The organism is Paraburkholderia sp. RL17-380-BIE-A (genome assembly GCF_046028085.1).
Taxonomy (GTDB): domain Bacteria; phylum Pseudomonadota; class Gammaproteobacteria; order Burkholderiales; family Burkholderiaceae; genus Paraburkholderia.
In genome coordinates this window covers 397,891-444,844 of record NZ_JARESQ010000006.1, presented here as the reverse complement: position 1 = coordinate 444,844, position 46,954 = coordinate 397,891, and the positions used below count along the sequence as shown (strand labels likewise).

Sequence of the window (46,954 nt, the reverse complement as noted above, 5' to 3'; positions counted from 1 at the left end):
GCACGAGGCATGAACGACACTGATCGCTTGCGTCAACGGATGCTGATTATCACGGCCGACGACTTCGGCTTGCATCCTCGCGTCAACGAAGCGGTTGAACTCGCCCACCGGCACGGCGTCTTGACCGCAGCGAGCCTGATGGTGGGCGCGCCCGCGGCCGAGGACGCAGTTGCGCGCGCCCGCTCGCTTCCCCAGCTGTGCGTCGGCTTGCATCTTGTCCTCGCCGATGGCACGGCTCTACTGCCACGCGAGGTGATTCCCGCACTGGTGAACGCAGAAGGCCGGTTCGGCAGCAACATGGTGCGCGACGGCTTCCGCTTCTATTTTCTGCCACACGTTCGCGCACAGCTTGCTCTCGAAATTCGCGCGCAGTTCGCGGCGTTCGCGAAGACGGGCTTGCCACTCGATCATGTCAACACGCACAAGCATTTTCACCTGCATCCAACTGTGCTCTCGCTGATCATCGAGATCGGGCGCGACTTTGGAATGCGCGCGATGCGACTGCCGATCGAGCGCAATGCACCCCTCTGGTTGCGGCCATGGATGAGCCTGGTGCGATGCCGGCTCGACCGCGCCGGCATCGCACACAACGACTATGTGGTCGGACTCGCGGACACCGGGCGCATGAGCGAATCGGCCTGGCTTGCCGCGCTCGAAGGGCTGCCGGGCGGTGTCGGCGAAATTTATTGTCACCCTGCCACACCGGGCGACGCTCCATTAACGCCCGGCATGCAGTCGTACCGTCACGCGGATGAACTCGACGCGCTGCTATCCCCGTGCGTGGCACAGGCGATCGGTGCCGCGGGTGCGACGCGGGGCGGTTTTGTCGATTTGCTCGCAACGCGCGTGCAATCGACATGAAATGGCTGCGTTGGATAGGATTGCCGCTCGGCATTGCGATACTCATCGCGCTCGTATTGCATGAAGGTGCGGGCGATGTCATGCACGTCATCACTAAAGCCGGACTCGGGCTGCTGTGGTTGCTGCCGCTACACGCGTTGCCATTGTTGCTCGACGCCTACGCGTGGTATCTGTTGCTGGGCAAGCGGGCCTCGTTGCCGTTTCTCTGGTGGGTCGCGACCGTGCGCGAGGCGGTCAGCCGATTGCTGCCCGTCGCGAGCATTGGTGGAGAATTCGTCGGAATCGGCCTCGCACGCTGGCGCATCCGGGACGCGAGCGCGGTCAGTGCGTCGGTCGTCGTCGAGGTGCTGGTCACGATGGCCGTGCAATACGCGTTTGCCGCGCTTGGGCTCGTACTGATCGCCGCATCCACGCATCAAGTCAGCGCGATAAAGACGATCGGGCTCGCTTTGGGGCTCTCACTGCCGCTGCCGGTCCTGACGGCCGTACTCCTACGTCGTGGCCGGCTATTTCACAGGATCGAACGCTTCGCAGCGAGACTGTTGGGCCACGCGCACCCCTTGCTGCGCGATATCGACGGAAAGCGGCTCGATGCGGATATCGACGCACTGATGTCGCGCACGGGCCTGCTTCTGGGCGCTTTCTTCTGGCAATTCGCCGGCTACGTTGTGGGCGCGCTCGAAACATATTGGGCGCTGTCCATGCTGGGGCATCCGGTGTCGGTGAGCGGCGCGTTGGCAATCGAAGCTTTGACCCAAGCCGTGCGTCACGCGGCGTTCATGGTGCCGGCCGGTCTTGGTGTGCAGGAGGCAGCGGTCATGCTTCTCGCGCTGGTGGTCGGCGTGGATCGGGAGACAGCGCTATCGCTGGCACTCGTCAAGCGGGCACGCGAGGTAACATTCGGCTGCATTGCGCTTGTTTCATGGCAGGCGGCAGAAATCGTGCGCGGGCGCGTGAGGTGAATCGGAGCCGATGCCATATCGGCTTCGATGTTTGTTACGGCAAATCAAGCCGCGCCGGCAGCACAGTACACACACAATCAAGGTAGAAAAGCATAGATGACGCAAACGCCAGTTCAGCCCGCTCCTTCACGTGATATGGGCGCACGCTCCGTTCAAGGAGGCGTCCCTGCGGAATGTGTCCTATGCGACTCACCCGATCTGACGTATGCGTACGAGGGTGACATGTGCGAGTCGCTGTGCTTTTCCAGCAATGAGCAAGCGCGAACAGCGCAGATCGAGGCTGCGCTGGCGGCTATTGTCGTGTGCAAAGACTGTGGTTTTGTTTGGGCAGTGCGCTAGGTTCGGCCACCGCCTGGTCGTTGCCATGCCGCCGATACGACTTTGCATGGCACATGCAGCCACTATTGCGAACTTTGTCTGAAACAGCGCGTTTTCGGAAACAATACTTTCCAGACACAACGGTTACCGATTCGAGAGGACATGGATAGACTGCGGCAGCCAATAGCAACACTGGCCGTCGCTCAAACCATTACGTCCCACGAGGCCGTTCAACATGAAGTCTACGTTCCAACACGGCGTGCTCAGCGCGTTCGTCGCACTTGCCGCCGCTATTCCCGCACTCGCGTTCGCACAATCGACCACGCCTCTTACGCGTGCTCAGGTAAGAGCAGAACTGGTTGAACTGGAACTGGCAGGGTGGCACCCCGGCGCGGGCAGCGACCCGCATTACCCGGACGACATCCTTGCCGCGGAAGCGGTAGTGGCCGCGCGTCATGCTGCCGGCCGGACGAGCGCACAGGCCGGATATGGTGAAGATGACCAGGGTACGTCGGAGTCCGGAGGACCCCGAAAATAGCTGCTTGTTGCGTGCCAACGCGCAAGAACCGTGTTGTGCGTTCGGCAGCAACGACGCATGCCGGCGGCCTGCTTGCCGATGATTCACCCCTCCAAACCAGGTTGTTGCGCAGGTTGGAAAGGACTCTTCCGCTTTCGCTGATACGCGAAGAAATTTGGATCACTTAACGTTTGGCATCGATCAATCGAATGGCTTCATGCGGTGGCGCGTGAAGGCGTTGCTGGTCGACAAAAAACGAAGGTATTCAAACCATTCAACGGAAGGGGATTAGCGGTGGTGATGAAACGAATCTGCGTGGCGATGTCCGCAATCACGCTTGCGACAGCCGCACATGCGCAAAGCAGCGTGACGCTTTACGGGAAGATTGAAGATGGTTTCAATTACACGACCAACGCGCGAGGGCATGACGCGTTCCAGATGCAAAGCGGGTATGACTACGGAAGCCGCTGGGGTCTGAAGGGAACCGAAGATCTCGGCGCTGGATATCACGCTGTGTTCCAGCTCGAAAGCGGCTTCGACGTGAACACCGGCAAGATGGGTCAAGGCGGCAGGGAGTTTGGCCGCCAGGCGTTCGTGGGCATTGCGTCGGACCAGTACGGCACGTTCACCGTGGGGCGGCAATACGACCCTAGCGTCGACATGTTTTCGCCGATGACAGCGAACGGTAACTGGACGGGATATCTCTTCGCGCACCCTTACGACAACGACAACACCGACTATTCGTTCCGCGTCAACAACTCGATCAAATACGTCACGCCGACCATTCATGGTTTCACAGCCGAAGGCATGTACGCATTCAGCAATCAGGCGGGCGGGTTTTCGAATAACCGGCTGTATGGTTTCGGTGCGCAGTACCAGAACGGCGGCCTGCAGATCGGAGCCTCGTATCTCAAGCTGAATAATGCGAGTTCCGCCGTGGTTGCGCCCGCCAATTCGTCCGGCGCGGTTACGAGCGACAATACATTCAACGCCCGGTCACAGCAGAACATCGGCATCGGCGTCAACTACACGATCGGAAAGGCGCTCGTCGGTCTCGCGTATTCGCACGTCGATGTCTATGATCCGACCGCGAATGCGTACTTCACGGGCACCACGCAGCCTGCTGGCGGCACATGGAACGCGTGGAAGTTCGATAACTTCGAAGTGAGCGGTCTGTATCACTTCACCCCCGCGCTTTATCTCGGCGCATGCTACACGTACACACAGGCGCGGCTTTCGTCGACGGTCGGGCAATTCGATCCCAAGTGGCATCAACTTAGCCTGAAGCTCAATTACGATCTGTCGTCGCGGACGTCTGTGTTTGCCGAGGGGGCGTATCAGCATGCGGTCAGTGCGAATACCGGTACTGACTTCGACTTCGCCAATATTCCAGGCTCGGCCGACGTATCGTCTGGACGTAACCAGATGGTTTATCGCGTTGCCTTGTTGCACATGTTCTAAGCCGCCAGTGTGAATTGGCCGGACCTCAAGTCCCCACCTTCGCCGCCGCCCTGACCGGCGCCGGCGAAGGGTCTTCGTACATTGCGGTGAACCCCGGTGCAGAACCATTGTTGTCCAATCTGGAACTGAGGTTCTTTCGATGTCCGATTGATCTACCCGTACAAGACTTCTAGAATTTTTGCCTGAAGCACAAAGGCGCGAGCGCTCATCTGGCGCCGCGCCAGTGCGTCGGCGCCACCCAACGCATGCGGCTACGCGCGTCGACCTTGCTTGTGGAGGCATGCAGCCAGGATGGAGAAAGCGGTGCAAGTGTCGATGGAACAGGATTCAAGGGAAATACAGCTACGCGCGCTGATGAAACTGGGCAAGGAGCGCGGTTTCCTGACCCACACGGAGATAGTCGACCACCTTCCGGATTGCGTCGCGGAGTCAGACGCCATTGAAGGCATCGTCAAGGCGTTCGGCGACATGGGTATTGCTGTGCGCGATACCGCTCCGGCCAGCGACACGCTTTTGCTGAACGACGCCGCCCAGCAATCGGCGCCCGACGATGTCGCCGAAGACGAAACGGCCACGGCGCTGACCATCGCCATATCCGAACCCGGACCGGCGGCCGACCCGATGCGCGCCTATTTGCGTGAAATGGGCGCAACCCCTCTGCTGACGCGCGAAGGCGAAATTGCCGTCGCGCGCCGTATCGAAGCTTGCTTGCGGGAGATGCTCGAGGTAATCGCCTCGCGTCCCGCCACGATCGAGGCGATCCTCGCGCGCGCGGATCGTGTTGCATCCGGCGAACTCGATATAGACGATCTGGTCGACGGAATCTTCGAGCCATGCGCCAATGAGGCGCTCCAGACATTGCAAGCTGGCGAGTCAGGGCAGGCCGACGACGGCATTGCATCCGATGAACCAGGCGCCACGGCCGAGGCCGACGAAGCCCGCATCAATCAATTGACGGTGAGTTGCAAGACGATCTTTTCGCAGGCACGCGAACGGCTTGCCTTGTGGCGGGCAGCGGTGGCCGGAGGAATCAGCCAGCGCGATAGGGCACAGGCCATGCTCGCGCTGATCGCATCCACAGTCGGACAGATCCGCTTCAGTGCGCGCACAATCGGCGAACTCAGCGCCGAAGTCCGGCAGGCGGTCGAGGAGATTCGCGGCATCGAGAGAAACGTTTTGCGGCTCGCCGTGGATCAAAGCGGCATGCCGCGCGACGTGTTCGTTAGTACGTTCGTCGGAAGCGAAACGGATCCCGGCTGGCTTGCACGCGCGGCCGCCGCGGCACCGCTTTGCAGTGCGGCGTTGATGCGCTGCGCGCCGTCGATTCAAGGCCAGCAGGAAAAGCTGACCCGGATCGAGGCGCGCGAAGGCTTGTCGCTGCAGGAACTCAAGCGGATCAGCAAACGGATGAACGTGGCGGATCGCGCGCTTCAGGAAGCGCGCCGCGCGATGATCGAAGCCAATCTGCGGCTGGTCGTTTCGGTCGCAAAGAAATACGTGCAGAGCGGCATGCCGTTGCTCGATCTGGTTCAGGAAGGCAACATCGGCTTGATGAAGGCAGTGGACCGCTTTGAGTACCGGCGTGGCTTCAAGTTCTCGACGTATGCCACCTGGTGGATTCGTCAGTCAGTTTCGCGAGCGATTGCGGACTATGGCCGCACGATACGAGTGCCGGTCCATATGGCGGACGCCATGCACCGCGTCAAGCGGGTGGCGGGCGAAATGCGTCAGGAAACGGGGCGGCAAGCCCGTTCCAGCGAACTCGCGGCGCGCCTGGGCATGAGCGAGGACAAGGTGCGCAACGTGCAGAAAGTCACGAGACAGCCAGTTTCGCTCGATATACCGATCGGCGAGGAGGCGGACACCACGCTTGGCGAAATGGTCGAAGATTCCTCCGCGCTCGCCCCGCTAGACGCCCTGCTGCAAGCCGATCTGCGTGTGGCTATCGACGCGGCGCTGGGTGTGCTGACGCCGCGCGAGGCGAAGGTGATCAAGCTACGCTTCGGCGTCGATGCGGTTTCCGAACACACACTGGAAGAACTCGGCGATCAGTTCGACGTGACCCGTGAAAGGGTTCGCCAGATACAGAACAAGGCATTGCAGAAACTGCGTCACTCCGACGGGATCAACACCTTGAAAGGCTATCTGGAGCATTGAGCCGTTTGGCGGAAGATTGAGCCGCATGGTATGCGGCTCAATCGCGCTCGCTTTGGAGTATTTGTTTGGTTTTGGTGGTACGCAAATGAGCCGTTCGCCGCGACTCGCAGTCATACGCGACCCGCAACGCTGGCGGCGCAGTGACCCTCGCGGCCCTGCGCCCTCCATTCCGCACGGTCTGTCTTTAATGCTTGGTGTAAAGCGACTGCCTATCCAGGCTGGCCGCCGGAACCGCGGCGCGGCTCGTGCCTGTTGCCGAGGTGCCGACCGTCGAGCCGCCGTACGAGGCTGCCGAGGCCTTTTGTGCGGCGACCTTGGCTTCCGCGGCCTGGATGTCGGCGGGATACGTTGGATCTTCGCCGCGTGCCGGGTTGTAGCCGGCCTTTTCAAGTTCGACGAGTTCGGCGCGCACCTGGGCGCGCGTTACCGGCTGATCGGATTGTTGTGCAAACGAAATTGCCGGTGCCGCAAGAATGGCGCTGATAGCAACAACCGGGAAAAGCGACCTGAGCATGATTGACCTCATCTGTGTTTGATTGATATGACTCATTTTATAAAGGATGACGTAATAAATTAGCCGCCTCGGGTGGAATGGTCCCTTGGTGGATGAGGATAGATCGATCGAGCCTGCTGATCTCTCCCGGGCCGTACGCGCGTGAATGACGTGGGCCGCACGGGCGCATTGTTACCCTGGCGACAACGGAGGTTCCCTAAGAGCCCGCTTAATACGCGTATTTGGCGGTCCTAGAATGGACATTCTTCCCTTGGCGACGGACGAAGCCATGACGCGGTTCAAATCCGTAAAGGGCAACCACCGCCGCGTTTTCCTATGGACCTCCGATATTCACGTAGTCCCTCATTGAGCCAAAGAAACGAGGTTTCGCGCTGGCTGAGGCTGGCGAGAAAGGCGTCGTCCCATTGGGCGCTCAATGACGGTCTGATCTGGTTGCACCTGTTCAAGACGGTGGCGGCGGCGCTGCTGGCGCTCGGCATCGGGATGCTGCTCGACCTCCAGCAGCCGCGCACCGCGATGACGACGGTCTTCGTTCTGATGCAGCCCGTCAGCGGAATGGTGCTCGCGAAGAGTTTTTACCGGGTAATTGGCACGGCTGTCGGCACCGTGTTTGCGATTCTGCTCGCGGGCGTCTGCGTGCAGGACCCGGAGTTGTATCTGTTCGGGCTGACCTGCTGGATTGGGCTGTGCACAGCGGCGGCGGTTCGAAACCGGCACTTTCGGTGGTATGGCTTCGTGCTCGCCGGTTATACGGCGGCGCTGATCGGCGTTCCTGCGTTGATGCAGCCGAACACGATTTTTCTGGCCGCGCTGACTCGCGCTGCCGAGGTCTCGATCGGTATTCTGTGTTCGACCGCGGTGAGCGCGCTCGTCTTCCCGATCAAGGCGACGACCACTTTATTCCGCACGTTGAAGCGGCGAACCATCGAGTTCACGGATTTTGCAGCCGGCGTACTGTCGACGGCATCATCGGCGGATATGTTCGAGAAGCGCTTTGCCGCACTCGTCGACGAGATCGTCGGATTCGAAGCGACCCGCACCTTCGCCTCGTACGAAGACCCCGACATGCGTGCCCGGGCGGCACGGCTCGCACGACTGAATAGCGACTTCATGAATGCGTGCGCCCGCCTGCATGCGCTGCACCAACTTCTCAAACGATTGCACAGCAGCGGCGCGGCAGAAGCGATCGCCGCCATTTCCCCGTTTCTCGACGAACTCTCCGTGTTGCTCGTGGATGTCGGCAAAAAGCTGCAAAGGGGGGAGGCCGACATGTCGGAGCTACTGGAGCGAATCAAGGGTTTCCAGAGCGGTCTCGCGCGGCGTGCGCGCGAAACGCAGCGGGAGATCGAACGGGTCGCGCCACGCTCCATGCTGGATTACGTCACCGCAATGGAGTTGGTTCACCGGTTCGCCGGCGAATTTCTGTCGTATTTCGACATTTACCTCTCGTTGGCCAATTCGCGCAAACATGCGCTTGACCGGTCGCGCGTACGGTACGAACCACAAACCAGTCCGTATGTTGTTGGACTCGCATTCGTTCGCACGGTATTGGCGGTCGGCGCCGCGAGCTGGTTCTGGATCGCTTCCGGCTGGCCCGGCGGCAGCTTTCTGGTGACGGGCGCGGCTATCACCTGCGCACTGAGTTCGACCTCGCCCGTGCCGCCAAAATTCACCTTGCAGATTGCAGCTGGAGCCGCGCTCTCGATTCTGTTCGGCTGCGTGTTCCTGTCTCACGTCTATCCGAACATCGATGGGTTTCCGCTCTTGTGCGCGGCGCTTCTGTTGCCGCTCGGCCTCGGTGCGTTCCTCACGGCGCGGCGGTCCACGGCGGCATACGGTGTCGGCTTCGCAGTGTTTTTCTGCTTGCTCGCCGGGCCCGACAATGTAATCGACTACGCTCCCGACGTTCTGATGAACAACGGTCTGGCAATTCTCACGTCGATGCTGCTATGCGCGATCGCGTTCGCGGTCATCTTTCCGCCTCAAATGCCCTGGCTCGTCGAGAAGATCAAGCGTCACTTGAGGGGGCAAGTCACAATGGCGTGCACCGCGCCACTGCCCGGACTCGACGGGCGCTTTCAGTCGAGCACTCACGACCTGATGTCGCAACTGCGCACGCTGCTCATCACGCAATCGCATCGACATCGCGACGCGTTGCAATGGATGCTCGCCACTCTCGAAGTGGGGCACGCGGCCATCGACCTGCGTGGCGAATTGCAACAGGCGAACGAAATGAGTGGCCGGACGACGAAGCCTCGCTGGCTTGCTTCGATCGATCTGGCAGTGCGCGCGTTGCCGGTGCTGTTCGATCAACCCAATGCGAAGCATCTGAGAAGTGCGCTCGCGACCGTTAACGTGGCGATCAGCACGGCTCAGATCCGGCTGGAGGAGTTGACACCTCATACGGCGGAGCGCTATCGGATGCTGAGGATAATCGGTTGCCTGCATTTCGTTCGGACCGCACTACTGGATCGCGACGCGCCGTTTCCGCGCGACTGAGGGTGGGGACGCGTTGCGTATCGCCATTAGCGCTGTGTGGTGGAAGAGTGCTTTACACATTGGCACCTGTATGGGCGCGATAGTGCGGTGGTAAAAAGTCGAGCGCCATATTCGCTCAACAATCGAATGCCATTGAAATCAGGTCATGGAGACCACTGACCGGCATCGATACCAACCCTACGCGTCATTCAATGAACAATTACAGGCAATCGGCCAGAAGCCGAGCCATTGCGCTTTCGGCGCACTTCGGGGACACACGCGGACACCGCCGCGGTGCGAGTCGTCACGCGCGGTTGCGAGTTGCTGTGGTTCTGGCTATCACGTCGCCATTCGTGCATGCGCAAGCTTCGTTGCGGCTGACAGGATCGATGGACGCCGGGATTGCATACGTTAGCGATGCAGGTAACGCGTCGGGACATCGGTCGGCCTGGCAAGCGAAGAACGGCGACGTCAACATCAGCCGCTGGGCGCTGACGGGCGAAGAACCCATTACCAGCGACCTGAATGCGCTCTTTACGCTGACCAACGGCTTTTCCGTCATGACGGGTACAGCCGCGCAGCAGGGCCGGCTGTTCGGGTTCCAGTCGTTCGTCGGGCTGGCCTCGAAGCGTTCAGGGACGGTTACGTTAGGCCGTCAGTTCGACGCGGTGGTTCAATACGTCGAGCCTTTCGCACTCGGTGGGACCGCCTACGGCGGAACAGCCTTCGCGCATCCGTACGACAACGATAATCTGGATAACTATACGCGTACGAACAACTCGGTCAAATACTCGAGCCCGGAGTTTCACGGTTTGACTTTCGGCGGAACGTACGGCTTTTCAAACAAGGCCGGGGCTTTTGACGACAGCCGTGAGTACAGCCTGGGCGCCAGCTACCACTATGGCGGAATGCGCGTGGGCGCAGGTTACTTCCAGTTCAACCACGCTTCGAATCTCGCCACCGCCAACACGAATGGTGCTGAGCCGGCGGGTGCGCCTTTTAACGCCGACCGTCAACGAACGTATGCGGTGGGAGGAAACTACCGGTACGACAACGCACTCGTCGGACTCGTGCTGAGCGAGACGCGGCTCGACAACGCGACGTCGATCAACAACGTCGCCGACACGGCCATTTCGTTGCCGCACGACGACATCCGTTTCGAGAACGCCGAAATCAACTTGCGCTACTTCATTACGCCTAAGTGGCATGTCTCGGCAAATTACGTGTTTACATACGGCCGCTTCGACACACCTACTGGCGTGCGCTATCCGAAATGGCACCAGCTTGGGCTGTTGAACACGTACTTCCTGTCACCGCGAACGGATGTGTACGCCGAAGCGTTACACCAGCGAGCGAACCAGTTGGAGGGAACGGGTATTCAGGGTGCCCAGATTTCTAATTTTTCTCGTGCCTCAGGGGCGAATCAATTCGTCGCTGCTGTCGGTTTGCGTCATCGCTTCTAAGGCGACGCCGCTTGCTCATCGCCGGCGACATGTGGGCTGCCTTTGGCGGCTAGACGCGTAGAGCACCGCGCAGTTCCCGGAAATCGATGTGCGGCAGGCTCCCCGATGGCCGACGGTCTGCCACGCTGAATACAGGTTTGTCGTGTTCGGCGCACAATTTTGCCGCGATGTTATGCGGGAACGTGTGCAATGCCGCATTGTAGATCTGGGCCGCTTCGTCGTAACGCGTGCGAGCGGCACCGATGCGTGTCGCCCAAAGGGCGAGGTTGCCTTGAAGCGCACGGAAGGTGGCGTCCGAATTGAGGCGCGGCTCGGATTCGGCTTCGACCATCAGCGCGGACACCGCTTCGGTAAGCTGCCTTTGCGCAACGTCGAAACGTTCGAATGCTATGGGACTATTTGCCAGCGCAGGCGTGGCCTCCATGGCAACGATCTGGGCGCGGACACTCGCCACCTCCGCGAGTACGGACGTCCCGTGTTTCAGCTTGGCCTGTGCGATTACTGTCACCTGGTCGACGAGCCGGAGCCGCTGCGAATAGAGATCCAGCACCTCGCTTAATGATGCCTTGAGTTCGGCGTCGTTCGGCGGCGCAATATAGGTGCCGCAGCCACCTGTTGCCAGAAGCGCAAAGGCAGCAGCCATGAAGCAAACCGTTTTCGTAAACGATCGGGTTGCCACATTGAACGCTGCGATCAGCGCCACTGTCATCGCGATTCCTTTCTGGTGACCAGAGGTTAAAGGAGTAGTCGCCGTGCGGCTTTGTCCCCATAACCCGCGACTTCGACCAGGTTAGACGAAGCGGCGCGGCTGAGTTTGACTACGATCAAGCGCGAGGCGCTGCATCGTTGAATATGGCTGAATATGGCGTTTGTCATGAGGGAATACGCCGATGCCCTATGATAGGGTTCACGTACATCCATTCATGCGATGCTGGGAATGCGGCCGTCTCATCGAAACCGCCTTGTTGGCGCCGGTGCTCGTCGCCGGATATGCGTCGCACTACCGACAGAAGAGACTGCAAGCTTATGGCGAATCCTGCGCAAAGCAGCGGCGCAATCAATCATTTGATGGATGACGAAGCGGATCTTTACGATCCAGCGCGCCGGCTCATTTTCACCGATCTGTTGAGCGCGATGACCGATCACGCCGCGCACATAGTGGACGCCTTTTATCTGAAACTGGCCGCACTGCCGAGGTCGAAAGCCATTCTCGAAGCGCTGTCGCCAGACGAACTGGAACACCTGAAAGCGAAGCAGCAGGACACGCTGTTGAAGATGGCGTCCCCCGATCTGACTGCACGGGAACATCGTGAAATGGCGTTGAGGGTGGGTCGCGTGCACGCGATTGTCGGCCTCGATCGCGAAGAACTGGTGCGCAGCAGGATCATCCTCTCGACTGAGATTCGTCGTTTGGTCGATACGGCGCAGCATAACGAGGCACTATCGCTGCTGGCGCGCCGGTTGACGCGCGATCTAGCCTTTCAGACCGAGGCCTATCAACAAGTCCAGGCGTCGCGGCAGCAGGTTCTCATGTCGCTCACACGTGTGGCGTGGGAGGCCGAAACTTATACCGAACTGATCGGCATCACGGTGAATCTCCTTAGCCGGCACGAAGAAGTCGCGGGATGTTCTGTTGGCCGCCCTGACTCACAGGGCGTGTTTCGGTTCGAGTCCGCGTCGGGCGGGGCGATCCGCACGTATGTTTCGCATGTCGAGGCCGGCAGCGAGCAGCAGATCACGACAGATCCGATGCAGCCGCAAGGGCAGGGGCCGGCAGGGCGCGCATGGCGCAGCGGCGAGGTGCAGCGAGTCGTCGATATCGCAACGGATCCGAGCATGGAGCCCTGGCGGGAGCGCGCCGAAACAGCGGGTTTTCGCTCCAGCATTGCCATTCCGTTGCGGCAGCCGGGCAAGACGGCGAATGCCATTCTTTCGCTCTACAGCCCCTATCCGGGAGGCTATTCGTCTGAAGATCAGAGTGCGTTCCTTGCCATGCTCCAGAGTCTGCTGGGGCTGGCGATCGACAGGATCGAGAACTTCGAAGGTCGCACGCGCACCGTTCCCTATACGCAGCGGCAGCGCTGGACCGAGCTTCTCCACTCTGACGCGTTACTGATGTATTACCAGCCTTTGCTCGACATCAGGACGGGGGAGGTCACCAAGATCGAGGCACTCGCCCGCCTGCGTGACGGCGCACATGTTCTAAGTCCGGCCGCATTTTTTCCAGTCATGTCGTCGAACGACTTTTTCGACCTCTATGTCAGCGGCCTGAACCAGGCGCTCGCGCAAAGAAATGTGTGGTTGGAGGACGGCATCGACCTTGCCGTCTCGATCAATCTGCCGCCCGCCGCACTCAGCGATGTCCGCTATTTCGCGGCGACGCAGCACGCGCTCACGCAGCACGGCTGCACACCGCATGTTCTCACGCTGGAGGTGCTGGAAACCGACGATCTGCCCGCGAGCAACGACGTTCTGCAGGCACTGAACCGCTTCAAGGCGCTGGGCGTGATTCTCGCGGAGGACGACCTAGGTTCCGGTCACAGCAGCCTGAATCGTCTGCGGCAGTTGCCGTTCGACTGGATCAAGATTGATCGCAACATCACGAACCTCGCAGACCAGGATGCCAATAGCGTATTGCGCTTTATCTATCAGTTGACGAGACTCGGCCACTCGCTCGGGAAGTCGGTGGTGGTCGAAGGTATCGAACACGTCGATCTGCTTGACGCGATCGGCATTCTAGGCGCGGATGCCGTGCAAGGCTTCGCGATCGCTGAGCCGATGCCCGCCGACCAGCTGGCAAACTGGCTGGTGACGCGCCCACGTACACTACGCACGCCACATGGCCTCGATCGCAACAGCGCATTCGTGAAGCTGGCGAAGTTGCTGATCTGGGAGGAGCGGCTGCATCTTGTGTCCGAGGACCGGCACGCATTGAGTCGGCTGGCAGACATCAGCAATACGGCGTCTGCGTCGAACGTCGGCGGCACGCTTGCGGAAGCGCCGCTCGCGTCCGCCTGTCAGATCTGCCCGTTCTCGACTTTCTTCTCCGATATGGATTCGATCTTCCCGGCCGGATTCGCCGATCAATCCGCCAAGCGCGCATTTATCGATACCGCAATCAACCATGGACCGCGCAGTGAAGCTTACCTGCTCGCTAGGGACGCGGTCGTCGAAGCGATTCTTGCGACAGCGGCGTGAGCGGCCGGTTTCCCCGACCGCGCTCAGACAGTCAGCCGCTACCGTGCTGTCGACTGCTCCCACGCAAGCAGCGCATCAGCACACTGCTTCGGCGCCAGCAGAGAAAACTCCGTGCGTTCCCGATTCATCAAGGCCGATAGACGGCTAGCGCGATGGCATGCCTTGTGCTCTTTGTCTTGACGAGAAGAGCCGGATCGCTCTGCCTCTTTCCACACATCGACCTTGGAGCAGGCGCATGACAGCACGAAACCAACACGAAACAGTGCCGCTTTCACGCGGCGCCGATTATGAGCAGCTGGCTGCCAGATTCCGCCCCATCTTCAGCCGGATCGCGGAAGGCGCGCTCGAACGCGAACGCACCCTTGCGTTGCCGCATGAGCAGATTGTCTGGCTGAAGGAAGCCGGCTTTGGCGCCGTCAGAGTGCCAGTGGAGTATGGCGGCGCGGGCGCGACGCTTGCGCAACTCGTGCAACTGCTAATCGAATTGGCCGAGGCCGACTCGAGTCTGCCTCAGGCACTGCGCGGCCATTTCGCTTTCGTCGAAGACAGGATCAACGCCGCGCCCGGCGCGTTGCGGGACAAATGGCTGGAACGCTTCGTGGCAGGTCAAATCGTCGGCAATGCGTGGACCGAAGTTGGCGCAGTCAAAATAGGCGACGTGATCACGCGTGTATCGCGCCGCGGTGACCAATGGGTCGTGAACGGAACCAAGTACTACAGCACGGGGAGCATCTTTGCCGACTGGATAGATGTCTACGCGCAGCGCGACGACACCGGCGCCGACGTGATCGCCGCGGTGAATACGCACCAGCCAGGCGTTAAACAAAGTGACGATTGGGACGGCTTTGGCCAGCGCACTACCGGAAGCGGGACTTCCGTATTCGAGAACGCCGTGGTCGATGAAGAGAATATCATCGACTTCTCCACCCGCTTCAAATACCAGACGGCGTTCTATCAGCTCGTATTGATCGCCGTGATCGCGGGCACCGGGCGTGCGGCATTGCGTGATATCTCGCACGAGGTGCGAAAGCGCACCCGTATCTATAGCCACGGCAACGCGCCGCGCGTGAGTGAAGATGTCCAGGTTCAGCAGGTGGTGGGGCAGATCGCGGCGCGCGTGTACGCCGCGGAAGCGGTGGCCGTGCGGGCGGCAGAGCCCTCGCAAAGAGCGTACGAAACGCGCTTCGGCGCGGATCGTGAGGCAGAACAGGCTGCAAACGTAGCGGCCGAAATAGAATCCGCCAAGGCGCAGGTGGCCGTGGCGGGTTTGATCCTCCAGGCGACCACCGATCTGTTCAACGCGCTCGGTGCGTCGGGCGTCAGCGAAGGCAAACTATTGGATCGACACTGGCGGAACGCACGCACGGCGGCATCGCACAATCCGCTGATCTACAAGGAGCGGATCATCGGCGACTGGGAAATCAACGGCACGGAGCCGCCCTTCGTCTGGCAGATCGGCAACAGCAGAACAGTGGCCTGATCCGCTTTAGCCCGCGGCGCGCGGTGTCATGTGGGCCGGTCGCACGGCCGGTCCGCTTCGAGATACAAAAACGGTGCTCGAAATGAAGTATCGGCCCCGCCACAAGCAATTGCACTCATTTCTGCGCCGAGATCTGCTTCGCTCGAATCAGACGGGCTCGCAGCACGTTGCGGCTGATGCCGAGGAGCCTCGCCGCCTGAATCTGATTGCGATAGCAGAAGTCGAACGCCACGCGCATCACGGTGTCTTCGATCTGTTCGAACAGGTTGCCTTCGGCGTTGCCAAAGAGATGACGCAGCGCCTCCTCCAACCCTTCAAGCGGGGTAGTGGAAGGCGGCTCGTTGGCAGGGCGTCGCGATGCGTCCGTCCCGAAGGACGATATCTGCAAATCGCCCTCGCCGAGTGAATCGCTGCGGCACACCAATAACGCGTAGTGAATGACGTTTTCGAGTTCGCGAATGTTGCCGGGCCAGCTATGTGCCAGCAGCTTGCGCTCGGCGCGCGGCTCGATGCCCACAGGACCATAGCCCAGGCGGTTGCGATACTCTTCGATGAAATATCGGGCTAGCGGCAGGATATCGCCCGGCCGGTCTCGCAGTGTCGGCACAGCCAGATGCACGACATTGAGGCGATAAAACAGGTCCTCGCGGAAATGCCCCGCCGCTACGGCGTCCTGAAGATGTACATTGGTGGCGGCCAGAACGCGCACGTCGATCGGAATGCTTCGGCGTGAGCCGAGCCGCACGATCTCCCGCTCCTGCAGCACGCGCAGCAGTTTGACCTGCATCGAGAGCGGCAGATCGCCTATCTCGTCCAGAAACAGCGTGCCGCCGTTGGCCGCTTCGAACCAGCCGGGTTTCGCGCAGAACGCGCCGGTGAAGGCGCCTTTCTCGTGGCCGAACAATTCGCTTTCCACCAGCGACTCGGAAAACGCGCCGCAGTTAACCGCCACGAATGGCCCGTCCTTGCGAGCGCTGAGGTTGTGCACATGGCGCGCAACCAGTTCTTTGCCGGTTCCTGTCTCACCGATCACGAGCACGTTGGCGTCGCTCGGCGCGACCATGCGAATGCGTTCGAGCAAAGCCACCGATTGCGGGTCGGAGAAGACCTGGGCCGTGGCGCGAATGGAGGTCGTCAGCGCCCGCTTGTCGGGCATGGTCAGCAAAGGTGGTGCGTCCGTTCGCGCCATGGCGGACCTGTCCGGTATCGCGTGATTGAGTGAGTAGTTCATGAATAAAAACTCGGCGTCGGATAGCGTTGCGTCAGGGCCCATTCGCCGATTTCTCTAAGCTTATAGGCGAGGGGATCGTGGAGCGTATGGGTGCGCAAATTTCGCCAATGGCGGTCCAGCCTCAGTGCGCCGTGCGTTGCGCGCGCGCCGGCTACGTCGAACATGCGGGTACAGATACTGAGCCCGATTTCGGTGGCGGCGACTTTGGCGGTTGCCACCGCCAAAGCCACTTCGCCACGCTCGGCGTCGGTCAAGGCATCTTCCTGGGTCCAGGCAGCATCGAAGCGATCGGCGGCGCGGTCGGTCAATAACCGCGCCGCTTCGAGGCCCGCCCAGAACTCACCGTATTGGCCAAGAATATAAGGATCCGCCGAAGTGGTTTGCACGCCGGACGCGTGCCACGGACGCGCCTCGTGCAAGGTGTAGTGGCGCGCGTCGTTGAAGGCGCTTTCCCCGATGCTGAGATAGATATTCGTGAGGATCAGTTGCGCGAGCAACGGGCGCAGGCAGGCGAACGGCGTCGACAATGGACCAGGGTCGGTCAGAATCTCGTGGTTTTCCACGCGCACCTTTTCCAGCGTCACCGTGCCGCTATCCGTTTGCCGTTGACCGATGTTGTTCCAGTCCTCCGCGACTGAGATGCCTGTTCTTCCGGTCGGCACAGCCGCGACCAGCAGCGTTCCAGTCGCGGCGTCGCGCGCGGACGCAATCAGCATTTCGGAATCGAGCGCGCCGGAACAGAAACTCTTCTGTCCGCTGAACTCCCGCCAATCCGCGTGCGAGTGGCTCACGGCCCGCTCATCGAGTGGATTGAGCGCATTCCCCCAGAACCATTGATGGCGGGCAGTCTGCTCGAACCAGGCGCGCCACTGCTGCGGCGCGCCGAACAGACGCACGGTCGCCAGCATCAGGTGATGAAAGCCGAATATATGGCCGAGTGAACTGTCGGCGCGGCCAAGGGTGCGAATCACGTCCAGGGTCTGCCGCCAGTTGGCGCCGAGACCGCCGTGCGCCAGAGGAATGCTCATGGCGAGCAGACCGCTGGCGCGCAATGCGTCGCGTTCGGCTTTCGGTGTGCCGCCCTGCGCGTCGCGCTCAGCGGCAGTCGTGGCAAACGCTACCGCGAGCCGCTGCGCAATCCGCAATGGCGTGTCAGTTACCGGCACGGTCTCCGGTTCCGGCAGCAGGGAAGCCGGCGCATCCGGCAATACGTAGGTCGAATTCATAGGGACAAAGACACTCGCTGCGCTCCGTGCGGGCGTGGATCATCATGTGTCGGCTGACGGATGTGGAACGGCGTCGATCAGCGTTGCTTCCTGAGAGACGTATTCTGACGATCTACCGCAACTTCCGATGCATTTTGTTGTGGTAACCAAAGTCGAATTGCTGATTACGCAGCAGCGTCGTTATGGACGCAGCCTCTGCATCAGCATTCCAACCACGTGGCTCCTCTCAGGCAACGATTCTGTCGCGATACTGAAAGCCTGCGTGCGTCTCGCCTATACCCGGTGCTGCTGCTCCAGCAGCAGCACTGAGGCCATATTGCTTCACCAGCTTCATACGTCAGCCTGAAATGGTTTCATGCCACGGCGATATGCGGCCGGTCGATCGCCTCAGACCGTTATGCCCGCTGGCTCAGCGCTCCTTCGGGACAAATCGGCACGCTCGTGCCGAACAGGATGTATGGGCCAAACACCGGATGGCATGGTCTTCGCTAAATAAGCTGCAGTCCCGACTAATTCGTTGTCGATTGAAAGGATTGTTCGCATGAGCAACAGATTGAAAGTGGTCGCTGTCTCCGGTGGCTTGCAGCGGCCGTCACGCACACTCGTCGTGGTCGAGCGTGTGCTCGCCGCACTTGGCGACGCGGTGCCCGTCGATACGCACCTCATCGAACTCGGTCAGATCGCACCGAGCCTCGCCGGTGCGGTTCATCGCGCCCATGTCCCGGCTGACATCGAGGCGCACATCAAGGCGATCGAGTCGGCCGACTTGCTGGTCGTGGCGAGCCCGGTCTATCGGGCGTCGTATACGGGACTCTTCAAGCACCTGTTCGATCTCGTGCATCACGAGGCGCTGTTCGATGTACCGGTTCTGCTCGCGGCAACTGGCGGCAGCGAACGTCACGCGCTCGTCATCGATCATCAGCTACGTCCGCTGTTCAGCTTCTTTCAGGCACGCACGCTGCCGCTCGGCGTGTATGCGTCGGAGGCCGATTTCAACAGCTATGCGATTTCGAATCCGGCACTGGAAGAACGCATCCAGCTGGCGGTGTCGCGCGCATTGCCATGGCTCCATGCAGGGCGACCCCCCGCTTCGTTTCCGCAAGCCGCAACAGCGGCTGCATAGACTCTCTACTCAATCATCAGGATCACTATGAGCCAGAACCACTCTCAAGACGACGCCGTCAAGTTCGCCTACTGGGTGCCCAACGTCAGCGGCGGGCTGGTCGTCAGCACGATCGAGCAGCGTACCGACTGGAGTCTCGAGTACAACCAGAAGCTCGCGCAGACCGCGGAACAGGCCGGCTTCGAATACGCGCTGAGCCAGATCCGTTTCACGGCCGGCTACGGCGCCGACTCGCAACACGAATCGGTTTCGTTCAGTCAGGCCCTGTTGCACGCTACGACCAAACTGAAAGTTCTGGCGGCGATTTTGCCGGGCCCGTGGCACCCCGTTGTGGTTGCCAAACAGCTTGCCACGATCGACCATATTTCGAATGGCCGCGTTGCGATCAACGTGGTGAGCGGCTGGTTCAAAGGGGAGTTCACCGCGATCGGCGAACCGTGGCTTGAACACGACGAACGCTATCGCCGTTCGAACGAATTCATTCAGGCGCTCAAGGGCATCTGGACTCAGGACAACTTCACCTTCAAGGGCGACTTCTATCGTTTCAACGATTACACGCTGAGTCCAAAACCCGTCCAGAAGCCGCATCCGGAGATCTTCCAGGGCGGCAGTTCGCGCGCCGCGCGCGACAACGCCGCCAGTGTTTCAGATTGGTATTTCACCAACGGCAATACGCCGGAGAACCTGAAAGCCCAGATCGACGACATCCAGGCCAAGGCAGCGAAAAACAATCACAAGGTGCGCATCGGCGTGAACGCGTTTGTGATAGCCCGCGATACCGAGGAAGAGGCCCAGGCGGTACTCGCCGACATCATCAAGCACGCGCACGTCGAAGCCGTGCATGCATTCGGCGACGCCGTCAAGCAAGCCGGCAAAGCTTCGCCGGAGGGCGAGGGCAATTGGGCCAAGTCGAGCTTCGAAGATCTCGTGCAATACAACGATGGCTTCCGCACCAATCTCATCGGCACGCCGCAACAGATCGCCGAGCGCATCGTCGAACTGAAATCGGTGGGCGTGGATCTGGTGCTGACCGGCTTCCTCCATTTCATCGAAGAAGTGGAGTATTTCGGCAAACGGGTCTTGCCGTTGGTGCGCGAGCTCGAACGCAAGCAGCAGGCCAAGGCGGCCTGATCATGGCGAACGCTCAACCGTCGACGCTGCCAGACTGGCTGCGCCATCAGGCGCAGCACCGGCCGCATGCCATCGCGTTACGCCACAAGCGGTTAGGCGCGTGGCACGGGCTGTCCTGGCACGGGGTGGCCACGGCGGTTGAATACCTCGCCGCCGGTCTCGCACTGCGTGGTTTTTCGGCGGGCGACGCGCTGCTATTGGTTAGTCATCCGCGTGAGGAGGCGCTGCTGCTGTCGCTCGCGGCGCAGTGGAACGGCGGCGTGGCGATACCGCTCGACCCGCAACTCACCGACGACGCTTTGCGCGCCGTTCTCACGCATCTTGCCCCACGTTTCGTGTTCGCTGAAGACGACAGTCAGGTGGATCGTCTTCTGGCGCACGAAGGATTGCGCGTGATCGACGCCAATCCGCGCAATCTGACGCCGCACCCGCATGCGGCCGTGACCGACTATCGCACGTTGGCGGTTCAGCACGAAGGCGGTTTCGCGTCCACCGCTCATTCGCGCGACGACGCCTTCGTCTTCGTGCGGCTCGATGCAACCGGGCAACTCGTCGCGCAGCGTTTTTCCCATGCGACGCTGATACAGGAAGCCCAGCGACTCGTCGGCACGGAGAAACTGACCGCGGACGACGAAGCGTTTGCCGCGCGCGCATTCGCGGCGGCCGCGCAGGCGCGCTACCTGATCGCGCCCTGGCTGCTGAGCGGCTTTCGCCTGAATTTCCCGGAGTCGCTCGCGACCCGCGACAACGATCGGCGTGAACTCGCGCCAACGCTGGTCGCCGGCACGCGCGAAACCTATGCCCGCGTGGCCCAACTGGTCGACGACCGCTTGCCGGGCGCACGCTCCTGGCGGCGCCGCCTGATCAGCCGGGCGCAGCGCAGGCAGGGTGGCCCGCTGTTGCGCACTTTGACCTGGTGGCTCATTACCCGTCCGTTGCGCGAAGTGATCGGCTTTTCGCGCGCGCATGCCGCGCTCGTCATCGGCCCACCGCTCGACGAACGAACCGCCGCGCTATTCGCCGCGTTACGTGTCGATGTGCGGGCGTGGCCCGATACCGGCGAGTGGCGGCGCGTCGAACAGCAGCGCGAGGCACCGGCACGCGAGCGCTACACGGCGGACGGCGCCGCGGAACAACCGGCTTATTGACGCATGACCCAACCTTCCATGACTACGCCTTCCAACGCGCTGTTGTCGCTCGATCACATCTCGCTGTCTTTCAAGGGCGTGAAGGCGATAACCGATATCAGCTTCGCGGTGCGCACGGGTGACATCTGCGCATTGATCGGCCCGAACGGTGCGGGCAAGAGCTCGCTGCTCAATGTGATCAACGGGGTCTATCAGCCGCAGCACGGCAGCGTGCATTTCGACGGCCACGCCTACCGGCGGATGAATCCTTATCACGCCGCGCACAGCGGCATTGCGCGCACGTTTCAAAACATCGCGCTGTTTCGCCGCATGAGCGTGCTGGACAACGTGCTCACTGGCCGCAATCTGCACCGGCGCAGCACGTGGCTTGAACAGACCTTGAACATCGGCCGCGCGCGCAGCGATGTAACGGCACAACGCCGCTATGCCGAGGTCGTGATCGACGCGCTCGACCTGCAGCGCTATCGGCATACCACCGTCGGCACGCTGCCTTATGGCGTGCAAAAGCGCGTTGAACTGGCCCGCGCGCTCGCCGCCGAGCCGCGCCTCCTGCTGCTCGATGAGCCGATGGCCGGCATGAATGCCGACGAAAAGCGCGCCATGGCCGGCTATGTGCTCGACGCCAATACGCAATTCGGCGTGACGGTCGTGCTGATCGAGCACGATATCGGCGTGGTCATGGATCTGTCGGATCACGTGGTCGTGCTCGATTACGGCAAGAAGATCGCCGACGGCGCCCCCGCCGACGTTCGCGGCAACCCGGACGTGCTGGCCGCCTATCTCGGCACCCGTCATTGAGAGACTGGACATCATGGGATTTTTTCTCGAAGTACTCGTGGGCGGCTTGTTGGCCGGCGTGATGTATTCGATGGTCGCGATCGGTTTCGTGCTGATCTATAAAGCGTCCGGCGTATTCAATTTCGCGCAGGGGTCGATGGTGCTGTTCGGCGCGCTGACCTACGTGAGCCTCGTCGAGCGGCATGTGAACCCCGTGCTCGCGTTCGGCGTGACGCTGGGGGCGTTGGTGTTGATTGCGCTGCTGATCGGCCGTCTCGTGCTGCGCCCGCTCGTGAATCGGCCGCCCATTGTGCTGTTCATGGCGACCTTGGGCCTGAGCTTCATTCTCGAAGGGGCCGCGCAACTGTTCTGGGGCGCCCAGGTACACGGACTGGATCTGGGCATCGACGACAAGCCGCTGAATGTCGGCGGCATCATGATCAGCCTGTTCGACATCTTTGCCGCGGCTACCGCCGGCGTGCTGGTGATCGGCCTGTCGCTGCTGACCAACCGCACGCGGCTTGGGTTGTCGCTGCGCGCCGTCGCTGACGACCCGCTCGCCGCGCTGGCCATCGGCGTGCGACTGCCGCGTGTCTGGGCGATCGTCTGGGCGCTGGCCGGCTTCGTCAGCCTCGTCGCGGGCCTGTTGTGGGGCGCACGGCTCGGCGTGCAGTTCTCCCTGTCGCTGGTCGTGCTGAAGGCGCTGCCTGTGTTGATCATCGGCGGATTTTCTTCGATCGGCGGGGCCATTGTGGGCGGTCTCCTGATCGGCGCGTCCGAGAAACTTGCCGAGGTGTACGTCGGCAGTCTGCTCGGCGGCGGTATTGAAAACTGGTTTCCCTATCTGCTCGCCATGCTATTTCTGCTCGCGCGGCCGGTCGGTCTATTCGGCGAACCCGCCGTCGAACGCGTGTGAGGCCGCCCATGTCATCTCTTCACGCCGTTCTGAACGCCCCGCGCAAGTTCCAGTCCTACCCGCAGCGAAAGCGGCTGCTGAAGGTCTCGCTCGCGGTGCTTCTCGTGCTGATCGCGTTCATCGCCATTCCGGTATTTGGCAACGACTATTGGCTCAACGCGATTCTGATTCCGTTCCTCGTGCTGTCACTGGCGGGACTGGGTTTGAATCTCGTCACCGGTTATGCGGGACAGCTCTCGCTGGGTTCCGCGGCCTTCATGTCGGTCGGCGCTTATGCGACCTACAACCTCATGGTGCGAGTGCCGGCCTTGCCGCTGCCGGTCGATCTGTTGCTCGGTGGCCTGATTACCGCCGTGGTAGGCGCGCTGTTCGGTTTGCCGAGTTTGCGTATCAAGGGCTTCTACCTGATCGTCTCGACGCTGGCCGCGCAGTTCTTTGTCGAGTGGATCTTTACCCGAGTGAGCTGGTTTTCCAACGACGATACCTCGGGCGTACTCAGCACGCCGCGCCTAAGTGCCTTTGGCTGGAAGATCGATACACCCGCTGCACGTTACCTGTTCGTGCTTGGCGTGACCTCCGCGCTATTCGTTCTGGCGGCCCGTCTCGTACGGAGCGAACTTGGCCGGCGCTGGATGGCGGTGCGCGACATGGACACCGCGGCACGCGTGATCGGCATTCCCGTCGGCCGTACCAAGCTGCTCTCATTCGCACTGAGTTCTTTCGTGATCGGCATTGCCGGCGCGCTCTGGGCGTTTGCGTATCTGGGTACGGTCGAGCCGCACGGTTTCGATCTAAATCTGTCGTTCCAGGTGTTGTTCATCATCATCATCGGCGGCATGGGCAGTATCGGCGGGAATTGCCTGGGCGCGGCCTTCATCGTCCTGCTGCCCATTCTTCTCTCCAATGCGGCGGGCGCGTTCGCTACCGTCGGTATCGAAGCCGGCCAGTTGCAGAACCTGCAGAAGATACTTTTCGGCACGCTGATTATCGTGTTTCTGATCAAGGAGCCGGATGGCCTCGCAAGACTGGTTCATACCGTGCGTAATCGTCTGCGCGACTGGCCGTTGCGTGCATAGCCCTCTTTCTCTCGTCGTTTTTCAAATCGCCGTTTATCCATTCAAGGTCCATTTAGTATGAATTTCATCGACTCCTTCAAGAGGCGCGGGATCGTATCGCGCGTGGCCGCTGCCGCCACCCTGACGCTTGCCCTCACTGCCGCGTTCGTCCCCACTGCGCAGGCCGCGGGCGAAGAATACTTCCCGCTGCAAAGCTATCGGGTCGGTCCGTATGCGGCGGGCGGCAGTGGTTTCTTCGGCGGCTTCATCGACTATATGAACCTCATCAATAAACGCGATGGCGGCGTCAATGGCGTGAAGCTGACATGGAGCGAATGCGAAACCGAATACGTCGTGGAAAAGGGCGTGGAATGCTATGAGCGGCTCAAGAGCGGGCTAAAGGGCGCGCCCGCAGCGGCGACTAATCCGCTTTCGGTCGGCATCGCCTACGCGACGCTCGACCGGTCCACTGCCGACAAGATTCCGCTGATCACGATCAATCACGGTCGCACGGATTCCACCGACGGCGCGGTCTTTCCGTATGTCTTCCCGCTGCAACTCAACCCGTACAGCGAAGTGTCCGCGATCGTCAATTACATCGGTCAGCAATCGGGCGGTTTGAACCAGCTCAAGGGCAAAAAGATCGTGGTGCTCTACCACGGTTCTCCGTATGGCCGCGAGACGATTCCCGTGCTGGACGCATTGGCCAAAAAATACGGCTTTGAGCTCACGCAGATCGAAGTACCGCATCCTGGCAACGAACAAGGCTCGCAGTGGCTCACCATTCACCGGATCAATCCCGACTGGGTGATTCTGCGCGGCTGGGGAGTCATGAATCCGGTCGCGTTGAAGTCGGCCCAGAAAGTGGGCTTTCCGGCCAATCACATCATCGGCAACATCTGGAGTAATTCGGAAGAAGATGCACGCCCGGCAGGCGACGCCGCGAAGGGCTTTATTTCGATCACGACGCATCCTTCGGGGACCGACTTTCCCGTCATTCAGGCGATCAATCAATATGTGATCAAAGCCGGCGACGGTAACCTGAAAGATCCCGCTCGCTTCGGCACGGTCTACTACAACCTCGGCGTGGTCAACGGTATTCTGAATGTCGAAGCGTTGCGTGTGGCGCAAGCGAAATTCGGCAACAAACCGCTCACCGGTGAACAGGTGCGCTGGGGCTTCGAGCATCTGAATCTTGACGACGCACGTCTCAAACAATTGGGTGCGTACGGGCTGGTTCAGCCGTTGAAACTGTCGTGCTCCGATCACGAAGGCGGCGGCGCAGTGCGGTTCCAGCAATGGGACGGCCAGCAATGGAAGGTCATTAGCGGCTGGGTGCAGGCAGATCGTGCACTGCTACGTCCCATCATCGAGAAGTCGGCGAACGCGTACGCCAAGGAGAAGGGCATTACGCCGCGCGATTGCAGCAAGGATATCTGAGCATGAGCGCCGCCCCGATTCTGCAGGTCGAAGATATTGCCGTGACGTATGGCCAGCTCATCCCGGCATTGCGCGGTGTTTCGCTGACGGTGCCGACCGGCGCGATCGTTGCGCTGCTGGGCGGCAATGGCGCGGGCAAGACCACCACGCTGAAGGCTGTCTCGAGCCTGATCCGCGCCGAGCGGGGCGAACTGACCTCAGGCCGCATCGCGTATCGCGGCGATGCGATTACCGACGCGGATCCGTGGACGCTCGCCGAGCGTGGGCTCGTCCAGGTACTGGAGGGGCGGCGTTGCTTTGCGCATCTGTCGGTCGAAGAAAACCTGCGGCTGGGGGCGTTCGTGCGGCGGCCAGGACGGGCGGAACTGGAGGCTGACCTCGAGCGCACCTATGGCATTTTTCCGCGGCTCAAGGAGCGTCGCAGGACGCTGGCGGGCTATACGTCCGGTGGCGAACAGCAGATGGTCGCGATTGGCCGCGCCTTGATGGCGCGGCCCGCCCTGATCTTGCTCGACGAGCCGTCAATGGGGCTCGCTCCGCAGGTCGTTGAAGAAATCTTCGAGACTGTGGCGGCCCTCAATCAGGACCATGGCGTGAGTTTCCTGCTGGCCGAACAGAACGCCGCGATCGCTTTGCGCTACGCCCAAACCGGGTATGTACTCGAAAGTGGCCGAGTAGTCGCGCGAGGCTACGCGCATACGCTGCTGGAACTCGACACGCTGCGCGATGCCTATCTGGGGAGTGGCAAAGCCGCTATTGACGGTTTGCCGCAAGCGTCTCGCCGTTCGCGAGGGCAGCGTGCGATCTCAAACGCCGGGACGGATTCGCTTTCGGTCGGGCAGCACGGGTAAGGGCAGCGCTGTGCGTTGCATGGGCTCGGTCCGATCGGGCCTTTGCCTGGCGGCCGAGCTTCTCCATTCGGCAACTGCAGACTTCAAACTGCCCCGCATCGCGCGGGGCATGGCTTTCCCTTAAAAGCCCACGCCACCGCAAGAGAGAGTACCTTTCGATAATGGATTCCGCCCGGTTGCCCTCCCGCGAGCAGTCGGCTACCTTGAACCCAGTCCGCTATCGGAGGATCTGCCGTGAATACCAAGCAAAGCAAAAAGGAACACCTCGACGCTGCTGCATCGCATCATGAGCAAGCAGCGCGATTTCACCGGGAGGCGTCGCAGTATTACGAGGCGGGCAAGGATTACGATCACGCTGCCCACCAGGCGGTATTGGCGCAAGGCCATGCACTATTTGCCATCGCAGAGTCTAATCTCGCCGCCAAACATACCGGCGCGCCATTGCCGGCAGGGTCCATTGAAAGCGGTTTGACTGCCGCAAAACATCACGCCGCCGCGTCGGAACTTCACACGCAGGCCGCGCAGCACATGCGCCGCGCTGCAAAAGTTTTTGACGACGATCGCAGCGCGGTTGCCCATGAAACGCAGTTGGGGTTTTCTCTTGCCTCGCGCGCGGTCGCGCACGGCAACGAGGCAGCCAGGCAATATGTCGCGTCGCTACGGGAAAAGAGCGCTTGATTTTTATCTGTCGGCGATGCGCGTGAGCACTTCCCGGACAGCGCGGCACTGACTTTAGGCTGAAGGATGTAATTGATCCGTTGCATCGCGGCTTCTGGATGAGGCGCGTCTTTCGGGATACCTATCAGATCGAACCACGGCATGGCCGTGCCTTTCGGAATGACGTAGCGAACTTCGCAGGCAACGCTATTCCTGCTCATCCTTGACGAAGAGGCGGAAGCGCTCTGATGTTGGGATGTTCGTGTGCGGCGAGTGCCTTCCCGGCTTTCTATTCGACACGGCAAGGGAAATCGTCGAGAATCGGTTGTAGTCACCACGCCGACTCGTCTGACAATGCCGCCGCTCCAAGCATTGCGGCTCTACGAAACGGAACCAGAATTCGATGAATAAAGATCCAGCGAATCCATCGGAACGCATCGATCAGCTGATCGCAGAACTAACGGATTGGCGCGGAAAAACATTCGCCAGTATCCGCAAGATCATTCTTGAGACCGACGAGGAGATTGTCGAGGAATGGAAGTGGATGGGCAGTCCCGTGTGGTACCGCGACGGAATGATCGCGGTCGCCAACGCCCACAAAGGCAAGGTGAAACTCACGTTTGCAAACGGAGCGAGCCTCGCGGATCCCGACAAGCTCTTCAACGCAGGCCTCGAAGGCAACGCACGACGGGCAATCGATTTCTTCGAGGGCGACAAGGTCGAGGCGCGTACTCTAAAAAAACTCATCCGTGCCGCGATTGATTACAACCAGAGCAAATTGAAGAAGAAAGCGCCTGCGACTAAGCGGGCGAAAGCCGACAAAAGCGACGAGGCCTGAAGCTATGGCTATGCTTACGTGGTATCCCGCCGGCGGCATCAAGCCTCGCCCCCTCTCGCGAATACCGTACGCATCCAACGTTGCGCGAACCGCATAACCCAATCCGTCACACTAGACGCCCACAATTAGACCCGTTAGTCTGAGAGCGTTGCGCGACGTAGTTTGGCTATGCTGTTCCTAACCGACAACGTGGGAGCCGAATCATGGAAGTGAGCACGGAAGCGCTTGTTGACATGCTGAGAGAGGTTGAAGCCGACGACCCGATCGACTACGCCGATCTTCCTTTCGGAGAGCAGGAGCTCAGGCGTCTTGTCATGACTTCTCTCGTCGAGCGCCACCATCAGGTGGAAGCCGGCAACCTGTCGGTGTCCGACATTCATGCGCTGTATCTTCTCAGCACCGCCAAGCTTGTGCTCGAAAACACCGTGCTTCACGCCAGGCTGCTTCTGCTTCAAGGGCAGCAGATCGATGTGCAGTCGCTGCTGGCTCCGTTCACGCTGAAAGGCAAGCCGTAGGCCGGCAAGGCGGAGCGCCCGGCTACCGGGCGCCTTGCCGCCACGTGCGCTCAGTTCTCGAAATAGTTCAGGCCGAGCGCGCCCTTCACCTCCGACACCGTCGCGCCTGCCACTTCCCGTGCGCGCAGCGTGCCGCGGCGCAGGACGTTGAGGACCTCCGCACGGTCGGTTTCGAACTCGCGGCGGCGCTCGCGAATGGGGGCGAGCATCGATTGCAGACGTTCGTTCAGCACGCGCTTGACCACGCTGTCGCCAAGGCCGCCGCGGCGATAGTGCGCCTTCAGTTCGTCGACCATGGGTACGTCGGGCTCGAACGCGTCGAGGAACGCGAACACCACGTTGCCTTCCACCTGGCCCGGGTCGCTCACGCGCAAATGGTTGGGGTCCGTGTACATGTTGTTCACGGCCTTCGTGATTTCGTCGGGAGTTGCGCCCAGCGTAATGGCGTTACCCAGCGATTTGCTCATCTTCGCCTTGCCGTCGATGCCAGGCAGCCGCGCGACGTGCGAGAGCACCGCTTCGCATTCGACCAGCACCTGTTTGTCGACCGTGTTGTTGAAACGGCGCACCAGTTCGTTGGTTTGTTCGATCATCGGCAACTGGTCGTCGCCCACGGGCACGCGCGTCGCCTTGAACGCCGTGATGTCCGCGGCCTGGCTCACCGGATACGTCAGAAAGCCGGCGGGGATGTCCCGCTCGAAACCGCGCAGCACGATTTCCGCCTTGATGGTGGGATTGCGTTCGAGGCGCGCGACCGTCACGAGATTGAGCAGATACTGGGTCAATTCCGCCAGCTCCGGCACCTGCGACTGGATGAAGATGGTCGACTTGGCCGGGTCGATGCCGACGGCGAGGTAATCGAGCGCCACCTCGATCACGTTTTCCGTGACTTTCTGGTGACGGCCCACGTTGTCGGTCATGGCCTGTGCATCGGCAAGCAGCAGGAATTGCTGCGCTTCGTGCTGAAGCTGCACGCGCGAGCGCAGCGAGCCGATGTAATGGCCAAGGTGAAGCGGACCGGTCGTGCGGTCGCCGGTGAGAATAATGGGCGGGTTCGTCGTCTGGTTTGCGTCTGTCATGGTCTGGGTTCTGCGTTTTGTCGATACCACCAGCCGTCAGCGCGCAGAAACGAAAATGCCGCCAGGACTGGCGGCATCACGTTTCGATGGACGAGTGGAAACGGGCCGCCTAAGTCAGGCGCGCCACCAACAACTCAACGTGATCGGCTTCGTATCCATGAACGGAGTATAACGCGGCGGATCGCCATGCCGCCAACCACGCACCGGACGATGTCGTAACCCGGCGCCGCGGCCGTTCTCTCGACACCCCCGCCCGGAGCGTGCAGACGGCTTCCCCACACGAAGCCGCCGCCCCGCGCGTTACCGCCTAAGCCGCGGAGAAAACGACCGCCGCGGCGTTCTCCACCTGCGTGAAAGTGCGGACAAAACGATAGGCCTGGCCGCCAATTTCCATCTCGTTGATGCCCGAGCGGGTCAGCTCCAGCATGTCATTGGCGAGCGGGATGGAGATCGTGCCGACCTTCTTCATTTCCTCGAGCAGGCCGGCCGGGTCGCCGAGGTAGATGGTGCAAGCGTCGTTCGTATGGCGCGTCATGACCACGCTCGCCGCCTTGTCGAGGGAAAGCTCGAGATATTCGACCAAGGTCTGCAGCGACTCCGGCACGGGTTCGTGAGAGACGTGCATCGATGTATTTGCGACTGTCATTGTGGTCCCCCATCGTGCCAATGTCCGGGCAGTCCGCTGGAGATCAGCGGTGCATCCACTATACGGCATCGTACATCGATACTCGATCCGTCCAGAAGGCCTTGGACGATACCGTGAATGCCGGGCTTCATCGCTCTTGCGCAGCGTGCGGCTAAAGCGCATGCCGTGAGCGCGCGCTGAATCGCAGTCAAGAAGCCGCGCTATTGCGTCGTTTTTTCTTCTTCCCGGCGACCGTGGCCATTTCCTCAGTCGAATAAACCTGCTACTTTATGGTTACGTAATAATTGCCATACAAGCCGTTTTCGGCCCATCCACCAACAAAAATGCGTAGGTCATGGCTTTCAGCGAACCAAGGTCGCCATTTTTCGAGTGGGTCGTCTCTTCCGCTCAGAACCTGAGCGCAGACAATCGGCAGATATTGCTTGCGAATCTGTTCACGCGAACCTCGTCGATTGTGTTTGCGTCCGTTTGTGAAATCAGCGTCTGCGCGACCGCATACTTTCTTCATCCCAGACCCCTCTACGCAGGCTGGGGCGCCGCTGTTGTCGCATTGCTGATCGCACGGCTCGCGTTGATCTGGTTGTGCTCCTCGCGTAGCGCCAAGGGGCGGCCAACACCGACATCCGCGTTTCTGTTCGCGAGCCTGCTCTGGAGCATGCTGTTCGGTTTCGGCGCGTTGCTTTGCAATATCAGCGGAGATCAAACACTTTTCCTGCTCGGCAACGTTTGCGCGGTGGGCGTGATTGGCGGATTGGCCGGACGCAATGCCGGTACGCCCCGGCTCGTCATGCTGCAGATTACGTGCATTCTGGCGCCGCTTGCTCTCGGCGCGGCGCTGTCTCCTGGTTCCGGCAAACTGGTGTTGCTGTTTCAGGCGCCCTTTTGCGCCGCAGGCTTCTTCACGGTCGCGCTGCGCAGCAATCGCGATACGGTCGCGTTACTCCTCGCACGGGAAAGCAGCCATCGGCTCGCCCATCACGACAGCCTGACGGGCTTACCCAATCGCACGCGTATCAGTGAGCTGCTGCTTGAGCGCACAGAGAGAGGAGCGTTGGGCAAAGGCCAATCGTTCGCTGTTCTACTGATCGATCTCGACGGATTCAAGGCGATCAACGACAGTCTTGGCCATGCCGCCGGCGACCAGATCCTTCAGGAAGCGGCGATTCGCTTGCGCGAAGTGTTGCCCGGCGGCGAGCTCGTTGGACGACTGGCCGGCGACGAGTTCGTGGCGTTTTCCGATGGTGGCGGGCAGGCCCGCGACGTCCGGATTCTGGCGGACCGCATCGTCAAGACCCTGGCGCGCCCATTCGCGCTGCGCGAGGCGCTGGTGCATATCGGCGCGAGCGTGGGGATCTCGCTCTATCCCGAGCACGCGAGAACCGGCCCGCAATTGCTGATTTGCGCCGATCGCGCGTTGTATGCCGTGAAACGCAGCGGCAAGAGTGCGTACGCCATTTTCGATGCGGGCAAGCACGCATCGGATGAAAGCCTGAGCCTTCTGCGCAGCGACCTGGAAGGCGCGCTGCATTCGTTCAGCGGCTTGCGCATGGAGTATCAGCCCATCGTCGATCTCAGCAGCGGTGCGGTGTCAGGACGCGAGGCGCTGATGCGCTGGACCCACCCGACTCGCGGCGAACTCCCGCCGTCCTCATTCATTCCCACTGCCGAACGTACGGGGCTTATTCTGGCGTTGGGACAGTGGGCTTTGCTGCAATCGTGCAAGGAAGCGGTGACCTGGCGCGACAAGGTCACCGTCGCCGTGAACGTTTCACCGGTGCAATTGAGGGAGGAGTCGTTTGCGTCGACCGTCGCGGGGATTCTGCGCAAGACCAGACTGCCGCCGCAGCGCCTGAATATCGAGGTCACGGAAACGGTACTCTTGAACGACGATGTCGTGACCCGGCGTAATATCGCGAGGCTGCAGGCATTAGGCATTGGTCTTGCGCTGGACGATTTCGGCACCGGCTTTTCGACCATGTCGACTCTTGTGCGTTTTTCGTTCGACAAGCTCAAGATCGACAGCTCTTTCGTCAAGGAGTCCGTGCATCGCCGCGAATCGGCTGCGGTGGTGCGTGGGATCGTGGCATTGGCGCGGGAGATCGGCATGCCGACCACGGCCGAGGGCATCGAGACGCAAGAACAGCTGGATTTCGTGCGCGTGTGCGGATGCACGCATGCTCAGGGTTTTCTGCTTGGCCGGCCCGTGCAGGGGCACGAGATCGCGCGGATCGAAGAAAAGGCTGCCGCGCATTCCGCGAAGCAATGAGCGCTTATCAATTCCGGCACGGAGGCCGATATGGAGCCCACCTTGCAATACCAACTGCGGCTTACCGTTTCGCCAGAACTGGCCGACGCATTGCGTGCTGACCCGGCGAGTGCATCGCATAGCGCGCTTCGTGACGTGCTGCTCAGGCATGACGCGACGTTGGAATGCCAGTTCGACGCATTCGCCGACTACGTGCGCGAAGCGCAACAGCAGGGTACGGAAAATTATCCGCTCTATCAGTGGACTCTCGAGACGATCGAGAATCCGGAGAAGCAAGCCAGGTACTTGCGCTCGTTTACCGTCTATGTGAACGGCGGCGAAGTTTACGGCAAGGATGTCACGGATATCATGGAGAACGAACTATTGGGATTGGTCAGCGAAGATGGAGTTCAGCGCGTCTCAAGGTTCGATACCAATCCTGCCAATAATCCGCAACCGCCAAGGCGCTAGCGCTTGCCGAACCTGAAGTCCGCCGCGCCTCCGCGCAGCGTCAGCTAATCGTCATTTTCGATTTTACATTTGACGACAGCACGTTGAGTTCGTGAGACGATGCATGCTCACTTTTTCTTAAGGAGAGCGACATGGGACTCTTGGACGAAGTAGGAAAGATTGCGGGGGCGATCGCCGCCGTTGAAGCGGCGGAAAAAGTGGATCCGGGAGCGGGTTTGCTTACGAAAGGCATTGCCGCTGTTGCCGGTTTCGAAGGTGCCGGTAAGCTGGAATCAATGTTGGAAAAGAAAGACGACGACCAGCAGGACGTTGCCGACAACGCCCAACCCACAGACGACACGAATCCGCAGACGTGAGCGGAAGTCTGCTGCCGGCTGCATGATCCGCGACGGAATGCATGCGCCGGAGAATTCTCTGCACGCTTCGCCGAGCGCCGCTAAATACCCCATTACGTTGTGCACGTTGGCACCCGCTGGTAGTCGAGCGTTCTACCATTAGCAGCTTTAAAATCAATCAAAGATCTTTATCGATCGACCAAGCTGTCAATTATCTGAATGGCAATGCGGAGTGGACGCATGGAACTGTCCGCTTTGGGCGGTTTCATCCGGGTGTCATCGCCCCGCGCCTAGGATGGCTGTCGCCAGGCTCATGCGCCGGCATCCTTCCACCTCCGCAAAAAAACACCAGACATGTCGAACAGAAAAATCGTAAAGACTTCGCCGACCGATCAGGGTGCTTCCATCGTCTCGCGCCGCGGGTTCCTGAAGTTGGCCGGTGCGTCCAGTCTCGCTACGGCGGCGGGCACGCTTTCATCAGCGGCGCGCGCGGCGAACAGCGCGCCTGACGGCACACCGGAGCAGATCCACCTGACCTGGGGTAACGATCCGGCCGGTGAGGTCACGGTCTCCTGGGCGTCGCTTGCACCCGCGGTGAACCCGCAAGTCCGTGTAGGCGTCGCGGGTGCGGAGAAACATACGGTGCATGGCGTCCAGACCACTTATACGGATGGCCTGAACGGCGAGGTCGTGTTCACGTATCACGCGCATCTGCGCGATCTGAAGCCCGCTACGAGCTATGAATACCAGGTGAGCGCGGAGAACGACAGCCATGCGGCTCAGTCTTTCACGGCGAGCTTTCGCACTGCGCCGCGCGGCCGTGCGCCGTTTCGCTGGACCAGCTATGGCGATCTCGCGACGCCGAACACCGGCTGGGTGTTGTCGTCGCCGCAAAGCCGTTTCGCGGTGCAGGCAGTCGAGCGCTTTGAGCCTCTGTTCCATCTGCTCAACGGCGACCTGTGTTACGCCAATCTGAATCCGGCGCACCAGCCGGAGGTATGGCGCGACTTCGGCAACAACTGCCAGACGTCGGCGTCGAACCGGCCGTGGATGCCGTGTCCGGGCAACCACGAACTCGAATTCAATAACGGTGAGCAGGGCCTCGCCTCGTATCTCGCACGCTATAAGCTGCCGGACAATCACACGCGCTTTCAGGGCCGCTGGTACAGCTTTCGCGTGAGTTCCGTGCTCTTCATTTCGCTCGATGCGGACGACGTCGTGTATCAGGACGCAGCGGCCTTCGTCGCCGGCCCGGATCCTCTCGTGCCCGTTGCGAGCACCGGCAATCCGCCGATCCAACCCGGCACGTCGCTCTATGTGCGTGGATATAGCGCGGGCGAGCAGACGCGTTGGCTCGAAAGGACGTTGCGCCGTGCGGCTGAAGACGACGAAGTCGACTGGATCGTCGTCCAGATGCATCAGGACGCGCTGAGTTCATCGAAGACCGGCAACGGTTCCGATAAAGGCATCCGAGAAGCCTGGTTGCCGCTGTTCGACCGCTATGGCGTCGACCTGGTGCTGTGCGGGCACGATCACGACTACGAACGCAGTTACCCGGTACGCGGCTGCAATCACCACAAAGGCACCGACATCGCGACGGGCCAGCCGGTCGATACGCTGCAGCCGAAACCGGTGATGTCGGCCGTGTCCGCGGGCGCGTCGACGTTCGATACGAGTCACGGCACGATTCACCTGATTCTCGGCGGCGGCGGCACGAGCGCGCCGCTGGATGTCTATGGCGTGGATGCCGGCACGGGGCTGCCCCAGGCGCGTATTTTCACGCGGCCCAACCGCCCGGTTGCCCGCACCACGTCCGGGACGTTCGTGCGTGCGGGCGCGGACGCAGTGGAAGACGCGATCTGGTCGGCGCAACGCGATACCGGCACCGGTTATGGCATTGCAGTGTTCGATCATGATCCCGGGCATCCCGGCGGCGAGACCACGATTACGATGAACTACTATCACGCGCCTGGCGCAGATCAGACTCCGACGCAGAACTACGAGTTGTTCGAGACGATCGAGTTGAAGAAGACGCGACGCAGATAAGGTTCGAACACGCGGGGCTCGCCGGCATGACCTCGCGCGCGCCGCACGATACACGCCTCCTCGACCTTTCCGGATGATTTTGTTACACGTCTTACGGATGTGAAGCGACGTAGTTACAAAAGCCTTTCAAAAGCGCAGTTATACTCGGCGCCGTCCAAACAATGAAAGGGCTTTTTATGTCGAAGAGAATCCTCCGGATGGTTGCCGTCGCAGCGCTCACCGCTTCGGCATCGTTGTCGGCGCTGGCCGGCGATATGAATAACGCGCTTGGCGGCGCGCTCGGCGGCGTGGCCGGCGCAGCAGTGGGCGGTGCGTTAGGCGGCAGCACGGGCGCCGTGCTCGGCGGAGCAGTCGGCGGCGGCGCGGGCGGCGCGGTGACGTCGAACCGCAGGGAGCGCACGGGCGCGATCATCGGCGGCGCGCTGGGCGGCGGTGCGGGCACCGCGGCGGGCAATGCAATGGGCGGTCGCAGCGGCGGTCTCGTCGGCGCAGCGCTGGGCGGCGGCGCCGGGTCGGCGCTCGGCGGCAACATGTCGCGCTCCAACTCGTACGCGGACGACTATTCCCGCGGCTACCGGTCGCGCAAGCATCATCACAAGCATCGGCACGACGACTGAATGACGCGCGAACGGGCGAGTGGGCTCGCAGGCAAACTGCCTGCCCGCTCGCTGATTGCTTCGCGCAACACGTGACACACTCTGCATTGACATTGGTTCGTGCGCCGTTATCGTAAAGGCTCTTCGCAGTCGACTGCCGGCACGCTCGCTGCGGGAACACTTCACGATTTCCCCATCCTCACGGAACATAAAAACGATGCTACGAGTGTATTGCGCAGGGCCGCTGTTCAACGCAGCCGAGCGATCCGAAATGGATTCGATTGCCGCCACGCTGGAGGCTGCGGGATTGTCGACGTTTCTGCCGCATCGCGACGGGCTGGAGTTCGCGAAGCTCAAGCCGGAACTCGAGAAACTCGGCGCCTCGGTCGAAGAAGCCGCGCACATGCTCGACCGCGCGATCTTCAATCTGGATACGTATCAATTGCTTACGCGTTGCGATGCGGTCGTGGCCAATCTCAACGGCCGGGTCGCCGACGAGGGCACGGTTGTCGAAGCGTCGCTTGCGTGGCACGCGGACAAGCCGCTTGTTTTATTCAAAGCTGACGCACGGACCATGCTCAGCGGGTCCGATAACCCGATGCTCACCGGGTTGGGTGATTTCAAGGTGGTCGATCAACTGGCTGCGCTGCCGCAGGCCATTCTGGAAGCTGTTGCGCGCGATCGGACCCACAGGGCCGAGCAGACGTTGGAGAGCGGCGCGCAGATCGCGGCGCTTCGCGAGGGCGGCGGCGAGTTGAGTGCGCTCGCAAAGACGCTATACAGCGCTTTCAAAAAGCCATAAGGCCGATGCCTGCGTCAGCAGGCGCACCGCAAAAATCCCGCTTCGCCGACTCCCGGATCGCGCCGGAAAACGTTAAGCTTCGCCCCCTCGTTGTTCCTTTCACGCCACGCCGTTTATTTTTTTGACGCGCCGTTTATTTTCATCGCCCTATGATTGGACTGCTCGTTTTTCCGCCGCAGTGGCTGGTACGCATTCACTGAGCGATTCGAAAACCCGGTAATCAATCAGCGCGCACGATGGCAAAACCATTTGAATTTCGTTGCGCGCAATAAAAATCAAACAACACCTCATGCTTCTCGCAGTTTGCGCAATAACGGTTGTAGAAACGTACTGCATGCACGGTCATGGCGCTGGCGGAAAGAGCAATTGATACCCTCAATGACTGCTTGATCACGATCACGGAGCCAACAAGTATGAAAAAGTCTTTACTCGCGGTCGCGCTCTTTGGCGCATTTACAATGTCGGCGCATGCGCAAAGCAGCGTGACTCTCTACGGCCTTATCGATGCTGGATTGGTTTACACGAACAATCAGCTTGGACACAGTAATTGGCAGGAAGTGAGCAGTTCAACTCAGAATACGGTTTTCGGCCTCAAGGGCTCGGAGGATCTGGGTGGCGGCTTGCACGCGATCTTCAAACTCGAGCAAGGCTTCCTGCTGAACAACGGCGCCCAGGCATTCTCCGGTGATGGCTTCGGCTCCCAGGCATGGGTCGGCCTGCAAAGCGATCCTTACGGCACGTTGACGTTCGGCCGCCAGTTCGACGTGATGAACGACCTCGTCGGACCGCTCACGGCGGAGTTCAATACGTGGGGCGGTAACATGGCTGCGCATCCGTTCGAAAACGACAACCTCGCTGCGAATTCCGTCGTGATCAACAACTCGGTGAAGTACGCGAGCCCGACCTACCGCGGCATTACGTTCGAAACGATGTATTCGTTCAGCAACAAGGCGGGCGACTTCGGCAATAACCGTTCATATGGATTCGGCGTTTCCTATGCGCAAGGTCCGATCAATCTCGCTGCGGGCTACCTGCAACTGAACAACGCGGGCAACGGCAGTGGCGCGGTCACGTCGGGCGATACGAGCGCGAACTTCCTCGCGGAACGCCAGCGTATCTGGTCGCTAGGTGGCAATTACACATTCGGGCCGGCTACCGTCGGGCTGGTGTGGAGCCATTCTCAGATCGACAACGCAGCGGGCGTGTTCTCGTTCGGCACGGGCAGCTACCTCGGTGCGGGCGACACGTCTGTCGGATCGCTGAACGGTTCACTGCGCCTCGACAACTACGAAGTGAACGCAAAGTACGCGCTCACGCCGGCGGTGACCGTATCGGGTGCCTATACGTACACGCATGGCGCATATAACGGTTCGTCGCCGGGATGGAACACGGCCATGCTGCAAACGGACTACGCGATCAGCAAGCGCACGGACTTCTATCTGGAAGGCGTCTATCAGAACGTGCACGGCGCACCGGCGGACTCCGTCCTGTCGCATGCCATGATCAACACGTTGTCGCCGTCGGCGACCAACACGCAGGTGGCGGTCACTGTCGGTATGCGTCACGCGTTCTAAGCAGCTTCGGATCGAGTGATTGATGAATGCGTATGCCTGGCATCCGCCGGGCATACGTCATCCTTCAGGCGCGATGCTCAAGGCCTTCGGTCGATCGGAGCGGTCCGGGTCAGCCGCGCAATCGTCCCATCTCCCATCTCCCATCTCCCATCTCCCACGCAGCGTTGCACCGCATGGACAAGGTTCAGCGCGACGCGTCCTGTGAGTCCTCGTTCTTCGCTTCGGCCAGAATCTGCTGGATGGCCTGCTCGAAAGTTTCCACGGGTTGTCCGCCGCTCACCAGATAGCGGCGATTGAAGATAACGGCCGGCACCGACTGGATGCCCATCGCCTCGTTGTTCCGCTCCTCCGCTCGAACTTCGGCTGCGTACGTTCCGTTTTGCAATACGTCACGGGCCTCCGTGGCGTCGAGTCCTACGGATTGCGCCGCTTCGATCAGCACTTCGTGGTCGCTCGTGTCCTTGCCTTCGGAGTGGTAAGCGCGCAGCAGCGCCAGTTTGAGCGGCAACTGCTCGCCCTTGATGCCGGCCCAATGCAGCAGACGGTGCGCGTCGAAGGTGTTGTAGACGTGTTTGCGCGGGCCGAATTCGAAACCCACGCTCGCACCGCGCTCGCGGATCGCCGCCTGCGTTTCCTCGATCTGCTCCGGCGTGCGCCCATACTTCTTGCCGAGGTAGTCGACAATATTCTCGCCGTCCGGCCCCATGTGCGGATTCAACTCGAACGGATGCACGACGATGCGAGCGTCGACCGCGTCGCCAAGGCGCGAAATCGCACGCTGGAGCGAGGAGAGGCCGATCGCGCACCACGGGCATGCGATATCGGAGACAAAATCGATGGTGAGCGCTTGTGTCATTGCGGTGTTCCTGATGGAGATGATCTAGTGCGTGGCCGGCCTGATGCGAGGGCGACAGCCGCGAACAGCGTAACCCGAATCGCGGGTATTTGCAGGAGCGCACTCGTGACGGGGTGCGAGCCGGGGACTTACAATTCACCACCGCGGCGAGAGCGATTGACCACGCGAGCAACAGGGATGCCGATAAACGTCATAATCCGTCGTCTACGGCAACAACTGCTTTTCCAACGTTGAAAGGAGTTTCAAATGAGCAAGGGATATTGGGTGACGTCTTATCGCGCGACGAAAGATGCGGCCAAGCTGGCCGCGTATGCACAGCTCGCTGCGCCCGCCGTGGCGGCTGCCGGCGGCAAGTTCATCGTGCGCGGCGTGGCGGACGAGGCACGTGAGCAGGGTTTGAAGGAGCGTACGGTCGTGATCGAATTTCCGACCTACGAAGCGGCTGTCGCCGCCTATGACAGCGAGCCCTACAAGAAAGCGCTGGAGGCGTTGGGCGACGGCGTGGAGCGCGATCTGCGCATTGTGCGCGGCGCCGAGTAACAACGAGGATGGGGCGCCGCTCATACGGCGCACGCCCCGGCCGGGCGGCAACGCGGCATGATGAATGCGCGGGCAGGCCGCCACCTGCCGCGCTTACCCGCAAACTCTACTTCACCGCACCCAACGCAAGTCCCTTCACCAGATACCGTTGTAGCCACGCGAACACAACCGAAACCGGCAGTGTCGCGCAGAGCGTGGCGGCCATCACGAGATGCCACTGTACGACGTATTTCCCCGCGACCATGTCGGTCACCTGCACGGTCAGCGTCTTGTTCTCGGGTGAGCGGATCAACGTATAAACGACCGCAAATTCGTTCCATGCATTGATGAACGTGAAGATCGCGGTGACGACGATCGCAGGCACGGCCAGCGGCAAGAATACCTTGAAGACCGCCTTGGTCCGTCCGCACCCTTCGAGCCATGCCGACTCTTCCAGATCACGCGGCACCGTCTGGAAATACGAAGACAGCATCCACACGGCAAACGCGATATTGAAGGCTGCGTAAGAAACGATCACGCCGATCTTGGAGTCGACCAGGTTTCCATCGCCATAAGGAATCATCGCGGCGAGCCGGAACAGGCCGACCACGAGCAGGATAGGCGACAGCATCTGCGTGACGAGCAGAAACTGGCGATAGAACCCGCGGCCCCGAAACGGAAACCTCGCCAATGCATAAGCCGCCGGCAGACTGACAGCCAGCGCAAGCGCGGTCGACAGCAAACTGATCACCGTGCTGTTGCGCAGCGCCACGCCGAAATTGGCTGCCACCCACATGTCGGAGAAATTGCTCCACTGCCAATGCACCGGCAGCCACCGCGCCGGATAGACAAAAATCTCGGAAGCCGGCTTCAACGCGGTGAACAGCATGACGGCAAATGGAAACAGCACGATCACGACCAGTGGCGACAGCGCGAGCCAGCACCACAGCGAACGCTTCATCTTGACGCTCAGACTCATGACGGATCTCCTTCTTTCGCGGGCTGCAGGCGCAGATAGGCGATCGAGAATACGAACAGCATGACGAGCATGATCAGCGACACGGCTGCCGCTTCGCCAGGACGCCCGAGCCGGAAGCCAAGCTCGTAGAGATAGGTGACGAGAATGTGCGTGCTGTTGTCGGGGCCGCCCTGCGTCATCACCCAGATGATCGGAAAAGAGTTGAACACGTAAATCACATTCAACAGAATCGTCATGTTGATGAACGGCCGCAACAGCGGCATGGTGAGTTTGCGAAACTGCTGCCAGGCGCTCGCGCCGTCCATGCGCGCGGCTTCATAAATATCGCCTGGCACGGACGACAATCCGCCGAGCAGAATCGTCACCGTAAACGGGATCGAGACCAGTATGCCGACCGCGATTTCGACAGGAAACGCGAGTTCCGGTGTAGCCAGCCAATGAATCGGACCGCTGATCAATCCCAGCCTTTGCAGCGTGACGTTGACCATGCCGTAGTCGTCGTTGAAAGCCCAGCGCCAGACCACGGCGGTCATGGTCAGCGAGACGGACCACGGCAGCATCACAATCGTGCGCGCCACGCCGCGTCCATAGAAATCCTGATTCAGCACCAGTGCGACCGGCACCGAGATCAGCACCGTGCCACCGACCACGCATACGGTCCAGACGAGGGTTCGTTTGGCGGCGGCAAGAAACGCAGGGTCGCCGAAGATCGTATAGAAATTCTGCAGACCGGTGAAATCGCGAATGGCGCCGAAGCGCGAGACCTCGTGAAGCGATTGCCACACGATGTTGAAGATCGGATAGCTGATGATGAAAAGCGCCAATATCAGACTCGGCGCTATCAGCAACCAGGGCGCTTGCAGGCGCGTAGAAGCGGAACGGCTCATGCGTGCTCGATCGTAAGACGCGTCCGCGGGAATAAGCAGGCGCGACGGGATGGGCCGGATAGTGCGTGGTGGCCGGAACGCGCAGCGCCTTCCCGGTGGCGGCGCGCGTTCCGTGTTCAGCAGATCAAGACGAGATCAGTGCAAGATCAGTACCGGATCGCTACGGAATCAATGGCCGAGCGACTTGTTCGCCTGCGTGGCCGCCGCGTTCAATGCGTCAGCCGGCTTCGCCTTGCCCAGGTAAATAGACTGCATTGCGTCGGTCACGGCCTTCGCGGTGTCTTCCCAACCCGTCACCGTGGGTGCGAAGCGGGCCGTCGGCAGCAAGGCGACGAAGGCCTTCGTGTCCGGATCGTTGAACGCCGGATCCGTCGATTCAGCCTTGGTGGTCGGCAGGAAGCCCTCGGTCGTGGTGAACTCCACGCGCGGTTCCTTCGTGAACAGATAGTCGAGGAACTTCCACGCCGACTTCTTCACCTTCGAGTTCTTGAACATCACGATCGAGTCGGTGACGGCGTACGTAGCGTGCGTCGTGCCCATCGGAATCGGATCGATGCCGTACTTCAGATTCGGGGCTTCCTTCTTGATCTGTTTCGACAGGAACGGCGCCGAAATTACCATCGCAACGCGGCCCTGCTTGAAGAGGTTCTGCACGTCTTCGCGGCTATAGCCGGTCACACCCGGTTGCGTCAGACCTTGATCGATCATCGACTTGTACAGCGTGGCCGCCTTGATGCCGGCCGCCGAATTGAACGCCGCCTTGTTGTCCTTGCCGACCACGTCGCCGCCATTGGTCCACAGGGCATAGTAATAGTAGACGTCCGTTTCGATTTCCTTGCCTTGCAAGCCGAATCCGGCAATGCCTTGCGCCTTCAGTTTCTTCGACGCTTCGATCACGTCGTTCCAGGTCTTCGGGCCGTCCGGATAGCCGACCTTCGCGAGCAGGTCCTTGTTGTAGTACAGCGCGCGCGCCGAAGCGGCGATCGGCAGGCCGTAGACCTTGCCATTGATTTCACCCGGTGCGAGGAACGGACCGATGAAGCGGCCCTTGAAGCTCGCATCCATGTAGCCGTCGAGCGGTTCCGCGACGTCGTCCTTCACGAAGTCGAGCAGCCAGCGCGTGCCGACGATCGCGAGGTCGGCGTTGGCGTTGCCGGAAATGTCTGTTTGCAGCTTCTGTTGCAGCGTGTCCCAGTTCACGTCTTCGATCTTGATGGTCGTGCCGGGATTGGCCTTCTCGAAGTTGCGGGCCATTTTTTCGAAGTACGGCGCGGTCGCGTCGCTGTAGTGGGCGACGGTCACGCGGACCGTGTCGGCGTGAGCCGCGACGGCGATACCTGCGAACGCGAGCGCCACGGCAACTTTGCCGAGCGCGAGGGAAGCACGGGCATGCAACGACATTTCTCTCTCCTGTGTCGAGCGGAGTGAGCGCGCTGGCGCTGACTCCGGTCCCATCCAACGATGGTGGGGTGGTTGGCTGCCGTCGCCGGCCGCTTTGGGTTAAATTGTTTGAAAAAATCCTACATGACGAAAAATGGCTTGTCACGTAGGGTCTGCCATATTTTTTCCGAGCCGGTTTTGTGCATAAGATGCTGTAAAGCAGGGATATTCTGCATGGCGTGATGTCATGGATACCCAATCTTCGGGATGACTAGACGATCGCGTAAAGCCGGGCTTGTAAGAAATTTACAGGCTAATCCAGGCCTGGCGGTGCGATTGAAGAGCGAGGCGGACAATGAATCGTGTGGTGTTGGTAACGGGCGCTTGCGGCGGCATCGGCAGCGTGTTGTGCAAACGCTTCGTGGAACAGGGCGATACGGTGCTGGCGCTCGACATCGACGCCGCCGCGCTCGGCGCGTTGACCGCACAACTCGGCGAGGCGCATGTCACGCCGATTGCGGTCGACCTCGGCGAGGCCGCCGCAGTGCAGCAGGCGGTGGCCGCCGCGGTCAAGGTGCGGGGTCCGGTGGACGTGCTGGTCGCCAACGCGGGCGCGGCACAAGGTCTGACGCTTGCCACGACGGACGTTGCGAGCTGGCAGCGCGACATCCATCTGAATCTGAACGGCACGTATCACACGGTCGAAGCCGTGCGTGCGTCGATGATCGAGCGGCAGCGCGGCGCGCTGGTACTGATCGGTTCGGTGAACGGCATGGCCGCGCTCGGTCATCCGGCTTACAGCGCGGCGAAGGCCGGGCTCATCAGCTATACGAAGGCGCTTGCGCTCGAACTCGGCCGTTACGGTATTCGCGCCAACATCGTGTGTCCGGGCACGGTGAAGACGCAGGCGTGGCAGGCGCGCGTCGACAAGAATCCGCAGGTCTTCGAGGATCTGAAAAAGTGGTACCCGTTGCGTGACTTCGCGACGCCCGACGACATTGCCGACGCGGTGCTGTTTCTCGCCTCGCCGATGGCGCGCGTGATTACCGGCGTCGCGTTGCCGGTGGACGGCGGCCTGATGGCCGGCAACCGTCTGATGGCGGAAGAACTGACGCTCGAATCACTGTGAAATCACCGTGAACCGCCTGAAGCAACATGCGGGCGGCGTGAATTCGAGTCAACGAAAGAAGACGATGAGGACAGCATGGCAGCAGTGCAACTGAGCGGCATCTTCAAACGCTACGGCGACACGCAGGTGGTGCACGGCATCGATCTGGACATCGACGACGGCGAGTTCGTCGTGCTGGTCGGGCCGTCGGGCTGCGGCAAGAGCACGTTGATGCGCATGGTGGCGGGACTCGAAGAGATCAGCGGCGGCGATCTGATGATCGGCGGCACGCGCGCGAACAGCCTTGCGCCGCAGCAGCGCAATATCTCGATGGTGTTTCAGAGCTACGCGCTATATCCGCATCTGTCCGTCTACGAAAACATCGCGTTCGGGCCGCGGATTCGCAAGGAGTCGGCGGCGAGCTTCAAGCCGCGGATCGAGGCCGTTGCAAAAATGCTGAACCTCGGCAGTTATCTGGACCGTTTGCCGCGCGCGCTGTCGGGCGGCCAGCGGCAACGCGTGGCAATGGGCCGCGCCGTGGTGCGTGAGCCGTCGCTGTTTCTGTTCGACGAGCCGCTGTCCAATCTCGACGCCAAGCTGCGCGTGCAGATGCGCACGGAAATCAAGGCGCTGCATCAACGGCTGAAGAATACGGTGATCTACGTCACGCACGACCAGATCGAAGCGATGACGATGGCGGACCGCATCGTCGTGATGAACGCGGGGCGTATCGAGCAGATCGGCCGTCCGCTGGAGCTATACGATCATCCGGCGAATCTGTTCGTGGCGAGCTTTCTCGGTTCGCCGTCGATGAATTTTGCCGAAGGTGTGATCGCGAACCGCACGCAAGGCCAGGGTCTCGCGCTGAAACTCACGGACGGCGGCGAGATCGTGCTGGAGGGCACGCCCGCTTCGGCCGTGCTCGGCGCGAAGGTCACGCTCGGCGTGCGGCCCGAACACATCGAGACGATGGCGCCGGCACCCGACGCAACGATGGAAGTCGAAGTGGTCGAGCCGACTGGCGCGGAAACGCACTTGTACGGGAAAATAGGCGGTAGCACGTGGTGCGTGACGACTCGTCAGCGCTCGAAAGTCGAGCCCGGCGAGCGCGTTGCGCTACGCCTGCCGGCCGAACATATTCACCTGTTCGATACGGAAAGTGGACGCAGGCTGGTCTGAACCGCGTGTTGTCGTTCGAGGTCGATCCAGGCTCGCCTCACGCATGATTGATGCTGCCACGTAAGGAACACCGGGTGTCCGCACCGAACTTGATTCCCCACATTCGCAGCGCACTCGCCAGTTTGCGGCCCGCCGAGCGCAAGGTCGCCGAGATGGTGTTGAACGACGTCGACTTCGCGATGCGCGCGAGCATTACCGAACTTGCGCAGCGCGCCGAGGTGTCCGAGCCATCTGTCACGCGTTTTTGCCGCGCGATCGGTGCGCATGGCCTGCGCGACTTCAAGATGCAATTGGCGCAGAGCGTGGCGGGCGGCGTGCCGTACGCATCCACGGCGGTGGCGCGCGACGACGATGTGCAAACGCTCATGGAGAAGGTGGGCGAAGCGGCGATCGACGGTATCGCCCATGCGCGCGGCGCGCTCGATCCGGCAGTGGTCGAGAGTGCGATTGCGGCGTTGTCGAGCGCACGGCGGGTGTTTTTCTTCGGCGTCGGTTCGGGCTCAGGGCTGGTCGCGCAAGATGCGGCGTTGCGGTTTCTGCGGCTCGACATTGCGTCCACCGCATTTACGGATGGTCATCTCCAGCGTCTTTACGCGGGCCTCATGGAACCGGGCGACGTGGCCTTTGCGATTTCACATTCGGGCCGCAGCGTCGAAGTGAACGAGAGCATTCAGATCGCCAAGGAGCGTGGGGCGACGACGATTGCACTGACCAATGTCGGCTCGCGCCTCGCGTGGCTGGTCGATATTCCGCTGCTGCTGCGCGTGCCGAGTCCGATCGATCCGAATACGCCGGGCGTGTCGCGGCTCGTGCATCTTTGCATCATGGACGCGCTGGCGATCGGCGTCGCGCTCAAAGCAGGGCCGAATACGCTCGAAAAGATGCGGCATGCGAAGGCGAGGTTGGCGTCGCATGAACCGGAGGCAGCGGGGGATTGATTGGAGGCGCCTTGGTGAGCCGCGCGCGGAACGCCGATACGGGTTTCAATCTTCTGCAGTTTCGATTACCCGGCTCCCCAAACGCTACAAACTGACCTTTCTTCAATTCAAAAAAACGATTATTCGGTCGTTGCCGCCATCCATCCAAAGCGCCGTGACAACCGCATTGTCGCGGCGCGCAGTGTCTGCGCCGGCCCGCCCGCCAATTCGCTGTCGAAGCTGCCGCTCGGTCCCATCAATGCCAGTACCAGGCAGATGCTGCCCGTATGGTCCAGCACCGGCGCGGCCAGCGTGTCGATGCCAGGCACAGGTCGGCTGAGCGCCGTGTCGATTCCGTCCGCGCGGATTTGCGCGAGGCGCTGCGCGTAGGGTTGAGTCAGTGGAGGCGGCGCAGACGTTGCCTCCGTGCCGCCCCGGACCTTCCCTCCACCCTCTGACGCCGCTTTCCCCGCAAAAACCTGCGCCGCATCCGCCCCCGCCAACCGCAGATGATCCTGCGTCAGCAAACCGGCGCGCACGTCGTCCGCGACGTAGGCGGCAAACACGCGGCCTATCGCCGTGTTCACCAGCGACATCACCGTCCCGACCCGCAGGCTCACATGCAGTGGCCGCGCCGATTCCTCCAGGCGCACGACCGTTGGCCCGAGCGGTCCGAGCACCGCCATCGCGACGCTCATGCCCGTGGACGCCGCCAGTTCGACCACCTCGGGTTCCGCTTCGCGCGTTGGCGATAAGCGCTGCAAACCGATCAGCCCAAGCTCCAGCGCGAGCGGCCCGGCTTCATAACAGCCGGACGCATCGCGATTGAGCAAACCGATTTTCAGCAGACTCACCAGATGCGGAAACGCCTTCGCTGGCGGCATGCCGGCGGCGGCCGCGAGATCGCGCAGGTTCAACGGCCGCGCCGCTGCGACCAGCGCCGCCAGCAACTCGCCGGTGCTGTCGAGCGACTGGATGCCGCGCTGCGGTTTCGCATCGGCGGATGGGGCGTGAGGGG

The 46,954-nt window shown here is 61.1% G+C and carries 43 protein-coding genes (1 of these 43 cut by a window edge); 31 read left to right on the top strand and 12 right to left on the bottom strand.

Translation table 11 applies throughout. From position 1 onward, the window contains the following. The first annotated feature begins 9 nt into the window (after positions 1 to 9). The 5 genes from hpnK (at position 10) to rpoD (ending at position 6,276) form a co-directional block, all read left to right on the top strand. Positions 10 to 861, top strand: coding sequence for a hopanoid biosynthesis-associated protein HpnK (gene hpnK, locus P0D68_RS13595; RefSeq protein WP_408294398.1), 852 nt, complete (start codon positions 10 to 12; stop codon positions 859 to 861). After that, positions 858 to 1,823, top strand: a complete 966-nt coding sequence (locus P0D68_RS13590; RefSeq protein WP_408294395.1) for a lysylphosphatidylglycerol synthase domain-containing protein — start codon at positions 858 to 860, stop codon at positions 1,821 to 1,823. Before hpnK ends, P0D68_RS13590 begins: the two co-directional genes overlap by 4 nt. A 553-nt stretch (positions 1,824 to 2,376) precedes the next feature. Beyond that, positions 2,377 to 2,679, top strand: coding sequence for a DUF4148 domain-containing protein (locus P0D68_RS13585; RefSeq protein ID WP_408186309.1), 303 nt, complete (start codon positions 2,377 to 2,379; stop codon positions 2,677 to 2,679). 279 nt (positions 2,680 to 2,958) lie between these two features. Next, positions 2,959 to 4,119, top strand: coding sequence for a porin (locus P0D68_RS13580; protein WP_408294391.1), 1,161 nt, complete (start codon positions 2,959 to 2,961; stop codon positions 4,117 to 4,119). A gap of 303 nt (positions 4,120 to 4,422) precedes the next feature. Continuing rightward, positions 4,423 to 6,276: an RNA polymerase sigma factor RpoD gene (rpoD, locus tag P0D68_RS13575; protein ID WP_408294388.1), complete on the top strand. Its 1,854-nt coding sequence runs from the start codon at positions 4,423 to 4,425 to the stop codon at positions 6,274 to 6,276. Between the two features lie 184 nt (positions 6,277 to 6,460). Here rpoD and P0D68_RS13570 read toward each other — a convergent pair whose 3' ends face one another. Continuing rightward, a complete protein-coding gene (locus P0D68_RS13570; protein ID WP_408294386.1) occupies positions 6,461 to 6,790 on the bottom strand; it encodes a DUF4148 domain-containing protein in 330 nt (109 codons plus the stop codon). Positions 6,791 to 7,105: 315 nt separating this feature from the next. Here P0D68_RS13570 and P0D68_RS13565 point away from each other — a divergent pair, with 315 nt between their 5' ends. Continuing rightward, positions 7,106 to 9,289: an FUSC family protein gene (locus P0D68_RS13565; protein WP_408294383.1), complete on the top strand. Its 2,184-nt coding sequence runs from the start codon at positions 7,106 to 7,108 to the stop codon at positions 9,287 to 9,289. A 305-nt stretch (positions 9,290 to 9,594) separates the two neighbouring features. Then, positions 9,595 to 10,731, top strand: coding sequence for a porin (locus P0D68_RS13560; RefSeq protein WP_408294381.1), 1,137 nt, complete (start codon positions 9,595 to 9,597; stop codon positions 10,729 to 10,731). 49 nt (positions 10,732 to 10,780) lie between these two features. On the opposite strand, the gene P0D68_RS13555 is transcribed toward P0D68_RS13560, so the two are convergent. Continuing rightward, a complete protein-coding gene (locus tag P0D68_RS13555; protein ID WP_408294378.1) occupies positions 10,781 to 11,440 on the bottom strand; it encodes a LemA family protein in 660 nt (219 codons plus the stop codon). Between the two features lie 359 nt (positions 11,441 to 11,799). On the opposite strand from P0D68_RS13555, the gene P0D68_RS13550 reads away from it, so the two are divergent. Together P0D68_RS13550 and P0D68_RS13545 are read left to right on the top strand one after the other, a co-directional pair. Continuing rightward, positions 11,800 to 13,929, top strand: a complete 2,130-nt coding sequence (locus P0D68_RS13550) for an EAL domain-containing protein (protein ID WP_408468519.1) — start codon at positions 11,800 to 11,802, stop codon at positions 13,927 to 13,929. 235 nt (positions 13,930 to 14,164) lie between these two features. After that, positions 14,165 to 15,409: an acyl-CoA dehydrogenase family protein gene (locus tag P0D68_RS13545; RefSeq protein WP_408294372.1), complete on the top strand. Its 1,245-nt coding sequence runs from the start codon at positions 14,165 to 14,167 to the stop codon at positions 15,407 to 15,409. 115 nt (positions 15,410 to 15,524) lie between these two features. Here the strand turns inward: P0D68_RS13545 and P0D68_RS13540 are convergent, their stop codons facing one another. Together P0D68_RS13540 and P0D68_RS13535 are read right to left on the bottom strand one after the other, a co-directional pair. Further along, complete coding sequence (locus tag P0D68_RS13540) at positions 15,525 to 16,640, bottom strand: sigma-54 interaction domain-containing protein (protein ID WP_408468518.1); 1,116 nt, start codon at positions 16,638 to 16,640, stop codon at positions 15,525 to 15,527. Then, on the bottom strand, positions 16,637 to 17,866 hold the full coding sequence (locus P0D68_RS13535; RefSeq protein WP_408294366.1) for an acyl-CoA dehydrogenase family protein: 1,230 nt from the start codon (positions 17,864 to 17,866) through the stop codon (positions 16,637 to 16,639). The genes P0D68_RS13540 and P0D68_RS13535 overlap by 4 nt, the downstream gene beginning before the upstream one ends. 541 nt (positions 17,867 to 18,407) lie before the next feature. Here P0D68_RS13535 and msuE point away from each other — a divergent pair. From msuE to P0D68_RS13480, 11 genes are all read left to right on the top strand, one after another. Further along, complete coding sequence (gene msuE / locus P0D68_RS13530; protein ID WP_408294363.1) at positions 18,408 to 18,989, top strand: FMN reductase; 582 nt, start codon at positions 18,408 to 18,410, stop codon at positions 18,987 to 18,989. Positions 18,990 to 19,016: 27 nt separating this feature from the next. Continuing rightward, on the top strand, positions 19,017 to 20,120 hold the full coding sequence (gene sfnG / locus P0D68_RS13525) for a dimethylsulfone monooxygenase SfnG (RefSeq protein WP_408294360.1): 1,104 nt from the start codon (positions 19,017 to 19,019) through the stop codon (positions 20,118 to 20,120). Between the two features lie 2 nt (positions 20,121 to 20,122). Further along, the gene (locus tag P0D68_RS13520; RefSeq protein ID WP_408294357.1) at positions 20,123 to 21,268 is read left to right on the top strand and encodes an AMP-binding protein; all 1,146 of its coding nucleotides are present in this window, start codon (positions 20,123 to 20,125) and stop codon (positions 21,266 to 21,268) included. Positions 21,269 to 21,286: 18 nt separating this feature from the next. After that, entirely contained in the window at positions 21,287 to 22,066 is a 780-nt protein-coding gene (locus tag P0D68_RS13515; RefSeq protein ID WP_408294354.1) for an ABC transporter ATP-binding protein, read from the top strand. A gap of 13 nt (positions 22,067 to 22,079) precedes the next feature. Further along, entirely contained in the window at positions 22,080 to 22,961 is an 882-nt protein-coding gene (locus P0D68_RS13510; protein WP_408294351.1) for a branched-chain amino acid ABC transporter permease, read from the top strand. Between the two features lie 8 nt (positions 22,962 to 22,969). Continuing rightward, positions 22,970 to 24,037 carry a branched-chain amino acid ABC transporter permease gene (locus tag P0D68_RS13505; RefSeq protein ID WP_408294348.1) on the top strand — a complete coding sequence of 356 codons (1,068 nt, stop codon included), beginning with the start codon at positions 22,970 to 22,972 and terminating at the stop codon, positions 24,035 to 24,037. 57 nt (positions 24,038 to 24,094) lie between these two features. Beyond that, positions 24,095 to 25,456, top strand: a complete 1,362-nt coding sequence (locus tag P0D68_RS13500; protein ID WP_408294345.1) for an ABC transporter substrate-binding protein — start codon at positions 24,095 to 24,097, stop codon at positions 25,454 to 25,456. A gap of 2 nt (positions 25,457 to 25,458) precedes the next feature. Beyond that, positions 25,459 to 26,307: an ABC transporter ATP-binding protein gene (locus tag P0D68_RS13495; RefSeq protein ID WP_408294342.1), complete on the top strand. Its 849-nt coding sequence runs from the start codon at positions 25,459 to 25,461 to the stop codon at positions 26,305 to 26,307. Positions 26,308 to 26,541: 234 nt separating this feature from the next. Next, positions 26,542 to 26,985, top strand: coding sequence for a hypothetical protein (locus P0D68_RS13490; protein WP_408294340.1), 444 nt, complete (start codon positions 26,542 to 26,544; stop codon positions 26,983 to 26,985). Positions 26,986 to 27,367: 382 nt separating this feature from the next. After that, positions 27,368 to 27,802, top strand: a complete 435-nt coding sequence (locus tag P0D68_RS13485; protein WP_408294337.1) for a DUF1801 domain-containing protein — start codon at positions 27,368 to 27,370, stop codon at positions 27,800 to 27,802. Positions 27,803 to 28,005: 203 nt separating this feature from the next. Beyond that, positions 28,006 to 28,317, top strand: a complete 312-nt coding sequence (locus P0D68_RS13480; protein ID WP_091806046.1) for a hypothetical protein — start codon at positions 28,006 to 28,008, stop codon at positions 28,315 to 28,317. Positions 28,318 to 28,367: 50 nt separating this feature from the next. Here the strand turns inward: P0D68_RS13480 and trpS are convergent, their stop codons facing one another. Beyond that, positions 28,368 to 29,396: a tryptophan--tRNA ligase gene (gene trpS, locus P0D68_RS13475; RefSeq protein WP_091806050.1), complete on the bottom strand. Its 1,029-nt coding sequence runs from the start codon at positions 29,394 to 29,396 to the stop codon at positions 28,368 to 28,370. Between the two features lie 307 nt (positions 29,397 to 29,703). Then, positions 29,704 to 30,042 carry a hypothetical protein gene (locus P0D68_RS13470; RefSeq protein ID WP_091806055.1) on the bottom strand — a complete coding sequence of 113 codons (339 nt, stop codon included), beginning with the start codon at positions 30,040 to 30,042 and terminating at the stop codon, positions 29,704 to 29,706. Positions 30,043 to 30,376: 334 nt separating this feature from the next. Between P0D68_RS13470 and P0D68_RS13465 the strand changes: the two genes are divergently transcribed. The 6 genes from P0D68_RS13465 to P0D68_RS13440 all read left to right on the top strand — a co-directional run bounded on the left by P0D68_RS13465 (position 30,377) and on the right by P0D68_RS13440 (position 36,537). Further along, complete coding sequence (locus P0D68_RS13465; protein ID WP_408294331.1) at positions 30,377 to 32,308, top strand: putative bifunctional diguanylate cyclase/phosphodiesterase; 1,932 nt, start codon at positions 30,377 to 30,379, stop codon at positions 32,306 to 32,308. Positions 32,309 to 32,338: 30 nt separating this feature from the next. After that, positions 32,339 to 32,758, top strand: coding sequence for a hypothetical protein (locus P0D68_RS13460; protein WP_408294328.1), 420 nt, complete (start codon positions 32,339 to 32,341; stop codon positions 32,756 to 32,758). A 131-nt stretch (positions 32,759 to 32,889) separates the two neighbouring features. Continuing rightward, complete coding sequence (locus tag P0D68_RS13455) at positions 32,890 to 33,114, top strand: hypothetical protein (protein ID WP_408294325.1); 225 nt, start codon at positions 32,890 to 32,892, stop codon at positions 33,112 to 33,114. 333 nt (positions 33,115 to 33,447) lie between these two features. Further along, complete coding sequence (locus tag P0D68_RS13450) at positions 33,448 to 35,139, top strand: purple acid phosphatase family protein (protein ID WP_408294323.1); 1,692 nt, start codon at positions 33,448 to 33,450, stop codon at positions 35,137 to 35,139. Between the two features lie 176 nt (positions 35,140 to 35,315). Further along, positions 35,316 to 35,756: a hypothetical protein gene (locus tag P0D68_RS13445; RefSeq protein WP_091806073.1), complete on the top strand. Its 441-nt coding sequence runs from the start codon at positions 35,316 to 35,318 to the stop codon at positions 35,754 to 35,756. A gap of 196 nt (positions 35,757 to 35,952) precedes the next feature. Continuing rightward, complete coding sequence (locus P0D68_RS13440; RefSeq protein WP_408186325.1) at positions 35,953 to 36,537, top strand: nucleoside 2-deoxyribosyltransferase; 585 nt, start codon at positions 35,953 to 35,955, stop codon at positions 36,535 to 36,537. 220 nt (positions 36,538 to 36,757) lie between these two features. On the opposite strand, the gene P0D68_RS13435 is transcribed toward P0D68_RS13440, so the two are convergent. Further along, complete coding sequence (locus P0D68_RS13435) at positions 36,758 to 36,937, bottom strand: hypothetical protein (RefSeq protein WP_408468513.1); 180 nt, start codon at positions 36,935 to 36,937, stop codon at positions 36,758 to 36,760. A gap of 13 nt (positions 36,938 to 36,950) precedes the next feature. Between P0D68_RS13435 and P0D68_RS13430 the strand changes: the two genes are divergently transcribed. Further along, positions 36,951 to 38,111: a porin gene (locus tag P0D68_RS13430; RefSeq protein ID WP_408186327.1), complete on the top strand. Its 1,161-nt coding sequence runs from the start codon at positions 36,951 to 36,953 to the stop codon at positions 38,109 to 38,111. Between the two features lie 184 nt (positions 38,112 to 38,295). Here P0D68_RS13430 and P0D68_RS13425 read toward each other — a convergent pair whose 3' ends face one another. After that, on the bottom strand, positions 38,296 to 38,967 hold the full coding sequence (locus P0D68_RS13425) for a DsbA family oxidoreductase (RefSeq protein ID WP_408294318.1): 672 nt from the start codon (positions 38,965 to 38,967) through the stop codon (positions 38,296 to 38,298). 246 nt (positions 38,968 to 39,213) lie between these two features. On the opposite strand from P0D68_RS13425, the gene P0D68_RS13420 reads away from it, so the two are divergent. Beyond that, complete coding sequence (locus P0D68_RS13420; protein ID WP_408294315.1) at positions 39,214 to 39,507, top strand: DUF1330 domain-containing protein; 294 nt, start codon at positions 39,214 to 39,216, stop codon at positions 39,505 to 39,507. Positions 39,508 to 39,613: 106 nt separating this feature from the next. Here the strand turns inward: P0D68_RS13420 and P0D68_RS13415 are convergent, their stop codons facing one another. From P0D68_RS13415 to P0D68_RS13405, 3 genes are all read right to left on the bottom strand, one after another. Further along, entirely contained in the window at positions 39,614 to 40,465 is an 852-nt protein-coding gene (locus P0D68_RS13415) for a carbohydrate ABC transporter permease (protein ID WP_408294312.1), read from the bottom strand. Beyond that, positions 40,462 to 41,352 carry a carbohydrate ABC transporter permease gene (locus P0D68_RS13410; protein WP_091806086.1) on the bottom strand — a complete coding sequence of 297 codons (891 nt, stop codon included), beginning with the start codon at positions 41,350 to 41,352 and terminating at the stop codon, positions 40,462 to 40,464. The genes P0D68_RS13415 and P0D68_RS13410 overlap by 4 nt, the downstream gene beginning before the upstream one ends. Before the next feature lie 168 nt (positions 41,353 to 41,520). Continuing rightward, entirely contained in the window at positions 41,521 to 42,753 is a 1,233-nt protein-coding gene (locus P0D68_RS13405) for an ABC transporter substrate-binding protein (protein ID WP_091806088.1), read from the bottom strand. 334 nt (positions 42,754 to 43,087) lie between these two features. Here P0D68_RS13405 and P0D68_RS13400 point away from each other — a divergent pair, with 334 nt between their 5' ends. The 3 genes from P0D68_RS13400 (at position 43,088) to P0D68_RS13390 (ending at position 45,957) form a co-directional block, all read left to right on the top strand. After that, entirely contained in the window at positions 43,088 to 43,861 is a 774-nt protein-coding gene (locus P0D68_RS13400; RefSeq protein ID WP_091806090.1) for an SDR family oxidoreductase, read from the top strand. A gap of 75 nt (positions 43,862 to 43,936) precedes the next feature. Beyond that, positions 43,937 to 45,019: an ABC transporter ATP-binding protein gene (locus tag P0D68_RS13395; RefSeq protein ID WP_408294309.1), complete on the top strand. Its 1,083-nt coding sequence runs from the start codon at positions 43,937 to 43,939 to the stop codon at positions 45,017 to 45,019. Between the two features lie 74 nt (positions 45,020 to 45,093). Beyond that, entirely contained in the window at positions 45,094 to 45,957 is an 864-nt protein-coding gene (locus P0D68_RS13390) for a MurR/RpiR family transcriptional regulator (RefSeq protein WP_091806094.1), read from the top strand. Between the two features lie 119 nt (positions 45,958 to 46,076). Here the strand turns inward: P0D68_RS13390 and P0D68_RS13385 are convergent, their stop codons facing one another. Further along, positions 46,077 to 46,954 carry the 3' portion of an IclR family transcriptional regulator gene (locus tag P0D68_RS13385; protein WP_408294306.1) on the bottom strand. 19 nt of this gene lie beyond the right edge of the window, so the window shows 878 of its 897 coding nt (coding positions 20–897); its start codon lies beyond the right edge, outside the window; it ends in the stop codon at positions 46,077 to 46,079.

What these genes read in the sequence shown, in the direction of transcription:
- hpnK (WP_408294398.1), top strand. Translation starts at nt 10, where the DNA reads ATGAACGACACTGATCGCTTGCGTCAACGGATGCTGATTATCACGGCC.
- P0D68_RS13590 (WP_408294395.1), top strand. Translation starts at nt 858, where the DNA reads ATGAAATGGCTGCGTTGGATAGGATTGCCGCTCGGCATTGCGATACTC.
- P0D68_RS13585 (WP_408186309.1), top strand. Translation starts at nt 2,377, where the DNA reads ATGAAGTCTACGTTCCAACACGGCGTGCTCAGCGCGTTCGTCGCACTT.
- P0D68_RS13580 (WP_408294391.1), top strand. Translation starts at nt 2,959, where the DNA reads ATGAAACGAATCTGCGTGGCGATGTCCGCAATCACGCTTGCGACAGCC.
- P0D68_RS13570 (WP_408294386.1), bottom strand. Translation starts at nt 6,790, where the DNA reads ATGCTCAGGTCGCTTTTCCCGGTTGTTGCTATCAGCGCCATTCTTGCG.
- P0D68_RS13565 (WP_408294383.1), top strand. Translation starts at nt 7,106, where the DNA reads ATGGACCTCCGATATTCACGTAGTCCCTCATTGAGCCAAAGAAACGAG.
- P0D68_RS13555 (WP_408294378.1), bottom strand. Translation starts at nt 11,440, where the DNA reads ATGACAGTGGCGCTGATCGCAGCGTTCAATGTGGCAACCCGATCGTTT.
- P0D68_RS13550 (WP_408468519.1), top strand. Translation starts at nt 11,800, where the DNA reads ATGGATGACGAAGCGGATCTTTACGATCCAGCGCGCCGGCTCATTTTC.
- P0D68_RS13545 (WP_408294372.1), top strand. Translation starts at nt 14,165, where the DNA reads ATGACAGCACGAAACCAACACGAAACAGTGCCGCTTTCACGCGGCGCC.
- P0D68_RS13540 (WP_408468518.1), bottom strand. Translation starts at nt 16,640, where the DNA reads ATGAACTACTCACTCAATCACGCGATACCGGACAGGTCCGCCATGGCG.
- P0D68_RS13535 (WP_408294366.1), bottom strand. Translation starts at nt 17,866, where the DNA reads ATGAATTCGACCTACGTATTGCCGGATGCGCCGGCTTCCCTGCTGCCG.
- msuE (WP_408294363.1), top strand. Translation starts at nt 18,408, where the DNA reads ATGAGCAACAGATTGAAAGTGGTCGCTGTCTCCGGTGGCTTGCAGCGG.
- sfnG (WP_408294360.1), top strand. Translation starts at nt 19,017, where the DNA reads ATGAGCCAGAACCACTCTCAAGACGACGCCGTCAAGTTCGCCTACTGG.
- P0D68_RS13520 (WP_408294357.1), top strand. Translation starts at nt 20,123, where the DNA reads ATGGCGAACGCTCAACCGTCGACGCTGCCAGACTGGCTGCGCCATCAG.
- P0D68_RS13515 (WP_408294354.1), top strand. Translation starts at nt 21,287, where the DNA reads ATGACTACGCCTTCCAACGCGCTGTTGTCGCTCGATCACATCTCGCTG.
- P0D68_RS13510 (WP_408294351.1), top strand. Translation starts at nt 22,080, where the DNA reads ATGGGATTTTTTCTCGAAGTACTCGTGGGCGGCTTGTTGGCCGGCGTG.
- P0D68_RS13505 (WP_408294348.1), top strand. Translation starts at nt 22,970, where the DNA reads ATGTCATCTCTTCACGCCGTTCTGAACGCCCCGCGCAAGTTCCAGTCC.
- P0D68_RS13500 (WP_408294345.1), top strand. Translation starts at nt 24,095, where the DNA reads ATGAATTTCATCGACTCCTTCAAGAGGCGCGGGATCGTATCGCGCGTG.
- P0D68_RS13495 (WP_408294342.1), top strand. Translation starts at nt 25,459, where the DNA reads ATGAGCGCCGCCCCGATTCTGCAGGTCGAAGATATTGCCGTGACGTAT.
- P0D68_RS13485 (WP_408294337.1), top strand. Translation starts at nt 27,368, where the DNA reads ATGAATAAAGATCCAGCGAATCCATCGGAACGCATCGATCAGCTGATC.
- P0D68_RS13480 (WP_091806046.1), top strand. Translation starts at nt 28,006, where the DNA reads ATGGAAGTGAGCACGGAAGCGCTTGTTGACATGCTGAGAGAGGTTGAA.
- trpS (WP_091806050.1), bottom strand. Translation starts at nt 29,396, where the DNA reads ATGACAGACGCAAACCAGACGACGAACCCGCCCATTATTCTCACCGGC.
- P0D68_RS13470 (WP_091806055.1), bottom strand. Translation starts at nt 30,042, where the DNA reads ATGACAGTCGCAAATACATCGATGCACGTCTCTCACGAACCCGTGCCG.
- P0D68_RS13465 (WP_408294331.1), top strand. Translation starts at nt 30,377, where the DNA reads ATGGCTTTCAGCGAACCAAGGTCGCCATTTTTCGAGTGGGTCGTCTCT.
- P0D68_RS13460 (WP_408294328.1), top strand. Translation starts at nt 32,339, where the DNA reads ATGGAGCCCACCTTGCAATACCAACTGCGGCTTACCGTTTCGCCAGAA.
- P0D68_RS13455 (WP_408294325.1), top strand. Translation starts at nt 32,890, where the DNA reads ATGGGACTCTTGGACGAAGTAGGAAAGATTGCGGGGGCGATCGCCGCC.
- P0D68_RS13450 (WP_408294323.1), top strand. Translation starts at nt 33,448, where the DNA reads ATGTCGAACAGAAAAATCGTAAAGACTTCGCCGACCGATCAGGGTGCT.
- P0D68_RS13445 (WP_091806073.1), top strand. Translation starts at nt 35,316, where the DNA reads ATGTCGAAGAGAATCCTCCGGATGGTTGCCGTCGCAGCGCTCACCGCT.
- P0D68_RS13440 (WP_408186325.1), top strand. Translation starts at nt 35,953, where the DNA reads ATGCTACGAGTGTATTGCGCAGGGCCGCTGTTCAACGCAGCCGAGCGA.
- P0D68_RS13430 (WP_408186327.1), top strand. Translation starts at nt 36,951, where the DNA reads ATGAAAAAGTCTTTACTCGCGGTCGCGCTCTTTGGCGCATTTACAATG.
- P0D68_RS13425 (WP_408294318.1), bottom strand. Translation starts at nt 38,967, where the DNA reads ATGACACAAGCGCTCACCATCGATTTTGTCTCCGATATCGCATGCCCG.
- P0D68_RS13420 (WP_408294315.1), top strand. Translation starts at nt 39,214, where the DNA reads ATGAGCAAGGGATATTGGGTGACGTCTTATCGCGCGACGAAAGATGCG.
- P0D68_RS13415 (WP_408294312.1), bottom strand. Translation starts at nt 40,465, where the DNA reads ATGAGTCTGAGCGTCAAGATGAAGCGTTCGCTGTGGTGCTGGCTCGCG.
- P0D68_RS13410 (WP_091806086.1), bottom strand. Translation starts at nt 41,352, where the DNA reads ATGAGCCGTTCCGCTTCTACGCGCCTGCAAGCGCCCTGGTTGCTGATA.
- P0D68_RS13405 (WP_091806088.1), bottom strand. Translation starts at nt 42,753, where the DNA reads ATGTCGTTGCATGCCCGTGCTTCCCTCGCGCTCGGCAAAGTTGCCGTG.
- P0D68_RS13400 (WP_091806090.1), top strand. Translation starts at nt 43,088, where the DNA reads ATGAATCGTGTGGTGTTGGTAACGGGCGCTTGCGGCGGCATCGGCAGC.
- P0D68_RS13395 (WP_408294309.1), top strand. Translation starts at nt 43,937, where the DNA reads ATGGCAGCAGTGCAACTGAGCGGCATCTTCAAACGCTACGGCGACACG.